The sequence below is a fragment of the Methanothermobacter tenebrarum genome (genome assembly GCF_003264935.1).
In the GTDB taxonomy this organism is placed as follows: domain Archaea; phylum Methanobacteriota; class Methanobacteria; order Methanobacteriales; family DSM-23052; genus Methanothermobacter_A; species Methanothermobacter_A tenebrarum_A.
Genome location: NZ_QLOE01000003.1, coordinates 57,672 through 114,030 on the forward strand (window position 1 = coordinate 57,672; position 56,359 = coordinate 114,030).

At 40.1% G+C, this 56,359-nt stretch carries 67 protein-coding genes and 2 tRNA genes (1 of these 69 running past the window's edge); 26 read left to right on the forward strand and 43 right to left on the reverse strand.

The features are described 5' to 3' along the window. Positions 1-1,450, reverse strand: partial view of a calcium-transporting P-type ATPase, PMR1-type gene (locus DPC56_RS03045; protein WP_245923867.1) — the 5' portion only. The gene continues 1,034 nt to the left of window position 1, outside the view; 1,450 of the gene's 2,484 nt are visible here — the first part of the coding sequence; it begins with the start codon at positions 1,448-1,450; its stop codon lies beyond the left edge, outside the window. Positions 1,451-1,467: 17 nt separating this feature from the next. Next, positions 1,468-1,875 (reverse strand): UPF0146 family protein, encoded by a 408-nt coding sequence (locus DPC56_RS03050; protein ID WP_112093595.1) that lies wholly within the window; start codon positions 1,873-1,875, stop codon positions 1,468-1,470. Between the two features lie 22 nt (positions 1,876-1,897). Here DPC56_RS03050 and rimI point away from each other — a divergent pair, with 22 nt between their 5' ends. The 7 genes from rimI to DPC56_RS03085 all read left to right on the forward strand — a co-directional run bounded on the left by rimI (position 1,898) and on the right by DPC56_RS03085 (position 9,579). Further along, positions 1,898-2,329, forward strand: coding sequence for a ribosomal protein S18-alanine N-acetyltransferase (gene rimI / locus DPC56_RS03055; RefSeq protein WP_112093749.1), 432 nt, complete (start codon positions 1,898-1,900; stop codon positions 2,327-2,329). 12 nt (positions 2,330-2,341) lie between these two features. Continuing rightward, positions 2,342-3,424 (forward strand): glutamine-hydrolyzing carbamoyl-phosphate synthase small subunit, encoded by a 1,083-nt coding sequence (gene carA / locus DPC56_RS03060; RefSeq protein WP_112093596.1) that lies wholly within the window; start codon positions 2,342-2,344, stop codon positions 3,422-3,424. Positions 3,425-3,435: 11 nt separating this feature from the next. After that, the gene (gene carB / locus DPC56_RS03065; protein ID WP_112093597.1) at positions 3,436-6,612 is read left to right on the forward strand and encodes a carbamoyl-phosphate synthase large subunit; all 3,177 of its coding nucleotides are present in this window, start codon (positions 3,436-3,438) and stop codon (positions 6,610-6,612) included. 75 nt (positions 6,613-6,687) lie between these two features. Further along, complete coding sequence (locus DPC56_RS03070; protein ID WP_112093598.1) at positions 6,688-7,842, forward strand: amidohydrolase family protein; 1,155 nt, start codon at positions 6,688-6,690, stop codon at positions 7,840-7,842. 4 nt (positions 7,843-7,846) lie between these two features. Next, the gene (locus DPC56_RS03075) at positions 7,847-8,278 is read left to right on the forward strand and encodes a universal stress protein (protein WP_112093599.1); all 432 of its coding nucleotides are present in this window, start codon (positions 7,847-7,849) and stop codon (positions 8,276-8,278) included. Positions 8,279-8,321: 43 nt separating this feature from the next. Beyond that, the gene (locus tag DPC56_RS03080; protein ID WP_112093600.1) at positions 8,322-9,167 is read left to right on the forward strand and encodes a CBS domain-containing protein; all 846 of its coding nucleotides are present in this window, start codon (positions 8,322-8,324) and stop codon (positions 9,165-9,167) included. Beyond that, a complete protein-coding gene (locus DPC56_RS03085; protein ID WP_112093601.1) occupies positions 9,160-9,579 on the forward strand; it encodes a hypothetical protein in 420 nt (139 codons plus the stop codon). Before DPC56_RS03080 ends, DPC56_RS03085 begins: the two co-directional genes overlap by 8 nt. Here DPC56_RS03085 and larE read toward each other — a convergent pair. The 7 genes from larE to ercA are packed head-to-tail and all read right to left on the reverse strand — an operon-like array spanning position 9,576 to position 15,244. Continuing rightward, a complete protein-coding gene (larE, locus tag DPC56_RS03090; protein WP_112093602.1) occupies positions 9,576-10,592 on the reverse strand; it encodes an ATP-dependent sacrificial sulfur transferase LarE in 1,017 nt (338 codons plus the stop codon). The genes DPC56_RS03085 and larE overlap by 4 nt on opposite strands. Positions 10,593-10,599: 7 nt before the next feature. After that, positions 10,600-11,241 carry a TfuA-related McrA-glycine thioamidation protein gene (locus tag DPC56_RS03095; RefSeq protein WP_112093603.1) on the reverse strand — a complete coding sequence of 214 codons (642 nt, stop codon included), beginning with the start codon at positions 11,239-11,241 and terminating at the stop codon, positions 10,600-10,602. Further along, entirely contained in the window at positions 11,198-12,424 is a 1,227-nt protein-coding gene (locus DPC56_RS03100) for a YcaO-related McrA-glycine thioamidation protein (protein ID WP_112093604.1), read from the reverse strand. The genes DPC56_RS03095 and DPC56_RS03100 overlap by 44 nt, the downstream gene beginning before the upstream one ends. An 8-nt stretch (positions 12,425-12,432) precedes the next feature. After that, positions 12,433-13,014 (reverse strand): site-2 protease family protein, encoded by a 582-nt coding sequence (locus DPC56_RS03105; protein WP_112093605.1) that lies wholly within the window; start codon positions 13,012-13,014, stop codon positions 12,433-12,435. A 37-nt stretch (positions 13,015-13,051) separates the two neighbouring features. Further along, on the reverse strand, positions 13,052-13,318 hold the full coding sequence (locus tag DPC56_RS08325) for a sensor histidine kinase (protein ID WP_220084806.1): 267 nt from the start codon (positions 13,316-13,318) through the stop codon (positions 13,052-13,054). Then, a complete protein-coding gene (locus tag DPC56_RS03110; RefSeq protein ID WP_220084807.1) occupies positions 13,315-14,106 on the reverse strand; it encodes a histidine kinase dimerization/phosphoacceptor domain -containing protein in 792 nt (263 codons plus the stop codon). Before DPC56_RS03110 ends, DPC56_RS08325 begins: the two co-directional genes overlap by 4 nt. Then, positions 14,090-15,244 carry an alcohol dehydrogenase-like regulatory protein ErcA gene (gene ercA, locus DPC56_RS03115; RefSeq protein WP_112093606.1) on the reverse strand — a complete coding sequence of 385 codons (1,155 nt, stop codon included), beginning with the start codon at positions 15,242-15,244 and terminating at the stop codon, positions 14,090-14,092. Before ercA ends, DPC56_RS03110 begins: the two co-directional genes overlap by 17 nt. A gap of 169 nt (positions 15,245-15,413) precedes the next feature. On the opposite strand from ercA, the gene DPC56_RS03120 reads away from it, so the two are divergent. From DPC56_RS03120 to DPC56_RS03140, 5 genes are read left to right on the forward strand one after another with little or no spacing between them, the layout of a single operon-like run. Then, entirely contained in the window at positions 15,414-16,412 is a 999-nt protein-coding gene (locus DPC56_RS03120; RefSeq protein ID WP_112093607.1) for a M24 family metallopeptidase, read from the forward strand. 25 nt (positions 16,413-16,437) lie between these two features. Beyond that, the gene (locus DPC56_RS03125; RefSeq protein ID WP_112093608.1) at positions 16,438-17,379 is read left to right on the forward strand and encodes a type II secretion system F family protein; all 942 of its coding nucleotides are present in this window, start codon (positions 16,438-16,440) and stop codon (positions 17,377-17,379) included. A gap of 26 nt (positions 17,380-17,405) precedes the next feature. After that, positions 17,406-17,597 (forward strand): class III signal peptide-containing protein, encoded by a 192-nt coding sequence (locus tag DPC56_RS03130; RefSeq protein WP_112093609.1) that lies wholly within the window; start codon positions 17,406-17,408, stop codon positions 17,595-17,597. Between the two features lie 11 nt (positions 17,598-17,608). After that, positions 17,609-19,018 carry a lactaldehyde dehydrogenase gene (locus tag DPC56_RS03135; RefSeq protein ID WP_112093610.1) on the forward strand — a complete coding sequence of 470 codons (1,410 nt, stop codon included), beginning with the start codon at positions 17,609-17,611 and terminating at the stop codon, positions 19,016-19,018. Between the two features lie 19 nt (positions 19,019-19,037). After that, positions 19,038-19,976, forward strand: a complete 939-nt coding sequence (locus DPC56_RS03140; protein WP_112093611.1) for a radical SAM protein — start codon at positions 19,038-19,040, stop codon at positions 19,974-19,976. Between the two features lie 40 nt (positions 19,977-20,016). Here DPC56_RS03140 and DPC56_RS03145 read toward each other — a convergent pair whose 3' ends face one another. Continuing rightward, on the reverse strand, positions 20,017-20,736 hold the full coding sequence (locus tag DPC56_RS03145) for a tRNA-binding protein (RefSeq protein ID WP_112093612.1): 720 nt from the start codon (positions 20,734-20,736) through the stop codon (positions 20,017-20,019). 178 nt (positions 20,737-20,914) lie between these two features. Between DPC56_RS03145 and DPC56_RS08330 the strand changes: the two genes are divergently transcribed. The 6 genes from DPC56_RS08330 to DPC56_RS03170 all read left to right on the forward strand — a co-directional run bounded on the left by DPC56_RS08330 (position 20,915) and on the right by DPC56_RS03170 (position 25,305). Beyond that, positions 20,915-21,178 (forward strand): hypothetical protein, encoded by a 264-nt coding sequence (locus DPC56_RS08330; RefSeq protein WP_220084808.1) that lies wholly within the window; start codon positions 20,915-20,917, stop codon positions 21,176-21,178. A 55-nt stretch (positions 21,179-21,233) separates the two neighbouring features. Beyond that, the gene (locus tag DPC56_RS03150; RefSeq protein WP_112093613.1) at positions 21,234-22,526 is read left to right on the forward strand and encodes a deoxyribodipyrimidine photo-lyase; all 1,293 of its coding nucleotides are present in this window, start codon (positions 21,234-21,236) and stop codon (positions 22,524-22,526) included. A 498-nt stretch (positions 22,527-23,024) separates the two neighbouring features. Then, positions 23,025-23,363: a PRC-barrel domain-containing protein gene (locus tag DPC56_RS03155; protein ID WP_112093614.1), complete on the forward strand. Its 339-nt coding sequence runs from the start codon at positions 23,025-23,027 to the stop codon at positions 23,361-23,363. 12 nt (positions 23,364-23,375) lie between these two features. After that, entirely contained in the window at positions 23,376-24,140 is a 765-nt protein-coding gene (locus DPC56_RS03160) for an aspartate dehydrogenase (RefSeq protein ID WP_112093615.1), read from the forward strand. Continuing rightward, on the forward strand, positions 24,137-24,874 hold the full coding sequence (locus DPC56_RS03165) for a tRNA(His) guanylyltransferase Thg1 family protein (protein ID WP_112093616.1): 738 nt from the start codon (positions 24,137-24,139) through the stop codon (positions 24,872-24,874). The genes DPC56_RS03160 and DPC56_RS03165 overlap by 4 nt, the downstream gene beginning before the upstream one ends. Continuing rightward, on the forward strand, positions 24,874-25,305 hold the full coding sequence (locus tag DPC56_RS03170) for a Mov34/MPN/PAD-1 family protein (protein ID WP_112093617.1): 432 nt from the start codon (positions 24,874-24,876) through the stop codon (positions 25,303-25,305). Before DPC56_RS03165 ends, DPC56_RS03170 begins: the two co-directional genes overlap by 1 nt. Here DPC56_RS03170 and serA read toward each other — a convergent pair. After that, positions 25,294-26,871 carry a phosphoglycerate dehydrogenase gene (gene serA / locus DPC56_RS03175; RefSeq protein WP_112093618.1) on the reverse strand — a complete coding sequence of 526 codons (1,578 nt, stop codon included), beginning with the start codon at positions 26,869-26,871 and terminating at the stop codon, positions 25,294-25,296. The two genes, DPC56_RS03170 and serA, sit on opposite strands and share 12 nt — an antisense overlap. A gap of 113 nt (positions 26,872-26,984) precedes the next feature. On the opposite strand from serA, the gene DPC56_RS03180 reads away from it, so the two are divergent. Next, the gene (locus DPC56_RS03180) at positions 26,985-27,734 is read left to right on the forward strand and encodes an aldo-keto reductase family protein (RefSeq protein WP_112093619.1); all 750 of its coding nucleotides are present in this window, start codon (positions 26,985-26,987) and stop codon (positions 27,732-27,734) included. On the opposite strand, the gene DPC56_RS03185 is transcribed toward DPC56_RS03180, so the two are convergent. Continuing rightward, positions 27,731-28,672, reverse strand: coding sequence for a transcriptional regulator (locus tag DPC56_RS03185; protein ID WP_181454378.1), 942 nt, complete (start codon positions 28,670-28,672; stop codon positions 27,731-27,733). The genes DPC56_RS03180 and DPC56_RS03185 overlap by 4 nt on opposite strands. A 33-nt stretch (positions 28,673-28,705) precedes the next feature. Here DPC56_RS03185 and DPC56_RS03190 point away from each other — a divergent pair, with 33 nt between their 5' ends. From DPC56_RS03190 to DPC56_RS03210, 5 genes are all read left to right on the forward strand, one after another. Further along, complete coding sequence (locus tag DPC56_RS03190; RefSeq protein ID WP_112093620.1) at positions 28,706-29,965, forward strand: tRNA(Ile)(2)-agmatinylcytidine synthase; 1,260 nt, start codon at positions 28,706-28,708, stop codon at positions 29,963-29,965. Between the two features lie 122 nt (positions 29,966-30,087). Then, positions 30,088-31,536, forward strand: a complete 1,449-nt coding sequence (gene ppcA, locus DPC56_RS03195) for a phosphoenolpyruvate carboxylase (RefSeq protein ID WP_181454367.1) — start codon at positions 30,088-30,090, stop codon at positions 31,534-31,536. A gap of 387 nt (positions 31,537-31,923) precedes the next feature. Next, positions 31,924-31,995 (forward strand) — tRNA-Gln (locus DPC56_RS03200). A 34-nt stretch (positions 31,996-32,029) separates the two neighbouring features. Then, positions 32,030-32,101 (forward strand) — tRNA-Gln (locus DPC56_RS03205). Between the two features lie 34 nt (positions 32,102-32,135). Beyond that, complete coding sequence (locus DPC56_RS03210; protein WP_112093622.1) at positions 32,136-33,254, forward strand: ATP-grasp domain-containing protein; 1,119 nt, start codon at positions 32,136-32,138, stop codon at positions 33,252-33,254. On the opposite strand, the gene DPC56_RS08165 is transcribed toward DPC56_RS03210, so the two are convergent. Together DPC56_RS08165 and DPC56_RS03215 are read right to left on the reverse strand one after the other, a co-directional pair. Further along, a complete protein-coding gene (locus tag DPC56_RS08165; protein ID WP_181454368.1) occupies positions 33,251-33,412 on the reverse strand; it encodes a hypothetical protein in 162 nt (53 codons plus the stop codon). The genes DPC56_RS03210 and DPC56_RS08165 overlap by 4 nt on opposite strands. Continuing rightward, positions 33,409-33,846 carry a DUF61 family protein gene (locus DPC56_RS03215; protein WP_220084809.1) on the reverse strand — a complete coding sequence of 146 codons (438 nt, stop codon included), beginning with the start codon at positions 33,844-33,846 and terminating at the stop codon, positions 33,409-33,411. Before DPC56_RS03215 ends, DPC56_RS08165 begins: the two co-directional genes overlap by 4 nt. 51 nt (positions 33,847-33,897) lie before the next feature. Here DPC56_RS03215 and DPC56_RS03220 point away from each other — a divergent pair, with 51 nt between their 5' ends. After that, entirely contained in the window at positions 33,898-34,230 is a 333-nt protein-coding gene (locus tag DPC56_RS03220; protein ID WP_112093623.1) for a hypothetical protein, read from the forward strand. Positions 34,231-34,241: 11 nt separating this feature from the next. Next, entirely contained in the window at positions 34,242-34,685 is a 444-nt protein-coding gene (locus DPC56_RS03225) for a hypothetical protein (protein ID WP_146737605.1), read from the forward strand. Positions 34,686-34,724: 39 nt separating this feature from the next. Here DPC56_RS03225 and DPC56_RS03230 read toward each other — a convergent pair whose 3' ends face one another. The 29 genes from DPC56_RS03230 to DPC56_RS03370 all read right to left on the reverse strand — a co-directional run bounded on the left by DPC56_RS03230 (position 34,725) and on the right by DPC56_RS03370 (position 56,302). Then, positions 34,725-35,114: a DUF22 domain-containing protein gene (locus tag DPC56_RS03230; protein ID WP_112093625.1), complete on the reverse strand. Its 390-nt coding sequence runs from the start codon at positions 35,112-35,114 to the stop codon at positions 34,725-34,727. Further along, on the reverse strand, positions 35,114-35,755 hold the full coding sequence (locus DPC56_RS03235; RefSeq protein WP_112093626.1) for a V-type ATP synthase subunit D: 642 nt from the start codon (positions 35,753-35,755) through the stop codon (positions 35,114-35,116). Before DPC56_RS03235 ends, DPC56_RS03230 begins: the two co-directional genes overlap by 1 nt. A 37-nt stretch (positions 35,756-35,792) precedes the next feature. Further along, on the reverse strand, positions 35,793-37,184 hold the full coding sequence (locus DPC56_RS03240; protein WP_112093627.1) for an ATP synthase subunit B: 1,392 nt from the start codon (positions 37,182-37,184) through the stop codon (positions 35,793-35,795). Beyond that, positions 37,181-38,941 carry an ATP synthase subunit A gene (locus DPC56_RS03245; RefSeq protein ID WP_112093628.1) on the reverse strand — a complete coding sequence of 587 codons (1,761 nt, stop codon included), beginning with the start codon at positions 38,939-38,941 and terminating at the stop codon, positions 37,181-37,183. Before DPC56_RS03245 ends, DPC56_RS03240 begins: the two co-directional genes overlap by 4 nt. After that, a complete protein-coding gene (locus DPC56_RS03250; protein ID WP_112093629.1) occupies positions 38,938-39,258 on the reverse strand; it encodes a V-type ATP synthase subunit F in 321 nt (106 codons plus the stop codon). The genes DPC56_RS03245 and DPC56_RS03250 overlap by 4 nt, the downstream gene beginning before the upstream one ends. Next, a complete protein-coding gene (ahaC, locus tag DPC56_RS03255) occupies positions 39,255-40,382 on the reverse strand; it encodes an ATP synthase A1 subunit C (protein ID WP_245923856.1) in 1,128 nt (375 codons plus the stop codon). Before ahaC ends, DPC56_RS03250 begins: the two co-directional genes overlap by 4 nt. 18 nt (positions 40,383-40,400) lie before the next feature. After that, on the reverse strand, positions 40,401-41,021 hold the full coding sequence (locus tag DPC56_RS03260) for a V-type proton ATPase subunit E (RefSeq protein WP_112093630.1): 621 nt from the start codon (positions 41,019-41,021) through the stop codon (positions 40,401-40,403). Between the two features lie 4 nt (positions 41,022-41,025). Beyond that, positions 41,026-41,514 carry a V-type ATP synthase subunit K gene (locus tag DPC56_RS03265; RefSeq protein WP_112093631.1) on the reverse strand — a complete coding sequence of 163 codons (489 nt, stop codon included), beginning with the start codon at positions 41,512-41,514 and terminating at the stop codon, positions 41,026-41,028. A 6-nt stretch (positions 41,515-41,520) separates the two neighbouring features. Further along, entirely contained in the window at positions 41,521-43,512 is a 1,992-nt protein-coding gene (locus DPC56_RS03270; RefSeq protein ID WP_112093632.1) for a V-type ATP synthase subunit I, read from the reverse strand. Positions 43,513-43,523: 11 nt separating this feature from the next. Continuing rightward, complete coding sequence (ahaH, locus tag DPC56_RS03275) at positions 43,524-43,838, reverse strand: ATP synthase archaeal subunit H (protein WP_112093633.1); 315 nt, start codon at positions 43,836-43,838, stop codon at positions 43,524-43,526. 115 nt (positions 43,839-43,953) lie between these two features. Next, positions 43,954-44,763 (reverse strand): citryl-CoA lyase, encoded by an 810-nt coding sequence (locus DPC56_RS03280; RefSeq protein ID WP_112093634.1) that lies wholly within the window; start codon positions 44,761-44,763, stop codon positions 43,954-43,956. Between the two features lie 10 nt (positions 44,764-44,773). Further along, entirely contained in the window at positions 44,774-45,616 is an 843-nt protein-coding gene (locus DPC56_RS03285; protein WP_112093635.1) for a fumarate hydratase, read from the reverse strand. Then, positions 45,613-46,521, reverse strand: a complete 909-nt coding sequence (locus tag DPC56_RS03290; protein ID WP_112093636.1) for a peptidase — start codon at positions 46,519-46,521, stop codon at positions 45,613-45,615. Before DPC56_RS03290 ends, DPC56_RS03285 begins: the two co-directional genes overlap by 4 nt. After that, on the reverse strand, positions 46,518-47,837 hold the full coding sequence (locus tag DPC56_RS03295) for an MmgE/PrpD family protein (RefSeq protein ID WP_112093637.1): 1,320 nt from the start codon (positions 47,835-47,837) through the stop codon (positions 46,518-46,520). Before DPC56_RS03295 ends, DPC56_RS03290 begins: the two co-directional genes overlap by 4 nt. 115 nt (positions 47,838-47,952) lie before the next feature. After that, positions 47,953-48,318, reverse strand: coding sequence for an Mth938-like domain-containing protein (locus tag DPC56_RS03300; RefSeq protein WP_245923857.1), 366 nt, complete (start codon positions 48,316-48,318; stop codon positions 47,953-47,955). Then, a complete protein-coding gene (locus DPC56_RS03305) occupies positions 48,297-48,593 on the reverse strand; it encodes a TIGR04076 family protein (RefSeq protein ID WP_112093639.1) in 297 nt (98 codons plus the stop codon). Before DPC56_RS03305 ends, DPC56_RS03300 begins: the two co-directional genes overlap by 22 nt. A gap of 310 nt (positions 48,594-48,903) precedes the next feature. Next, positions 48,904-49,188 carry a potassium channel family protein gene (locus DPC56_RS03310; protein ID WP_112093640.1) on the reverse strand — a complete coding sequence of 95 codons (285 nt, stop codon included), beginning with the start codon at positions 49,186-49,188 and terminating at the stop codon, positions 48,904-48,906. Then, complete coding sequence (locus DPC56_RS08170; protein ID WP_112093641.1) at positions 49,133-49,558, reverse strand: hypothetical protein; 426 nt, start codon at positions 49,556-49,558, stop codon at positions 49,133-49,135. Before DPC56_RS08170 ends, DPC56_RS03310 begins: the two co-directional genes overlap by 56 nt. Positions 49,559-49,683: 125 nt before the next feature. Beyond that, positions 49,684-50,217, reverse strand: coding sequence for a THUMP domain-containing protein (locus DPC56_RS03320; RefSeq protein ID WP_112093642.1), 534 nt, complete (start codon positions 50,215-50,217; stop codon positions 49,684-49,686). Next, a complete protein-coding gene (locus DPC56_RS03325) occupies positions 50,195-50,674 on the reverse strand; it encodes a DUF1284 domain-containing protein (RefSeq protein ID WP_181454369.1) in 480 nt (159 codons plus the stop codon). The genes DPC56_RS03320 and DPC56_RS03325 overlap by 23 nt, the downstream gene beginning before the upstream one ends. After that, entirely contained in the window at positions 50,652-51,293 is a 642-nt protein-coding gene (locus DPC56_RS03330; RefSeq protein ID WP_181454379.1) for a biotin transporter BioY, read from the reverse strand. The genes DPC56_RS03325 and DPC56_RS03330 overlap by 23 nt, the downstream gene beginning before the upstream one ends. Before the next feature lie 353 nt (positions 51,294-51,646). Beyond that, positions 51,647-51,994: an ArsR/SmtB family transcription factor gene (locus DPC56_RS03335; RefSeq protein ID WP_112093645.1), complete on the reverse strand. Its 348-nt coding sequence runs from the start codon at positions 51,992-51,994 to the stop codon at positions 51,647-51,649. Between the two features lie 9 nt (positions 51,995-52,003). Further along, entirely contained in the window at positions 52,004-52,450 is a 447-nt protein-coding gene (locus tag DPC56_RS03340; RefSeq protein ID WP_112093646.1) for a universal stress protein, read from the reverse strand. Positions 52,451-52,464: 14 nt separating this feature from the next. Next, the gene (locus DPC56_RS03345) at positions 52,465-53,199 is read right to left on the reverse strand and encodes an ABC transporter permease (protein WP_112093647.1); all 735 of its coding nucleotides are present in this window, start codon (positions 53,197-53,199) and stop codon (positions 52,465-52,467) included. Between the two features lies 1 nt (position 53,200). Next, entirely contained in the window at positions 53,201-54,112 is a 912-nt protein-coding gene (locus DPC56_RS03350) for an ATP-binding cassette domain-containing protein (protein ID WP_181454370.1), read from the reverse strand. 4 nt (positions 54,113-54,116) lie between these two features. Then, positions 54,117-54,875 carry a pyrroline-5-carboxylate reductase family protein gene (locus DPC56_RS03355; RefSeq protein ID WP_112093649.1) on the reverse strand — a complete coding sequence of 253 codons (759 nt, stop codon included), beginning with the start codon at positions 54,873-54,875 and terminating at the stop codon, positions 54,117-54,119. A gap of 2 nt (positions 54,876-54,877) precedes the next feature. Then, positions 54,878-55,072, reverse strand: a complete 195-nt coding sequence (locus tag DPC56_RS03360) for a hypothetical protein (protein WP_112093753.1) — start codon at positions 55,070-55,072, stop codon at positions 54,878-54,880. 14 nt (positions 55,073-55,086) lie between these two features. After that, entirely contained in the window at positions 55,087-55,317 is a 231-nt protein-coding gene (locus DPC56_RS03365) for an MTH895/ArsE family thioredoxin-like protein (RefSeq protein WP_112093650.1), read from the reverse strand. A 13-nt stretch (positions 55,318-55,330) separates the two neighbouring features. Next, positions 55,331-56,302, reverse strand: a complete 972-nt coding sequence (locus tag DPC56_RS03370; protein ID WP_245923858.1) for a permease — start codon at positions 56,300-56,302, stop codon at positions 55,331-55,333. Positions 56,303-56,359 lie beyond the last annotated feature (57 nt).

Below are 56,359 nucleotides of genomic sequence, written 5' to 3' on the forward strand. Positions count from 1 at the left end.
GTGGGTCCATCATACCAACAAGACCGACAAAAATAAGATCCCTTTCAAGATCCTTCTCATCATCTAGATCAGTAAGTGGCTTATATGCTAGTCCAAGCACCCTAAGAGCCTGAGATGTCATCTCATCTAATTTCTTCTTCCAATATTCCAAGTCAGCATCCTTAAATTTTCTTATTTTCCCTTCTTCCTCGATATAACCGGTTCTTTCCAAGATTATCTCAGGCGCTCCTTTAATAAACAAGTAATATCCTGAAGTGGAGGAATGTATGGTGCTCATTCTTTTACGGTCGCTGTCAAGTGGTATTTCCTTTATCCGAGGATATTCTTCTTCAAGTTCCTCTCTTATGTAACCATTATCGCGTGCAAAGAGAAGTAACGCAGCATCTGTAGGATCCCCTATAACCTTGTCATTGGAAAAACTTGCATTATTACAGAGTGCACAAACTTCCAAGGCCCTGTCCTTTGAAGTTAATAATGGTTTTCTTACTCTCATCTTGTTAAGGGTTAGAGTGCCTGTCTTGTCGGTGCAGATGAAAGTGCAGGATCCTAGGGTTTCTACTGCAAGGAGTTTTCTTATAATGGCATTGCTTCTCGCCATCTTTTGCATGCCAAGTGCAAGGGTTAATGTTAAAATTGCTGGGAGACCCTCTGGTACAGAGGCCACCGCAAGGGAAACAGCGGTCATGAAGGTTTCAACAATGTTGATACCCTTTAAGAATTGGAGGATGAAAACCATGAAACATACAATAACTGCTATGAATCCGAGGCTCTTCCCCAGACGTGATATTTTCTCCTGGAGTGGTGTTTTACCCTCCTCTTCTTGGATCATGCCCGCAATTTTACCTATGGATGTTTCCATTCCAACAGCTATTACAACACCTTTACCCCGGCCCGAGACCACATTTGAATCCATGTAGGCGATGTTATCCCCTTTTTCGCTCAATTCATGGGTTTTATGGACTGGTATTGATTCACCGGTGATTATCGACTCATCTATCCTAAGTTCGGAAGTTTCTATGAGTCTAAGATCTGCTGGTACATTGTCGCCTTCTTCTATCACTACTAAATCGCCTATGGTTAATTCGCGCGCTGGTATTTTTTTCGTTTCCCCATCCCGTATTACAACGGCTTCAGTAGCGATGAGACTTTTAAGTTTTTCCATAGCCTTCTCGGCACGATATTCTTGCATGAAGCCTATGATGGCATTCACGACAACAACAAATAATATTACCATGGAGTCTAGTAAATCGCCTATAAAATAGGAGACTAAAGCCGCTACAATTAATAGTATTATCAGAACATCCATGAACTGGTTTAAGAATAATCTGAGAGGTCCCTCCTTTTTTTCTTCGACTAATTCGTTTTCACCATACTTTGATAAGCGCTTTCTGGCCTCTTCCGAACTTAGACCATCCTTGGATGTGGCAAGCTCTTCTAGGATTTCTTTGATTTCCATCTGCTCCCATTTCACTCTAGATATCTCCTTTGGTTGGGTTGATATTCGTAAAAGAAACTTCTTTTATAATTTACGAGTTTCATGTTCTCAAATATTCTGGGATGTTCTGTGGATAATGGTCTTATTAAAAGTTTGGCTTTTACATTCTCTGCTACTTTTATAAGGTGTTTCTGTAATTCTAGTGGGGGTCTTATCGAGTATATTAACCGCGCCCCTTTATATATTTCTAACCTTGGATTTGTGATATCATCTTCTATTACCTGGGGGTGGGAAGGTTTAATATCTGTTAAGATCAGATCAATCATTGAATGTTCCTGGAGGTACTCTGCAACTTTGAAAAATCTTCCAACGCCTACTTCCACAACCTTATCATTTGGGTTGCATTCTTGTATTATATATGATGCAAGATCTTCCCACATACCTATCACGGAGACAATGATGATGATAGTGAGGGAATTTAAGCCAAAGGATCTTAAGAGGGTTATGGAAATCGAGAGTATGTCCTTTGAGGAGCCTTATCCCCCACAACTTCTACGCTACCTTTATGATATAGGGGCTGGTTTTCTCGTTGCCCAAGAAGATAATATGGTTGTAGGATATATTATATTTTGGATAAGGTTTGAAAATGAGGGGCATATCATATCACTGGCAGTTGATAGGAAATATCGTCGCAGGAAATTCGGAACAAGACTTGTAAAAGCGGCTATAGAAATTTTCGAAAAATTTGGGGTTAATACTGTTAAATTGGAGGTTAGGGCGAAAAATAAAGGGGCTATAAAATTTTATAAGAGCCTAGGATTTAAAGAAGAAAATAGGATACCACAATATTATGAGAACGGCGACGACGCAGTGGTGATGAAAAAAGAAATATAAACTGGTGATTTAATGGTTAGGGAAGCTAAACTTGCCCTAGAAGATGGAACTTTACTCAAGGGTGAAGGTTTCGGTTTCGAAACAGTTAAGAGCGGAGAAGTCGTATTCGCAACCGGCATGACAGGCTATGTTGAAGCACTCACAGACCCATCATATAAAGGCCAAATTTTAATGTTGACATATCCACTTCAAGGAAATTATGGAATATCCAGTAAATGGTATCAATCAGATAGTATAAAAGCAGAAGGACTTATTGTGAGGGAGCAATGTAGGAGACCATCACATCATTTGGCGGAAAAGACGCTCTCAGATTTCCTAGAAGAATATGAGATCCCAGGTATAAGTGGTGTTGATACAAGGGCCCTGACAATAAAAATAAGGAAGAGGGGGACCATGAAGGGGGCCCTAGCGACTGAGGAGATTGATGATGATGAACTTATAAAATTGGCCATGGAACAACCGGACATACGTGAATTAGACCTTGTGGATAAAGTTTCTGTGAAGGAACCTAAAATTTTACATGAAGAATACAACGACAGGATCGCTATAATAGACTGCGGAGTAAAAAACAATATCATAAAAGCTTTCTTGGAAAGGGAAGTTAGCGTGGCGCTCCTACCATATAATACAAGCCCTGATGTGATACTAGAATACGAACCTGATGCCATACTAGTATCAAACGGTCCTGGAGATCCAACAAGGGTCAAGGAGGCTATAGAAACAGTTAAAAGATTATCAGAGAAGCTCCCGATATTCGGGATCTGCCTTGGTCAACAGATAATAGCACTAGCATTCAATGCGAAAATATACAAGATGAAATTTGGACACAGAGGAGCTAACCAACCAGTCAAAAACCTAGAAACAGGAGAAGTTGCTATAACATCACAAAACCATGGCTTCGCAATAAACCCAAAGTCAATAGACGAAAAAGACCTTAAAATAACCCACATAAACCTTAATGATGGGACAGTCGAGGGTATACAACATAGAGAATTGCCCATCATGAGCGTCCAATACCACCCAGAAGCTGGACCAGGACCACACGACACATACAACACATTCGACAAATTCGTGAAGATAATGAGGGAATATTAAGGGGATCACAGATGCCGCGGGATAAAAGCATAAAAAAAGTACTTATAATAGGCTCGGGGCCAATCCAGATAGGACAAGCAGCCGAATTTGATTACTCAGGTTCCCAAGCATGTAAAGCATTAAGAGAGGAGGGTGTTGAAACCATACTAGTCAATTCAAACCCTGCAACAATCCAAACAGACATGGACATGGCCGATAAAGTCTACATCGAACCATTAACGCCGGAAATAGTGGCAAAAATCATAGAAAAGGAAAAACCGGACGCCTTACTCCCAACTATGGGAGGGCAGACAGGCCTAAACGTTGCAACAGGACTAGCGCAAATGGGGGCACTAGGAGATGTTAAAGTCATAGGCTCATCCATCGAAACAATAAGGAACGTCGAAGACAGAGACCTCTTCGACAGTCTCATGAAAAAAATTAACGAACCAGTACCCAAAGCAAAGGCAGTTGAATCAGTTGAAGAGGCTCTAGAGGCTGTTAAAGAGATAGGATACCCCGTTATCGTGAGACCAGCCTTCACACTTGGAGGTACCGGTGGAGGCGTGGCTCACAACCCGGAAGAACTCAAAGAAGTGGTTACAAGAGGCCTTGAAATGAGTTTCATAAACCAAGTGCTCATAGACCAATCAGTCCTAGGCTGGAAAGAATTCGAATATGAGGTCATGCGAGACAAAAATGACACATGTATCATAGTCTGTAACATGGAAAACATAGACCCTATGGGCATACACACAGGTGAAAGTATAGTGGTTGCACCCGCCCAGACGCTAAGTGATGAAGAAAACCAAAAACTCAGAGACGTATCCCTCAAAATAATAAGAGCCCTTAAAATTGAAGGAGGCTGCAACATACAATTTGCAGTGCATCCTGAAACAGGAGAATATAAAGTCATCGAAGTGAACCCAAGGGTGAGCAGGAGCAGTGCCCTAGCATCCAAGGCAACAGGGTATCCCATAGCCAAGATAGCTGCGAAGATAGCCATAGGCCTCACACTCGACGAGATACAAAATGATATCACAAAGGAGACGCCAGCGTCATTCGAACCAAGCATAGACTATGTCGTGACCAAAATACCCCGCTGGCCATTCGACAAGTTCAGGGACATAGACAGGAAAATCGGAGTCCAGATGAAATCCACTGGGGAGGTCATGGCCATTGGCAGGACCTTGGAGGAATCCTTGCATAAAGCTATAAGGTCACTAGACATTGGAAGATATGGTTTCGAAGAAGTTCACTTCACACCAGAGGATCTCGCCAATCCCACAGATGAGAGACTATTCCAAGTATACACGGCATTGAAAAATGGGATGAGCATCAATGAAGTATATGAGCTTACGAAGATTGATAAATTCTTCTTATACAAGATACTTGAAATAATAAAATTTGAAAAATCCCTCAAAGGAGATAGAATAGGCCCTGAAACATTAAAGAAAGCTAAGATGTTGGGTTTTTCAGACAAGAAAATAGCCCGACTTACAGGTCTAAAGGAAAAAGAGATACGTGACTTGCGCAAGAATCATGATATAAAACCAGTATATAAGATGGTTGACACTTGCGCTGCCGAATTCGAGGCTAAAACACCATACTATTATGGATCTTATGACATGGAAGATGAAGTGGAAGTTTCAAGGAAACCAAAGGTTCTAATAATAGGATCAGGGCCTATAAGAATAGGTCAAGGCATAGAATTTGACTATTGTTGCGTGCATGCGACCATGGCATTTAGAGAGGAAGGATTCGAGACAATAATGGTAAACAACAACCCAGAAACAGTAAGTACAGACTATGACATATCAGATAAGCTCTATTTCGAACCCTTAACCCTAGAGGACGTATTAGCCATAATTGACAAAGAAAAACCAGACGGTGTCGTGGTCCAATTCGGGGGTCAAACATCCATTAATCTAGCAGTTCCACTCGCAGAGGAAGGAGTGAAGATACTTGGAACACCATATGAGAGTATTGATAAAGTCGAAGACCGTGAAAGATTCACAAGAGTCTTGGAAAAATTGAAAATACCACAAGCCCCATATGGTATAGCAAAATCATTCGAGGACGCTAGACGCGTCGCGGAAAAAATAGGATACCCTGTACTTGTAAGACCGTCTTATGTCCTTGGTGGAAGAGCAATGGAAATAGTCTACGACGAAAAAGAACTTGAAGAGTACATGGAAGAGGCTGTCAGAGTTTCACCAAAACATCCAATCCTTGTGGACAAATTCCTAGAGGATGCTATAGAAGTTGACGTTGACGCACTATGCGACGGTGAAGAAGTCTATATAGGGGGTATCATGGAACATATCGAAGAAGCAGGCGTCCATTCAGGGGACTCCGCATGTGTCATACCACCCCAGACCATCCCAGAAGATATAATAGAAATCATAAAAGATTACACAAAGAAACTCGCACTAGAACTAGAAGTTGTGGGATTAATAAACATACAATATGCCGTTAAAGCCAATGAGGACCCTGCAGTTTACATACTCGAAGCCAACCCCAGGGCAAGCAGGACAGTACCCTTTGTGAGCAAAGCGACAGGAGTGCCACTGGCAAAGGTCGCTGCGAAACTGATGCTAGGCAAAAAACTATCATCATTGGGCCTGACTTCAGAAAAAGAAATAGACCACGTAGCGGTTAAAGAATCTGTATTCCCATTTATAAAACTTCCAGGAGCCGATGCAGTCCTCGGACCAGAGATGAAATCCACCGGTGAAAGCATGGGCATAGATGAAAACTTCGGACTAGCCTATTACAAGTCACAGCTTTCAGCCAACATGGAACTACCAGTAGAGGGTAAAATCTTCATAAGTGTTAAAGACTCTGACAAGCCAAGAATAGCAGACATAGTTCAAAAAGCAGAAGAATTAGGATTCCAGGTTATAGCAACACGTGGCACCGCAGAGGCTGTGAAAGACATCTCAAATGTGAAAGTTATAAATAAGGTGAGTCAAGCCTCGCCTAACATAAAAGACGCCATACTATCTGGTGAAGTGGGGCTTATAATAAACACACCCTCTGGTAAACAATCAGCCGATGACGGGTACATTATAAGGAGGATGGCCATAGAATTAGGCATACCATATGTCACAACACTCGCAGGTGCAAGAGCGGCTCTAAACGCCATAGAAGCCGTTAAAATGGGTAAAATAACGGTTAAATCCCTCAATGAATACCACGAATCCTAGTTGGAAAACTTATATAATAAAATGTGGGGGATTCAAGGTCAATTTTAAAAAGCTTATAGGCTTTTGTGATTTAAAATGCTTGTTATTGAAAATGGTATCGTATTAGGCGGTATGAATTTAAACCCTATGAAGGTGAATATTGCAATAGAAGATGGCATGATAGTAGAGATAAGCAAGGAAAAAATCTCCTCAGATCATAGAATAGACGCCAAGGGTTGTATCGTAGTCCCAGGGCTTATAAATGCGCATGTACATACTGCTGACAGCATCCTAAAGGACCTAGGTGATGGTAAAAGCCTAGATGAGATAGTGAAACCCCCAATGGGATTGAAACATAAGATGTTAGAGAATACGAAAGACAAGGAGATCATAGAGGCTAGTAGAGCTTCTATCCTAGAAATGATATCAGCCGGCACCACAACCTTTATAGACTATAGAGAAGGCGGAATAAAAGGCATAAAATTACTTAAAAAAGCACTAAAAGATTTGCCTATAAATTCCATCATACTAGGAAGGGATCCTATCTTCCTAGAAGAAGATCCAAGCACGACAAAATTGAGAAATAGGATAAAAAAGCTCCTAAGATTCGCCGATGGGATAGGGCCTAGCGGATTCGGTGAAATAACCGATGAAACAGCTCATAAGATCGTGGAAGAATGTGAAAAGTTGGATAAGATAGCCTCAATCCATGTAGCCGAAAGCATTGAAGCTCAAAAACTTTCAATAGAGAAGACAGGTAAAAGTGAAGTGGAAAGGGCCATAGATGCAGGCTTCCATTTACTCATACATTTTACCAACCCACTCCCAAGAGACCTCCGATTAGCTTCAGAAAATAATGTTACAATTGTCGCATGTCCAAGATCAAATGGCATGCTATCAACAGGAATACCACCAATAGCAAAAATACATGACAAAAATATTAACTTACTCTTGGGAACCGATAACATAATGTTTAATGCGCCAGACATGTTCAGGGAAATGGAATACACTTTAAAGGTTACAAGGGCCCTTAAAAGGGGCTACTTCCATCCCAGGGATGTTTTGAAGATGGTGACAACAAACATTCACAGATTCCTCGGAAAAAAAATAGGATGCATAGCTGAGGGTTTCCAAGCAGATCTTATAATAGTTGAACACCTATCTAAGAACCCTTATCTTTCACTTATTAATAGAAGCCAATCGAAAAATATAAGATATGTTATAATAAAAGGTAGAATAGTTAAGAGGTGAATTTATGTACAAAAAAATTCTCCTACCCACTGACGGCTCTGAATATGCTAACAGAGCAGCTGAACATGCCATATGGATAGCGAAGGAGAGTGGCGCGGAGATAGTGGCATTAACAGTTATGGAAACATCCACCTTCATAGGATTGCCAGCCGACGACCTCATAATACGCATCAAGGAAATCCTCGAGGAAGAAGCCTCAAATTCATTAAATAAGATAAAAAAGCTTGTCGAAGAATCAGGTCATGATATCAAACTCACATTAAAGACAGATGAAGGTTCCCCCGCGGATTCGATCCTAAATACGATAGAAAAGGAGGGCATAGATCTTGTGGTAATGGGAACATCAGGTAAACATGGCCTCGATAGGTTCCTTCTCGGGAGCGTGACTGAAAAAGTTGTAAGATCTGCAAAGTGCCCAGTATTAGTAGTTCATTGACCTTTTTCGAAAGATAACTAATTTTTCAGATAAGGTGTTAATAATGTTAGCAAAGGATATAATGTCAAAAGAAATATACTATGTGAAAGTTCCAGGAAACCGCGCCCAAGCATTGGATATAATGAGGAAAAGGAACGTTTCAGGATTGCCAGTTGTTAAAGAGGGTTCTGGCGAGCTTGTTGGTATTATAACGCGTTCAGATATCATAGAAAATCCAGACGAGGAACAAATAGCCCTCATAATGACAAGGGATCCTATTGTAGCTTCCCCAGATGATCCTGTAAGTTTAGTGGCTTCTAAAATGGTGAAAAATAATATAAGGAGGATCCCCATAGTCAAAAACGATAAATTGGTGGGTATAATCACAGCCTATGACATTGTATCCCGTGCACTCGCAGAAATGGACATAGACTCCCCAGTAGAAGATTATATGATCCTAAACATACCCACAACATGGGATAGAACACCCCTTAACATAGCATTTGAGATCATGAGATACTTCAAATTAAAGGTTCTGCTAACAATTAACAATGAAGCCAAACTATCAGGGATACTCACCGAGACAGATTTTCTAAACGAAAGCGAGGTAGTCTCTGAGAGAACAGTCCATAATACTTCAGTGGGTACTGAAGGAGACAGATGGACATGGGATAGTAGAAATGTCCTCTATGTTATAAAAAATCAACTCAAATTTTCAGATAAAGAAGTGAGGGATGTTGCCACAACAGAACTAGTTACAGTGACAAAAACGACAAGTGTCAGTGACTGTGCAAAGAAAATGAGAAAATCCAAGATCGAACAAATCCCAGTAATAGACTTTGAAGGCGAACTTGTAGGATTGTTAAGAGCCCAGGATCTTATAAAGGCCCTAGTTGATTCAGATGAGTAAAGAATCCACTATACGTATAAAAGCCTCAAAGGGCGTTTTAACCTTCGCAGCGAAAAATGGGGGGAAAGTCTCTATCATTGACCTTCAGTTAAAAGTTTTATGGGGATATTGTTGGTGGTATGGACTACCATATATTGAAACATTCCTCGCGGTGATGGAATCGCTACTCAAAAGAATAATAAGTGATGTTATAGAACATGAAGATCTTAACATAGAGTATCGTGTTATAGCCAACGATACCCCCGAGGAGGCAAATCAAATAGAGATAATATTCAATAATATAAAAGCAGATGATGTTGAGTTCCACGTCCTGGGTGACATCATATTCCAAGGGGAGGACAATAGGAGCTTCATCCGTAAAATAACCAGTTTCAGAAGGAGTGTAGATGAAAACATACAAACTGTACTCTAGTTCTCCAGCCGCTTTATAGATGATAATACCTCTAATAGTATCCTCTCAGCCTTTTTTCTATCCTTAACCTCCTCAATTATTATCTTACCATCCCCCGAGATCCTAACTGTACTATCATCTATTTTCAACCTTAGAGCATCTCCTCGACGATCTTTGAACTTGGAGTACGTTTTTTCCAAATCAATGGGATAAGGGAGTTTTAATTCAAATATTATTTCACCATCTTCTCGTGATCCTATGAGCTCCCCTTTATTTTTGCGGTAACCCTCTATATCCACATGGACACTTTTGAAACCTGCTGATTTAAACTTTTCCACGATATATTCTAAAAGTTGCATGTCTAGTATCTTACTTGTATCATCTACCTGGATTACCGCGATCCCATCGAAGTCCCTAACCCTAACTAGTTCGAGGCCTGTAAGATCCTTTATGAGGTTCTCGGCATATGATATCATATCGAGTTTCTTGGTGGTTATTGGCCCTTTTATTCTAGTTGCCAAGCAGGTAGTATTTGGTGTATAGTTTATGTTTTCTTTTTTTAGGTATTCTATAACATCTTCTTTTGTTATTTTTGCTTCTAATAGTGGACTTCTTATTTTTCTTTTATAATTTGCTATGATCCCTGGCCGATCTTCGAGCATGTCTGTTATGTTAGTCCCATCTACTATGATATCGAATCCTTTTTTTTCTGCAATAGATTCTAGAATGGCGTACATGCGATCCTTGCAATGGAAACACCTTTGAGTGGTGTTTTTCTTGAATTTTTCATGTTCGAGGAAATTTTCTTTTATGATCTTATGGGGGATTCCCAGTTTTGAAGCTATATGTTTCGCATTTCGCACGACATCTGCTGGCAGTGTCCCAGTATCCACAGTTACTGCTATAGCCTCCCTTGAAGTCTTTGATGCTATCTTAGCTATTAGTGTACTGTCTGATCCGCCAGAGAATGCTATTATAACCTTTTTATCCTTTAGGATGTTTTCAACTTGTTTAATCTTTGCTTGAAGTTCCATTACTAGACTACCTCAGTAGTTTGTCCCTTACATATTCTAGGACTCTGATGGCATCCTCCCTTTTTATGTCAATACCCTCATCTTCTATAAATTCCTTTAATCTTTGAAGGACCGCCGGGTTTAAGTTACACTCTTTATAGATTCTATCATAGGTTCTTTTGGGATAAAATATTGACTTAGCAATCTTAATAAGGTATTTTAGTTCATCCCCTGATATTATACCATTCATATATGCTTTTTTAAAATTGTATTCAATACTTACAAGGGAATCTGATAGTGGTTGAAGGGTCTTGGGGTCGAAAGCAACTGCAACATCATCATCAGATTCTATGCTTCCATCCTTGTATTTGTTATAGACATAGCCTATACCTATCATCCCAAGACTGTCAAGTTCTGATGCTCGGAGAGCCCCCATACTCGCCCCTCCAACCACCTTCACACCCATTTTAAGCGCTTCTATTATCTCCTTGTGAGCGACTGCAGGCTCATGATGAAAGACCCCATCTATGATCACGATAATATCAACAGGATCTCTAATAGCTTTTAGGACATCACCTCTCCTTACTGGAGGATGATATTCAGCCTCCAATACCCTCCTGGCCTCTCTAGGATGTAGGGATGGACCCGTGAATACGATTACCTGCTTCATATTTGATCCTATCCCCTATACGGGTGTTGTCAACAGCGAATACCTCCAATCCAGGTACTATTACCCTCACCACTGGCACCTTAACTTCACGTGTAAGATCCACAAAAAACACATCAGAAAACCCACACTTTTTCAACTCTCTAAGCGTGACTTTAATATCCTCTCTGAAGGTCCTTTTTGACCTATTTTTCAATTTATCCAATCCTATTACGGTTTCAGCTTCTCCGAACCAGTGCTTATTTATCCTCTTCATCCGCTCATACCCTGCTTTTCTCATGAAAATTGCCCTAACAGTATCTTCCCGGGTTCCGTGTATTTGCGTGGCTCTACTCTGGGCCACTTCTGTGAGAGCCCTTATAACTGCTACTTCAGGGTCTAGGTGTGTTCCCACACCTATGCTTAGTAGTGCGGGGTCTTTTAGGAGGGTGTCATCGGCTACGGCGGCGATTGTTGGTATTCTGATATCGTTTGTAAGGTCTATGAGGGTTATGTCGATCTTCGCATCCTCGAATCTTTGGAGCAGATCCTCTATGATCTTATTCTCTGTGCCTTGACAATCTATCTCCTTTTTTGGGCCCCTTTTTGCCTCGAAGATGCTCCAAGCATCCCTTTCTATAAGTTCCATGAGTCCGTGGAATACTGCTTCCTCGATAGCATTCCCTGAGGCGAGTCCATTAGTATTTGACCTGAAAAGACTTACACAATCCTCGGGTGGATTATAGGGGTGATAAACTGCATTTGCGGGGATGTGAATTTCTTTTTCATTTTTTAGGTTTGTGGCTTTCACCCATTCAATTTTCCCATCCACTTTACTATCTTGGGGGAGTATGAGACTTATAGGGTCTACATACTCTGTTATATCATCTAATGGTGCTTTAATGGACTTTTCGGCGTCTTCACTTTTTTTCTCTGCTGAGTATCTTTCGAACGCTTCCATCATAGCTGATGCCTTAGCCTGCGACCTTGTAGCACCTTTACCAGCGTATATGCTCACAGCACCCTCTTCTGCAGTTGGTCTTATAGCAGAATATACTGGTATACCTATCCTGTCAAGGTGGGTTATCTCTGTTATCCTTGTGACACCTATATTTTGCAGTTTCTTTTTAATCCATTTTATAGTCTCGGAGGGTTTCTTGGCCCTGTGCGTGCAACCGATATATTTTACGGGTACATTGGAAAACATAATTATCACTATAGGGTGAATATGCTTTTAAATGTGATTGCAAGGGCTATTAAGATGGCGAGGAGCCAAATTATCGGATTCCAGCGTATGACCTTCGCCCCATCTAATACGCTGAAGGGTAGTAGGTTGAAGAATGCTATGAAACTATTAACGGCATATCCTAGGGTTGCTATGCCAGATAGTATGCCTGTTGAAAATGATGCTATGAACATAAAAGATAATGCTAGTAGTATGTTTGTGGCAGGTCCTGCTAGTGCTATTTTACCATTTTCTTCGCGGCTGATGTATGCTCCATGTATGTATACTGCTCCAGGTGCTGCGAATACAAAACCAAAATATGCTGTTATAAGGGCAAGTAATATGCCGCCTACCCATAGCTTGTATTCCGCCCAGAAGCCATACTTTATTGCCATGAATTTGTGGGCTATTTCATGGAATACGAAACCTACACCCACGCCTATGATACTCGCGGGTAAGAGCGAAATTGCTATGTTAACTTGCTTATTCGAAAAAACATATGAGAAAACAGCTGCTATTACGAGCATTGATATTATGATATCCCTTATTTCCCTAGTCGTGAAGTTCACCATATTAATTTATAATCTTTCTATGTTCATATAATGGTTTCTATCCTTTGAATATTATTTTAAAGCAACTACCATCATGACTTTTAACGGATATTTTCCCATTTAATTGTCTTACAAGGATATTAACGAGTTTCAAGCCTAGTGACTTGCTTTCTTGGAGTTTATTCGCTGGAAATCCTATACCATCATCCGCTACCCTCAGTTCAAGGTTGTCTTTTACTCTTTTAAAACTAATGTATATTGTGCCTTGAATTCTGCCATTGAATGCATGCTTCAAGGCATTTGTTACAAGTTCGTTGATGATCAAGCCAAGGGGATTGTGGTTTCGATGCTAAGGTATAGATCCTCAACATCTAATATTATATCTATGGATTTTCCCGCAGAATATGAATGGAAAAGATTCCTTATAAGTTTTTCCACATACTTTTTGAAATTTATCCTTGCAAGGTCATCTGATTGGTATAATTGTTCATGTATAAGTGCCATGGATCTTATCCTATCCTGTGTTTCCTTGAATGTACCATTCTTATCATGGATCATTGATTGTAGGCTGAGGAGACTTGAAATTATCTGTAGATTATTTTTCACCCGGTGATGGATTTCTTTTAATAATAATTCTTTCTCTTCGAGGGATCTTCTAAGCTCGTCCTCTAATTCTTTACGTTTTCTTATATCCCTAGCCACGATAACAACATAATCATTTCCATTGAACTTAACAATATCTATGTTCATTTCAGTTAGGATGAGATTTCCATCTTTTTTGATAAGGGGTGCTTCTATAGACACTTTCTCTTTCCTTGAAAGGATCTCCTTGAACTTTTCATAATATCCTTCGGGGATTATATTGAAAATGGAGCTTATCTCATCCTTTGGATATTCTAGGTTGATAAAACTTGACTTATTAACATCTATTATTTTTCCATCAGCGTCAACTAGGAATATGAAGTCTCTTGTATGGTCAAGTAAAGTTTTAAATCTTTGAAGTTTATGGAGTGTATCCTTCAATTGAGGATAATAACTTTTTCTCACAGATTTTCCGCCGAAGCCCATAATAGCTTTTCTAAGATCCTCCCAATCCTCATTTGGTGATGGCATTTTCAAATATCCCCTTTATATCATCTATTCTTGGCTTGCGCGGATTTGTAACGATACAAGAGTCATTAAAGGCTAATTCCGCAAGTTCATCTATCTCATCTTCTAGGATACCATAATCTCCCAAGCTCATGTCAATCCCAAGCTTCTTCTTAAAATCTTTTAACTTGGATATGAGAGCATCCTTAACCTTACTTGTCTCCGATTTTAAGCCTAGGGCCTCTGCTATCCTCCTGTACTTTTGTGGGTTTGTGGGGAAATTGAATTCTATAACATCTTCTATTAAGATAGCATTAGCCACCCCGTGTGGAATGTCCAACCTACCGCCTAGGCTGTGTGCCATTGCATGCAGGAGACCGAGACTTGCATTAGAAAAAGCCAATCCTGCTTCCAGGCTTGCGAGCATCATATTTGAACGTAATTTGAGATTTTCGGGGTCTTTGATGATTTTGTGCAAATTTTCACTTATCAGTTTTATGGCGTCAAGTGCATTTATATCTGTTAAATGTGAGCTTGCGGTGGATACATAGGCTTCTATGGCATGTGCAAGGGCGTCCATGCCAGTGGCGGCTGTGAGTAGTCTGTCCATGGTTATGGTTGTGTATGGGTCTATGAGTGAAACATCTGGGATGAGGGTTCTGCTTATTATGGCAACTTTGGTTTTCCTCTTGGTGTCTCTTATTATTGCAAATTGTGAAATGTCTGCTGATGTCCCGGCAGTGGTTGGTATGCAAATAATTGGGGGGGCTGGTACTGTTATTTGGTCAACGCCTTCAAATTTGAGAATATCCTTTCTGTTGGAGCTTACTATACCTATGCCTTTTGCACAGTCTATTGGACTTCCACCCCCAAGGGCTATTATAAAATTGCACTCTTCAGCATCAAAAACCTCAGCACCCTCCATAACCTCATAATCGCGTGGATTTGGCGTAACATCATCGTAGATTACATATTCTAGTCCATTCTCAGTTAGTAGAGATTCTATTTCATCTACATGGCCGGCCTTTTTTATACCATGATCAGTTACAAGCAGTATCTTCTCTGCTCCAAGATTTATTGCATATTGTGGGGTTAGTAATCTTGCACCCTCTCCGAATACCAATTCACTTGTAACAAACTTTCTAAGATTAAATTTGTCCATAAAATCACCAAAAAATGGAATACGGCTTTAATAAAGTTTTCACTAATTAATATTTTTTTATGTGAAAATTTTCTCCAAAACCAAAAAAAGGTAATGCGTGGAAGTAATATAATGTTATTATGCGAAAAATTATTATGAGAGGAAGACTTCACATTTTGGGTGATTTTTAATGGATAAATTGAAGGCTGCGATTGAGAAAATAATGGAAAAAGATTGTGACATGGCTGTGATATCCAAAAATGAAAATATATTCTATTTGACTGGTTTTAGACCGTCTGCTCGTGCATTTTTGATCTTGACTGATGAACCATTTTTGATGGTTACTAGTATGGATATTGACGAGGCTGAGAATTCATCAATTGATGTTTTTGAATTTAAAAAATCAGAGGATGTGAAAGAAAAGATTGGAAGTTTATCCCCCAAGGCTGTTATCTTTGAACCTTCACTCCCAATTGGCACATTTAATAAATTAAGAGATTCTTTTAAATTTGTCATTGAAGACATTATAGGCAATCTCAGGATGATAAAAGAAAAATTTGAAATAGAATATATCAAAGAGGCTTTGAGGATAGCCGAAGAATCTTTTAGGGAAATAGAAGTGGAGGGTGTTGAAGCTATGATAGCAGCCAACCTTGAATATCATATGAAAATCAAGGGATCTATGAAACCCGCATTTGATACTATCGTAGCATCTGGTATAAGGTCAAGCAATCCACACGCCAAAGTTTCATTCAATAAAATAAAGACACCTGTAGTCATCGATTGGGGCGCTACTTGGAAATATTATTATTCTGACACTACAAGGACCATTGTTAAAAGAGAAGTTGAGGAGGAGATGCTCGACATTTTGTTGGATGCCCAGAGGGAGGGGGTGAAAACAGCCAAACCCGGAGTAAAAGCTTCATATATAGACAAGGTCGTAAGGGGTGTTATATCCGAATATGGGTACGAAGATAACTTTATACATTCTACAGGCCATGGTATAGGCTTGGAAGTCCATGAACCACCATCTTTATCTGTAAATGAAGATATTAAACTTGAAAAGAACATGATTGTAACAATAGAGCCTGGAATTTACATTAAGGGAAAATTTGGTATGAGAATCGAGGACATGGTTCTCATCAAAAAAAATCCTAAAATATTAAATACACTCCCATCTAGAATATAACTTAACACTTTGGAAGTGGTTTAATATGGCACTTCTCCCAGAATATTTATCTCCCATTATCGAAGCAGTTGAAAAAGTAATCCCTAAAAGATTCCTTGTAAAAATACAGGAGAACCTTGTCAGAACAGGGATTTATGTAAAAGCCGCTGAAATTGTAACATTGATCCTATTTGCAAGCATATTCTTCGGATTGATCGGGATTATAGTAGCCATGATCTTGGGCATAGACCTTTTAATCCCATTTTTAGCAGGTGTTTCCCTTCCCCCTATAATATTTGCCTCTTATATTTTTATAATGATGGAGCGAAGAATCGATGCAATAGAACAGGGAACCCCAGATTTTCTAAGGCAGATAGCATCACTTTTACGTGCAGGAGTCGGTCTTGAAACAGCCCTAGAAGACATTTCGAAACAGGGTAAGGGCCCATTATATGATGAATTGAAAAGGGCAGTTATCGAGATAAAGATAGGGAGAACATTCGAGGATGCTCTATTATCAATGGGCCGTAGACTAAAATCTGACACCCTCGACAGGACCTTTAGGATGATAATAGAGGGTAAAAGGGCTGGTGGAAGCCTCGCAGATGTTATAGAAGCTGTTGCAGAGGATACGCGTGCAGTTTTAGCCCTTAAAAGGGAGCGGAAGGCTAATGTGATGATGTCCGTCATGTTCCTCGTGGTAGCCGCTATAATCGCAGCACCATTCGCACTTGGAATGATCATGGTCTACTCAGCCTTCATAGAATCCCTCGGTAAAACTAATCCAATCCTCGGAATTGCAAAGATCGCCGCAGGAGGTTATATAGTAATCCATTCTATAATAGCAGGGTTACTCATAGGCATAATCATGTTTGGAAGTGCTAGAAAGGGTATCAAATATGCAATTCCATTGGCTGTTTTAGCATTTGGCATATTCTATATTATTGACAAATTTGGCTTCGTACTCGTGGGCTCCATGGCACCCTAATATGATTTTATGGAGGGGTAGAATCAATGGGTATAAAATATGATGAAACCGCACAAGGGTCTGCTGAGCTGATACTAATATTCGGTGGAGTTATCATCATAGTGCTTTTCGCGGCACTATGGTATAAAAATTATTTAATATCTGCAGGTAACGAGATAAGCAAGACCGATGTGCAAACTGTTACAAATTCCATCCAAAGCCTCAAAAGTAAATTCTAAGGGGTCTTTTAATGAAGATGCTGATCAATGGAAGACTCAAGGGCGAGGAGAAGATCGAAATCCGCAATCCTTATAACAACGAGATCATAGACAAAGTACCAGCAGCTTCAAAAGAAGATACAAGAGAAGCCATTTTAGCGGCTAAAAAGGCCAAAGATAAGATGATTTCATTAACAGCGCGCAGAATTTCAGAGGCACTTTATGATACAAGTCAGGAACTCAAAAAAAGATCTAAGGAATTTTCACACCTACTAGCCCTCGACTCTGGGAAGCCTATAAAAGCAGCGCAAGACGAGGTTAAAAGATCAATTGAAACACTGAAATTATCCGCTGAAGAATCCAAGAGAATATATGGAGAAACCATCCCAATGGACGCTGGTATAGGAGGTAAGGACTTCATAGGCTTCACAGTAAAACTACCCCTAGGAGTTATAGCCGCCATAACACCATTCAACTATCCACTTAACCTAGCCATCCACAAAGTTGGCCCGGCACTAGCATCAAAAAATAGCGTAATATTAAAACCATCACTTAAAGCACCATTATCAGCATTAAAAATAGGCGAAATACTAGATGAATATTTCCCCCCAGGCGCGATAAATGTTCTAACAGGTAAAGCCTCCATCATAGGAGATGAACTTTTAAAAAGCGAGGATATCGACAAAATATCATTCACAGGAGGCTTTAAAACAGGTAAAATGATAGCGGAAAAGAGTGGGATGAAAAAAATCACCCTAGAATTAGGCGGTAACGACCCTCTCATAGTACTCAAAGACGCTAATATAGAAAAAGCTGTTGAAGGTACTATAAGGGGCTCATACCTTTATTCAGGCCAGATATGTATAGCAGTGAAGAGGATAATTGTCGATGAGAAAATAGCGGATGAATTCGTGCAAAAATTAGTCAAAGAAACTTCAAAGTTGAAAATAGGCGATCCACTCGACCCAAAAACTGATATAGGCCCTCTTATAGATGAAAAAGCCGCCATAAACATTGAAAGGTTGGTTTCAGAGGCGATAGATGAGGGTGCGGAGCTTTTATATGGTGGGGGAAGAGATGGAAACCTTTTCGAACCCACTGTATTAGATAATGTCAGACCTTCAATGAGACTTGTCAGGGAGGAAACATTCGGCCCGGTATCACCTATAATAAGGGTTAAAGATGCTGATGAAGCCCTAAAGGTTGCTAACAGCACTTGTTACGCTCTTCAAGCAGGGATTTTCACAGAGAACATACACGAGGCCTTAAGGTTCGCATCAGAATTAGAGGCAGGAGCAGTACTTATAAATAAACAATCAACTTACAGGGTCGATCACATGCCATTCGGAGGCTTTGACTGCAGTGGGATTGGTAAAGAAGGCGTTAAATATGCTATAGAGGACATGACACGGACTAAACTTATTATATTCAACAAAAAATAATATATTAGGATCCCATTGTATGAAGGATTTTAAGAATTGTAAACTTTGCGAGTGGCGATGCGGTGTAAACCGTCTTGAAGGTGAAACTGGCATTTGCCATGTGGGATTGCCGGAGGTAGCATATACAAGTTTAGCTTATATTCTGAAAAGTTATTCCATAACATTCCTTGGATGCTCATTCAAATGCTTATACTGTAACGCTTATCGGATTTCACAATACCCAGATACAGGATGGATTTATAGGGGGTATATCGAGCCTGAGAAGATGGCTAGGGAGGCCTTGGACCATCTTGAGAGTCCGCTTGCAAAGAATATAGGGGCATATAGGCTCAGTTTCACTGGTGGAGAACCCACAATACACACACCATATCTTGAAGAGCTTGTAGAGAAAATAAGAAGATTTAGACCTTCAATTGAAGTGGGTGTCGCCACGAATGGTTTCTCAACAATGAAAACTTTTAAGAGGATTTTGAGGATTGTGGATTTCATAAATTTTGAAATCAAAGCATTTAATGATGAAATTCACAGAAACCTTACAGGGGCGCCATCAGAGCCGGTATTAAGGAATGCAGCTTATCTCGCGGAAAAAGCCCCTGAGAAGGTTAGAACTTTCAGGACAGTTGTAATACCAAGGATAACCGATAGAGAAGTTCCTAGGATAGCGGAGTTCCTATCAGAAATAAACGAGGAAATACCCTATAGACTTGTCGGGTTCAGGCCCAATTTCGTATTATATTATCATAGTGGACCATCTAAGGGTTTGATGGAAGATCTTGTAAAAGAGTGTGAAAAGAAGGGTTTAAAGAATGTTGATTATTCTGGATATTATCCATTAAAGGCGAAAGATTTAGATTATTATCCTAAAAAACTTGGATGTCCATTACCCCGCAATTGCGGAGAATGCAAATTTAAAGATGAATGTAAGGGTATATTAATGGAGCCATGGCTTTTTAAATGATTTAACACATTATAGTTTGTGGAATTTCCCTTGAAGGGAATTATTTTCCTTCTATGAACTTTTCTACGATTTTCCTCGCCTCATTAAGGGATTCTAGGGGTATGTTTTTTGGAAGACCGCCAATTTCACCTTTAACATTCCTTAGGACACCTTCAGTGCCGAGGAACATGCCTTCACTTGTGATTCCCATGAAATTTTGTGGCGGTAATAATACCACTGCAACATGATCCCCCATCTTAACCTTCAAATCATTTGTTACAACCTTAATGGATCTATCACCAATGTTGACATTGCATATTTGGAGCCTATTGGCTCGCGGATGCTTAGTGGAACTCATAACCTCCCCTACTACTACGTCAACGCCTATAATCGGGTCGAGAATTTTACCCAACATTATACGCTCTTTAAGTTTAAGTATTGTATTAAGGAAAAATTTTATCCTAGCAATATTTTCTTCTGTTTTCTCTTTATCTTCGGCCTCTTTAAGGAATAATTCAGCCCATCCTTCACCTCCAAGAGCTTCTATTATATTTTCTCCTTTTTCTTTAATCAACCGCATTTCTGGTGCAGATGTAAGTTCCTTCGGTTCAAGATAGGAATAGATAAGGCTTTGGAGGACTTTTTTAATTTCATCAGCCATTTGAACGGCTAATTTTTTATTCCATTGTCCGCGGAGGCTGCCCGATTCAACAGCTTTCAAGAATAGGCTGATGGATTTATCAGCAACTTTGAATCTATAATCTCGACTTGTATCCCACATTTAATCCACACTCCTACCTATTAACCTCTCGGACGAAAAAATAAAGTTTTTTATGAACACTAATTATATTAAGGTACTTAAAGTATTTGAAAATTTAGAGCAACTACTGTTCTGAGCAAGCGCATCAGACAACAGTTGTAGATATGAACGTTGATCTTAAGCCTCCTTGTAAAGTAATTTGAAGACGCTTTTCGGATTTTTTTGGATCTTCGGCGGACTTATACTGAAGCCCTCACTCCACCCTTGGAATGTTGGAAGTGGGATCTTTTTGGCAGCGCCGTTAAAAGCAAACTTTATTTTCGCTGTTTTCGAAAATGGAAGGATTCTAGGGAATTTGCGGGTAATGGAGGATCCCTCTAAAGAAATTTATCTGATGAGATTCTTCAAGAATCTGGATGGCATAGATAAATTATTTGAGTTTCATAACATAGTTAAATATTGATTTTTTTATGATCCTTACCGTCCCAGAAGAACATGAAATAGTTTAGGGAATGCCTATGATACATAAAGAAAGAATTAAAAACTTGAACGAATTTAAATCCATGGATACCACCCATGGAGATTACATTCTATATTGGATGCAAGCATCTGTAAGAGCCCACTGGAATCATGCTCTTGAATACGCTATCGAAACAGCCAACAAGATGCAAAAACCTCTATTAACAGTTTTTGGACTTACTTCAGACTTCCCAGAGGCTAATTCACGCCATTACAGGTTTCTAATTGAAGGACTCCTCCATGTTAAAAATGAACTAGAAAAGAGGGGAGTGGCATTCTCAATACAACTTGATAAGCCCCCTTCCACAGTTTTAAAATACTCAGATGACGCTTCACTTGTTATAACAGATAAAGGCTACCTTGAAATCCAAAAAAGGTGGTACGACGAACTCAAAAAATATATTAACTGCCCACTAATCCAAGTGGAAAGCAATGTTATTGTACCTGTTGAAATAGCCTCTAATAAAGAAGAATACTCCGCCGGAACATTCAGGCCTAAAATAACCCGTAAACTAAAGTATTTCATGAAACCAGTGTATCCAAGGACCCTTAAAGTAAATTCACTTGATATTGACATTGAATCAGCAGACCCTGATCCTGACAAACTCATGAAAAAACTGGGCGTGAAGGATGAAATGACACCATCCATATTCCAAGGCGGCACAAAAGAAGCAATTAAACTCTTTGAAAAGTTCTTATCAGAAAAACTTGAATGTTTCGAAAAATTCAGAAACGACCCTGTAAGAAACTGTCTATCAAATATGAGCCCATACTTGCACTTTGGACAAATATCACCTTTATACTTAGCCTACAAGGCTTCAAAAGCGGGAAGATGTACAAGATTTCTGGAAGAACTCATTGTAAGAAGGGAACTCAGCATGAACTTTGTCCATTACAATAAAAACTATTACAAGATCAAGTCCCTACCAAAATGGGCCTACAATACATTGATGGAACACGCTTCTGATCCAAGAGAATACGAATACGGGTTAAAAGAATTTGAAAAGGGTGAAACTCACGACAAATACTGGAACGCTGCCCAGAAAGAAATGGTACTCACTGGGAAAATGCACGGCTATGCGCTTCACCTTAATAATAAATACGAAATAGATGGCCGCGACCCAAATGGGTTCGCCGGAGTTGCTTGGTGTTTTGGGAAGCACGATCGCGCTTGGGGTGAAAGAAGGATATTTGGGAAAGTCAGGTACATGAATGACCGTGGACTTGAAAGAAAGTTCAAAATACAAGAATATGTCAACAGAATCGAAACAATTGAAACCCAGCAACTTTAAAACTTTTCCTATTCTTTTTTTACCAAAATTGGTCTATGTAGACTAGGGCTAGTCCACAATAATTTGGTATTAAAAGCGATCAAAAAAATTTAATGGAGACTAAGGAGGCACCTAGTATCCATGGCAGCCCCCATCTTTGACTACATTTTGATAAATAGGCAATGATGGAAAATTTACTTCAATTTTTATTGATCCTATCCCTTTCTTTGATTGGTAACATTTTGTGGTGGTGAAGTTCCTCGACTTCAGGATACGAATAACTAATGCTTCAGAGGGGACTCGAATTCATCAATTCATGTTGTATCATGAGCAGCCCAATTTAAAAAGCTTTTATATGAAATAATAGGTCCATCAGCCAACTTTAATCGATAATCTCTGCTTTTTATCCCACATTGGAGCACTCCAAAAAAATCTCATCCTATAAAACTATTTAAATTATAAAATGAAATAGACTTTCATATAAGAAATACCCAAAAAGGGGGTAGGAGTGTAGAAATTATGGTGGAATTATCCAACCTTTATGGTCTTGACATATACACTTCTCGAGGTAAATATGTTGGTAGGGTCCAGGATGTTGTCCTTAACATAAAGAAGGGTCGAGTGTCAAAACTTAAAGCAAAGGCAATGAGCCCCGAGAAAAGAGATCTGGGATTAAAAGATGTTCTGAAGACCAGCATACGTATAGTCCCAGAATCCGATGAAATCAGACCACTAAGAGAAGAAGGCATGATAGACATCCCATATGAGAGGGTTAAAGCCGTAGGTGACATACTTATAATATCCCCAGAGGTTAAGACATCTGAGGTCAAAAAATCCTATGAAACCCCAATAAGATAAGGGTAGGGTTCAATGATAGTAGGGATAGTGGGTTGCGGAGCCATAGCTAACATCATCACAAGTTACATTTTGGAGGAAGATTCTAACATCCAACTGAAATTCTTCTATGATAGAGATCTTGAAAAAGCCGAGAACCTATCATCTATAGTAGATGGGATCGCGGTTTTAAAAGTAGAGGATATGTTAGACAAGGTCGATCTTGTAATAGAAGCCGCATCCCCCGAGGCCGTGGCCGAGATCGTCCCCGATATCCTCAAAGCAGGAAAAGACGTTCTTATAATGAGTGTAGGGGCTCTAATGGATAAAGAGCTCCGTTCAAAGATCGAAAATTTAGCCTCAAAGAATAACGCGAATGTTTACATCCCCTCAGGTGCTATAGTAGGCTTGGATGGTATAAAAGCAGCCTCTATAGGTAAGATCACCTCTGTTAAATTAGTCACAAGGAAGCCTCCACGTTCACTGGGCATATCCACCGATGAAAAAAAAGTACTATATAAGGGTAATGCTTCGGAAGCTGTTAAAAAATTCCCCCTTAACATAAACGTAGCAGCCACACTCAGCATAGCATGTAACATGGACGTGGAAGTCGAGATTATAGTGGATCCTCAAGTAGACCGGAATTTGCATGAAATCACTGTTAAAGGAGACTTTGGAGAATTAAAAACCATCGCAAAGAATATCAGATGCTCACTCAACCCCAAAACGAGCGTACTAGCAGCCTATTCCGCTATCAAACTCCTCAAGAGTTTAAGCGAGAACTTCAAGGTCGGCACATGAAAGAATGCGAAATCTACTCCAATATTAAGCCCCCATGTGGCTGCAAGGTAGTTGCAAGGCTTGATGGAAGAGGATTCCATAGACTAACCAGAGAATTAGACTTCAAGAGGCCATATGATCCCTTTTTTGCAGATTGCATGGTTGAAACTTCAATTAACCTCATGAAAGAGTTTAGTCCGATTTTCATTTACACATTCTCTGATGAGATCAACATACTATTTGAGGAGTTACCATTCAATGGCCGCATCGAGAAACTCGATTCTGTACTCGCAAGTTTCACAGGAACATCATTTATACTCTGCCTCCTTAAAAAATTCAAAAGGGATAACATTAGAAAGCCTATATCATTTGATAGTCGCATCATCCCCCTAGGTGACCATCTACTAGTAGAATATTTCAAGGCAAGACAAGACGAGGCATGGCGAAACTGTCTTAACAGTTATGCCTATTGGACTTTAAGAGAAACCATGGACAAGAAGACAGCCACGGAAAAACTTAAAGGTTTAAAATCAGGTGACATCCACGAACTCCTCTTTGAGAGGGGTGTGAACCTTGCGAAGGTCCCCACTTGGCATAGGAGAGGTATTGGAGTATACAAGCGAATTGTTACTATAAAGGGCTATGATCCCAGATACAAAAAAGAGGTGAAATCAGAGAGAAAGAGGATCGTAGTCGACAAAAAACTTCCAATTTTTAACGAAGACTTTTTCAAGACAATAGAAGGGATAAAATAATGGGGATTACAGATTATCTTCTGGAGAAAATATTTGGGATTAAGAAAATCAAAAGAGTGCAAGTTGATTCAAAGGTCATAGATGATATAATAGAAACTGCACGAAATGCCCATCCCAGAGAATTCGCAGCCTTGCTTGAGGGTAAAATAGAGGATGAGACCCTCCATGTCACTGGATTAATTTTTCTACCAGGTGAAACCTCAAATGAAGGTGCTGTAATGCAGACCTTCATGTTACCACCATTTACATCTACCATAGGATCAGTCCATTCTCATCCCACACCAAACAGTAAGCCTTCAAGGGAAGATCTTCACTTCTTCTCAAAAAATGGCCTATTCCATATGATAATAGCCTATCCATATCAAAAGGAAAGCATAGCATCCTATGACAGGTTTGGTAATAGGATAGAAATCGAAATTTTAATGGGATAATTCGATCGCGACAATATCATACACATTCTCTAGTTCCTTTATCTCATCTAGGACTGTGGAAGGCACTTCTTGGTCCACTTTAAGGACCATTACAGCTTCGCCACCAATTTCTTTCCTGCCAACTTGCATGATAGCTATGTTAATGTTATGCTCTCCAAGCTTTGTCCCTATGGCGCCAATAGTCCCTGGGAGATCCTTATACTTTGCTATTAACATTATACCCTCAGGTTTTATATCCACCTTATAATCATTTATCTTAACTATCTTAGGCTCCTTAATATAGGTCCCCTCAACACTAAACTCTCCCTTATCAGATTTAACATTTAACACTATAAGTGACTTATAATCCCCAGATTCTGACCTTTTACCCTCTGTAACTATCATACCCCTTTTCTCTGCGATCATAGGCGCATTAACTAGGTTTACAGGCTCTGTAAGTATGGGGTTTAATATGCTCTGTAGTATAGTTCTTGTGAGGATGTCCTGTTGTGGTATTTCAGCTAATTCACCACAGTAGGTAACCTCCAAGTTTTCTATTTTCCCAGGTGTTGCCTGCACAACAAGACTGCCTAGTTTCTCGGCTAATACAATGTATGGTTTCAAGAACTTGAAGGTTTCAGGGTCTAACACTGGCATGTTAAGCACATTCTGGGGTGTTCCACCCTCAAAAACCTTCTTGATTTCATTTGCAACGATTATAGCCGCGTCTCGCTGGGCTTCGACTGTTGAGGCTCCTATGTGGGGAGTTAAAACCACATTATTCAATTTTAGGAGTGGGCTGCCTTTCGGAGGCTCCTCCTCAAATACATCGAGAGCAGCCCCACCTATCCTACCTTCATTTAATGCATTGTACAATGCTTCCTCGTCCACTATACCTCCACGGGCGCAATTTATTATGAAAGCTGTATCCTTCATCATATCCAATTCACGATCTGATATAAGATATCGTGTCTCTGAGGTTAATGGGACATGTATGGTTATAATATCAGACTTCTTGAGTAGTTCTTCAAGGTCAACTATCTCCACGCCCATTTCATCAGCCGTTTCTCTACTAATATATGGGTCGTGGACGAGCACATTCATCCCAAATGATTTTGCACGTTTAACCACTTGGGATCCGATCCTACCCATCCCTATAACCCCAAGGGTCTTGTTGTTGAGTTCCATGCCCATGAATTTGCTCTTCTCCCATCTACCTTCCTTCACAGACTTATCAGCTAGGTGTATCTTCCTTGCAAGTGCTAACATTAGACCCATGGTATGTTCCGCGACTGTGATAGAAGTGGATTCAGGGGCATTTATAACCATGATACCCTTTTCAGTGGCGGCTTTAACATCGATGTTATCCACGCCCACACCTGCTCTTGCGATGATCTTCAATCTTGGAGCAGCCTCTATAACTTCCCTCGTGACCTTCGTCCTACTCCTTACAATAATAGCATCAAAATCTTTTATACTCTCTAGGAGTTCTTCATGTGTTATATTAGTATTAACTACGACCTCGGCCACCTTTTCAAGTTCGGCTATCCCTTTTTCATTGATTGAATCTGCGACAAGTACTCTCATATTTTCCACCTGCTAAAACTCTGATGATTGTAAAGATTAGAAAGTAGAATATAATTTTATTCTCGGAAACCTAATATATTTTACACCATATATATAAGGGGTGGGTTGGGAGTATGTTTGATGGATCCATTAAAATCAAGGATAAGAGTATACCATGTACTTCATTAGGAACGGCACCATTTGCAGGTTTAGCATATTTTGGTCATAGGTCTCGCCTATATCAAATAGACCTTTATAATAACCCGGATAATATACAGAGGATCATTAAGAGATCCTATGATTTGGGTGTTAGAGCAATACAACTCATACCTGAACCCCCGGTTATCAAGGCATTAACTGGGGCTGTTGAATCGGGTTTAGATTTCACTATCATCGGCACTATAAGGGCTGGAAGATTCCAAGAGGATCTTAAGCTCCTTTTAGACTTGGATGCGGATGCCATGCTATTAGATGAAGAATACACTGATAAATTAGAAACATGGGAATTGGCGGATCTTTTAAATTCTATAAATGACCTGGGCATAGTATGCGGTCTTATAACTGCTTTTCCACGGAATACTACAATGAAACTTCTCGCTTCTGATATACTAGATCTTTTTGACATTTACATGATACCGTTAAACAAGCTTGGATATATGATGGATTTTCCCAGTTTTTTAGAAGATGAGAGGAGAGAACTGAAAGAGATGATATTAGACACTGGTAAGTTTATCATGGCACATAAAGTATTAGCTGCTGGGATATTAAAACCTGATGAGGCTTTTAAATTCTTGGAGAGTGTGGATTATATTGACATGGTTAGTATAGGTGTTGCATCCATAGAAGAAGCCGAGGAGACTTTCACTTTGCTCTTTGAGTATTAATTGTATTCTTTTCTCTCGGCTATTATCTTCAAGAACTCCTTTGAACTTTCTATTTCATCTATCTCCCAATCTTTGATTACTGGGATGCCCTCAAGGGATTCTTTGATCTTAGGATTTTTCAATATGAAAACAGCGTCGGATCCCGTTATCAGTGATATGTCCTTTAAAGGTATGGCCATCCTCTTAAGGGTTCGAGTATCCCTATTTTTTTCAAGATCTGTGATAACTGTATCCTCGAATTTCATGTCTTTGGCGAGCACGTCAAATGGCGCCTTCTGGGTTTGGATCACGCCAAAGCCTAGTTCAACAAGTTTTTCAGCCTTCTTGCCGGGTCTATTTTCTATGATGTCTTTGTCAACCTCTGGTGTCTTGAAAAGGTCAATTGAGAGTATTATCTTTATATTTAGTATCTCCTCAAGTATCGTTGCAGTTTCTGGGGAGGCTCTTACAAGGCCGTTCTCATACTTATAGATGGTCTCCCTTGATACGTGGGCTAGATCTGCAAGGTCCTTGAGTGACATATTATATTCTTCTCTAACCTCCCTTAGGGTGTCACCGTCTATCTGCACATAATATCCGCCCCTATCAGCGAAAACTTCTGGGTGATGGCCTTCTATTATCATATTCTTCAATGTTTTGAGGGCTATGACTGGTATGCCATGTCTTTCGTATACTACATCCTCTTCAAGGTAGTCTGTCTTGGATTTTACGCCTATGATGAGGGGTGCTGCTAGGAAGGTGTAGGCAACCTTTTTTATTTCATGAGCTTGTAAACTATTAATAGAATCTATATTAACAAGTACTTTTAATAGGAGAAGTAACAGTTTCTTCCTTGCTAGGAGGTCAAAGCAACTTCTCTCATAAATATGGGATACTCTAAACCCATGTGTTGCAAGTATATTGTACAGTTCTTGGAGTATTTCTTCCCTTTTCATGATGTTCAATTAAATCACCGAATGGGGGTGGGAAGCATGTTACACGTTGGTATCGATGATACAGATTCTCCCAGTGGAATGTGCACTACCTATGTTTCATGTTTAATAATCGAGAAACTTAAGGTTTGCGGTTATGCTGTGAAGGGTTATCCTAGATTGATAAGACTCAACCCCTTCGCCCCCAATAAAACAAGGGGTAATGGGGCGGTTTCATTTAGAGTGGAGGTCCAAGGGGAGGATGAAATCGAAAAAGTAAAAAATGTGGTGTTGTCTTTTGTATCAAAGTTTTCGGAGCTTGAAAATGATAATACAAATCCTGGGGTAGTGTTCTATAAGGGTGAAATTAATGATAGTTTGAAAAGATTCGCACTCGATGCTATAAGGCGAATATTAACAATAGATGATGCTAAGAGATTAGCCGATAAAATTGGGGCTGAAGTTTATGAATACAAAAATGGTAGAGGTATTATAGGGGCATTAGCGGCTATAGGATGCCCTTTACCAGATAAGACCTATGAGCTTATAGCTTATCGTTCACCTGAAAATTATGGTAAAAAGAGAAAAATTGACAAAGAATCTGTTAAGAGGATGGATAAAGAGACCTATCCCGAAACATTTGACAATATTGACGATGATTATATGGCTATAGCACCCCACACTCCTTGTCCAATCCTCTATGGTATAAGGGGCGAATCCCCCGAGGCCCTTATAAGAGCTAATCAGATGATAAAAGTTGGAGAAAAAATCGAAAGATATTGCATCTTCGAAACCAATCAACATACCGATCAACACATCCAAAAGGCTGAGAGCATATCCCAGATGAAACAATTCAGCTGTTATCTTGTTTCAGGCGAAGTTAAAGATAGGCCCAGGGTAATTGAAGGAGGACACGTATTCTTCACATTAAAAGATAATACCGGTGAAATAGAATGTGCAGCTTATGAACCTACCAAAGATTTCCGAAAAATAGTAATGAAATTAAGACCAGGGGATAAAGTGAAAGTATTTGGGGGTATAGGAATCCATGGAACCCTAAATATCGAAAAGATGAAAATAGAACACGTAAAACCCTTGATAGAATATGAGAACCCTATTTGTTCTTGTGGTAAAAGGATGAAATCAGCGGGAAAAAATAAAGGGTTTAAATGTCCAAATTGCGGCAGAAAATTGAATGGCCAGAAAATCCCAAGGAAAATCCCAAGATCATTAAATGAAGGATACTATGAGGTTCCAACCTGTGCAAGACGCCACCTCTCAAAACAACTCATAAGGATGGGAATAAAAGGATGTTCATAGGCCCCACAATTGTAAAATCCACTTAAAATTGATTATCCACCAAAAGACCACTTAAAAGGTATCCCATCATCAAGACAACACTTATATCATAATTTCTATTAGTATAATATAGGTGTATAATTATGATTCCAAGGTGTATGAGTACACAGCATCCAGATAATGTAAATCCACCATTTTTCGCTTCAAGTCCGCTTCTTAGTGGAGAGGATGAAATAAAAGAAGCATATTATGTGTTTTCTCATCTTGGATGTGATGAGCAAATGTGGGATTGTGAAGGTAAAGAAGTTGATAATTATGTCGTTAAAAAACTCCTTGCAAATTATAAATCATTCTTCCAAGAAAACATACTAGGAAAGGATTATAGATTAACCCTGAGGGTTCCTAATCCTACAGTAGAACGTGAAGAGGCGAAGATACTCCTCGAAACCCTTGAAAGCATACCCCGTTCATATGATACAGCCACATTATTCTATGATATGGAAGTGGCCCCAGTCTTTGAGGTTATACTACCCATGACTTCATCGAGCGCCTCCCTTAATCGCATCTACAATTACTATAAAAAATTTGTCGTTGAAAAACAGAATTTCTCACTCGGGGATGTGACAATAAAAGAATGGATAGGAGAATTCAAACCCCAAAGCATAAATGTAATACCCCTCTTTGAAGACTATAATGGGATGCTTTCGGCATCCACCATAACCAGAGAATATCTAGATGGGAAGGACATACACCATCAAAGAGTTTTCCTGGCACGTTCAGATCCGGCCATGAACTATGGGATGATATCCGCTGTAATACTTAATAAGATAGCCCTTCAAGATTTTGAAGAACTCGAGAAAGAAACAGGGATAAGAATATATCCTATAATAGGGATGGGTTCGGCACCCTTCCGTGGAAACTTAAAACCATCCAATGTAAATAACGTCATGAAAGAATATCCAAGCACTTACACTTTCACATTACAATCATCCTTCAAATATGACCACCCGCCACGGGAAGTTATCAAGGCCGTTGACAGACTAAAATCGAAAAAACCAAACAAGGCACAGGAGATAGACGTAGAAGTCGCGCTTGAAGTCATGGAGAAATATTGTAGGGAATATCGTCGCCAAGTTCTGAAACTCACAGATATCATAAACCGGATAGCTAAATATGTGCCCAAGAGGAGGAAAAGGAAACTCCACATAGGACTTTTCGGCTATTCAAGGAGCATTGGAAAAGTTTCCCTACCAAGAGCCATAACCTTCACAGCAGCCCTTTATTCTATCGGAGTGCCACCTGAAATCCTAGGCTTCAACGCGCTCTCTGATAAAGAGATTGAACACCTCCACGAAATTTACATAAACCTTGAAAGGGACATGTTAGATGCCCTCAGATACTTGAACCCTCATTCACCATATTTGGAAGATGAACTATACTGGAAGATCAAAGAACACTTCCCTGATATAGAATATGACAGAAAGCACAAAAAATTAGTTGATGATATAAACAAGAGCTTATCACTTGGTCAAATAAGGGTAATCCAGACAAGGATTCTCGAAGCGGCAAGTCTAAGAAGATTTCTCGGATAAAAAAACAGCAAGGACTGGTAGGGAGTTTGCCATGGCTAATCCCTTTAATGATCCTTTGCCCTTAAATCCATTTTTTAAGGACAAAAGAAGCACAACCGGGAAAGCTTTTATCTTTTTTAGAGAGGACTCTCTTTTGAAGGGGGAAGATAAATGTCGAAAAATTTAAATATCCCCAGTTTTTAAATATTTTTTGGGGATGTTCCCACATAGTGTGTTCAAAATTCGAATTTAGGGATAATCCAGGCCTTAATGAAGGGCAGGAGATGGCGGAGCAGTGAACCCCGCAAACCATGAAGCCGGGGAGCTTGGAGCACTAGCTAAACGCTGGAAGCCCCCCCAATACAATGGGGGGATAATTCGCAGTTGAAGTGGGGTTAATGTTCTTATAGTCCCGTGGGGTAGTGGCAATCCTGATGGGCTCTGGACCCATCGACAGCGGTTCGACTCCGCTCGGGACTATCATCCCAAATATTGCTTTTAGACAAATTCTCATAGTCCCGTGGGGTAGTGGTAATCCTACCGGGCTTTGGACCCGGTGACAGCGGTTCGACTCCGCTCGGGACTATCATCACCAATATTGCTTTTTTGAAGGTTTAAAAATGGAGAGACTCCTCATAGTAGGTGTGAATACGAGGCCTGTTGCAGAAGCAGCATATAAGCTTGGATTCGAGGTTTATTCTGTAAGCTATTATTGTCCAAGAGATTTTTATTCTTATCATGAAAGAAGGTGCATACTAGAACAGAAGCCTTTAAAATCTTCGGGGAGATTCCATGAGGAGTTCAAACCATCATATCTTAAAATTTTAGCCGAAGATTTTCTAGATGAGGTTGACAAGATCATAGTTTTAAGTGGAGGTTCCCCCGAGGATTTCCCTTCCCAGAAAATCCTTGGTAACAAGAAGACGCGGAAAATAGAAGACAAGTACAGTTTATATAAGAGGTTGCGTGGGAAATTCAAAGTCCCAGAAACTTACAAGTTGGATGACATAAAAGAAGCATGTGAGATACAGGAACAGGAGCCAGGAAAAAGATTCCTAATAAAACCTTTAATAGGGTCTGGGGGTTTTGGAGTTTCCCCCATCTCAGATTATAGGGGAAAGCTTGAAGGCCCTTTTATCCTCCAAGAATTTATTGAAGGCTTGCATTTAAGCGCTTCTGTGCTCTCCACTGGCAAGGATGTTATGACAATATTGACAAGCAGGCAATTGATAGACACAAATATTAGAGGATGGGAGGATAACCTCATATATTCTGGGAATATAGTGCCTGCACCTTACCCTGAGATTAAGAAGGTAGGAGAGGATGTGATTAGGGGCTTGTCTCTTTTAGGATCAAATGGTGTTGACATGGTTTTATCCTCTAATGGTTTATATGTGATTGAAGTTAATCCTCGCATACAAGGCACTTTTGAATGTGCTCAGCTTTCCCTTGGAATTAACATGTTATCTGCTCATATCAAGGCTTGTGAAGGCGAACTTGTAAAAGAACCTTCAAGGAAAAAGTATACGGTAAAGAGGATAGTCTATGCCCCCTACAGGTGCCAAGTTGGCGATCTTAATCTTCCAAGGGTATATGATATACCCTGTAGTGGTTCTATAATAGAAGCAGGCGAGCCTGTGGTAACTTTGCTCGATTCTCATGAAAATCTCAATACTGTCCTGGGGAATATTAAGGGGAGTTTTGAGGATGTTATGGGAAGATTAAAGATTGTAGACTAGACAGGCACTCTTATTATGCCTAAGAGTACTAGTATGAATATGATGAGTCCTATTGCTATTAGTATCCTTGTGAGTATCATGCCCCATGTTATTATGACGAATATTTTAGCTCTTCTATCAGGGTCTTTGAGGTACTCTTCAATGGGGTCCTTGCTCATTTAATGCCTCCCAGGTTGTTTACGAGGAAAATATATTGGGTTGTGGTTGGAAGTTCTCTTCTTAGAATCTTAATCTCGGGATTATAAATGTGTATCTCATCTGGAATGTCACATTCGTCTATTTCTCTTCCTATAATCTTTGAGACTATTTTAACTTCTAGTTTCCCCTTTATCCTTGCGCCGGAGATTGTCGCATCTATTTCTATGTATATGGGTAACCTGAGACGTTCCTGTTCATCCTCAGAAAGTAAAGAGGCTATAAACTTGAGTTCGTCTGTCTTGAACCTGTGCCTGCTCCCATCCCCCCCAATCACATGGGGTTTTTCCTCTCCTAAAAGTTCCTTTAGGGTTTTCCTCTTCCTTGGCACATGTCTGTTAAGGATGACAATCTGCTTCTTTATAATTCTTTCAGTTCTATCCATCTCATTTTTCATCACAATTATATTAATATCTCATAATACAAAATACCTATGGGGGGTGTTAAAGTGGATGTTGACATTGAACAATGTAGAGAAAATGATAAAATAAAAGAGCTTATAAGTACAAGTGGACTCCCAATAAAGTATATCAAGATCCTCCAGCGCTTGGCAGATTCTATATACCTTAATGCAATAAACTACAATGTCAAGATAGAGGATGGAGGGGTTTCAATCATCCTTGTCTCATCCAAGGGTGAGAATAGCTTTGGAAAATTCACTACAAGTGCACTTACAAATGTCCTCTACCGTATCCGAGAATTAGAGAAGGAACACGAAGACATAAACACAAAATGTATAATACATGATGACATCCTTGAAATCAAATTTAAATTCGCATAGGCCAGATAAAAATGAGATTAGATCATTATCATCAAATAATAAAAGAGGTTGAAGACTTGGAAATTGACACTTCCACGCCTTCAAAGTTCAAGAAAACATTAATGAAATTAAAAAGGAAAAAGAGGATCCTCAGACGGTTAAAAAAGAAGTTGATGGAGGATATACGGGATATCGAGGTGGACTATCTTATAAAGAGGATAGCCATCCGCCAGGAGATAGAAGATTACGAAGCGAATCCATCAACATTCAAAAAATTAGTAGGAAAGGACTCCCACACTCTAAGATTAAAAGCATTGAAAAAAATTGAAAAGGATCGAGAAACCAGGATAAAACCCTATAATGAAATTAGAGAACAAATAAATAAACTACTTGATGACATTGATGAAACCCTAATGGAACTTACCAGCCCAGGCAGCAAAGTAAAAAAGGAATTCAACCCACCAGAATTTAGGTAATGAGGGGAGATCAACCCCCCCAAATCAGATGGGATAATTTTAATGGGTTAATTCTATGGGTAGGAGTATTAGGACACCTAGAAGGTCATTCTTTTTTATCTCCCCACTTAAAGCCGCTACAAATGTCGCATGGTCCGCGCTTCTCTCCATGCTAATAGGTAGAGGCACCTCTTCCCCGGCTGCAATTACATGGCCTAATCCATGGGTTGCATAAGCACACAAATAGACTATATGGTTACTGGGTATCCTGATCCTTTTTATCTTGATTGGTTTTACTTCCCCTGCTTTTACCTTCACATTTTCAGCTGCAAGTATAGCCCTCAAGTGACCGTAAATGTCAGCATCTATTAATCTAAAATCAACCAATTCTTTCGCGTATTGTTCAGTGGCTCTTCTAACCTCACCGAGTCTTGTTAATATCCTGACCATTACTCCATCTCCATAGATTCTTTAATCATCTTCAATCTCACGAAGTTCTCTCTTTCCATCTCTTCTAATCGCATTTCAATGTAATTGACTGTATTCTGCAATCTTGGTATGATTATGTTTTCAAGGGCGTTAACTCTCCTTTTTGTAGATTCTATCTCCCCCGCAAGTAACCTTACACTCTTCTCTATCTCCCCCAATTCTACTATGAGGGATACTGATTCCTCGAATTTCTTAGCAGCCTCGTCAAGTTTAACAGAAGTGTCTACTAGACCATATCCTCGCTCGACCATGGATCTTTCAGTTGATTCTATCTCCACTACTGGGACAACAACACCCATTATATTCCTGGAATCTATTTCAACCTTGATAAACTCTTTAACCGCCATAGCAGCCTTGTTAACGGCCATGTCACCCATCATTATCTGCGCTTCTGTTAAATCCTCAAAAGCCTCTTTCAATTTCTCTTCAACCCTTTCACGGGCTCCTCTAACCCTCTCTAGTATGTTGAAGAACTCCATGATAAGGGCGTTCCTCTTCTCCTTTAATAGGTTATAGCCCTTGACAGCGAGCTTCTCTCTCTGTTTAAGCTTCAGAAGTTCCATCCTAGTTGGGTTGATCCCTTCAATTATCTCCTGCGCCAAAATTCATCCCCCCATAAAAGGGTAAAATGTTGGGGGTTTATTCCCCTTTTGGTAAGTATTTGTCAATGTGCTCTTCGGCAACTCTCTTGAGCTCTGCACGTGGTAATATGCTTAGAAGCTCCCAGCCAAGGTTGAGAGTCTCCTCTATTGACCTGTCTTCGTCACGTCCCTGGTTTATAAACCTTTTTTCGAATTCATCAGCAAATTGCAAGTATTTACGGTCTCTTTCAGTTAATGCTTCTTCACCCACCACAGCAACTAGGTCGCGGAGGTCTCGACCCTCTGCATATGCAGAATATAATTGGTCTGAAACCCCACTATGGTCCTCTCTGGTTCTTCCTTCTCCTATACCGCCGCTCATGAGTCTTGATAATGATGGTAGAACATCTACTGGGGGGTATATACCTTTACGGTGGAGTTCGCGGCTGAGCACTATTTGGCCTTCTGTAATGTAACCTGTGAGGTCTGGTATTGGATGTGTAATATCATCCTGTGGCATGACCAGAATTGGCATCTGGGTTATTGACCCTTTCTTGCCGATTATACGCCCCGCTCTTTCATAGATGCTTGCGAGGTCAGTGTACATGTATCCAGGGTATCCTCTCCTACCAGGGACTTCTTCCCTGGCAGCTGATATCTCCCTTAAAGCTTCACAATAGTTTGTCATATCTGTTAGTATGACGAGCACGTGCATGTCATGCTCAAATGCAAAGTATTCGGCTGTTGTAAGGGCCATCCTTGGCGTGATTATACGTTCGATGGCTGGGTCGTCTGCAAGGTTCATGAATACTGTTACGCGTTCGAGGGCGCCGGTTTGTTCAAAATCTCTCATGAAGTAATTGGCCTCTTCGTGTGTTATACCCATGGCTGTGAATATGACTGCGAATTCGCTCTCTTCTGTGAGAACTTTTGCTTGTCTTGCGATTTGGGCTGCCAGTTCATTGTGTGGCAATCCTGAACCTGAAAAGATGGGTAGTTTCTGTCCCCTGACTAGGGTGTTCATCCCATCGATTGTTGATATACCTGTCTGTATGAACTCTGCTGGGAATGCTCGTGCTGAGGGGTTTATTGGATAACCATTAATGTCAAGTTCTTTTTCTGGGATGATCTCTGGGCCGCCGTCAATGGGTTTTCCCGTACCGTCGAATATGCGGCCTAGCATATCCATGGAGACGCCTATTTTTGCTGTTTCTCCTGTGAAGCGTATTTTTGTTGTTTCAGTGTTAAGGTCGCTTGTACCCTCGAATACTTGTACAACGGCGATGTCTTCTCGCACTTCAAGTACTTGGCCTCTTCTTTTCTCACCAGTGGGTGTTTCGATTTCGACGATTTCACCATATGCTGCTCCTTCGACTCCTTCCACTATCATCAGGGGCCCTGACACTTCACTTACTGTGGTGTATTCTCGGGTTTTGATATCTACTTTCATCTTAACACCTCATTACATTGTTGGACTATCTTTTCTTCGATTTCTTTGATTCTTTCATCAAATTCATCTTCGGGTATGTATTTCATACGTCCAATTTCTTCTTTGACTGGCAAGTTTACTAATTCTGCTGCGGGCGCTCCTCTCTCTAGTGCCTCTGTGGCATGTTCATGGAATTTCATTATGGTCTTGAGCATCTTTAATTGTTTTTTTGGCGAGCAGTAGGTGTCGACTTCATGGTAGGCGTTCTGTTGGAGAAAGTCTTCACGTATCATCCTCGTGGTTTCTAGGGTTATTCTTTCCCTGTCTGGTAGTGCGTCGGGTCCTACGAGTTGCACTACTTCTTGAAGTTCGGCTTCTTTTTGGAGTAGGGCCATTGCATTGTCTCTTGTGGTTCTCCATTCTGGGTCGACGTTTTTAGCCCACCATGTTTCTATGCTGTCGATGTAGAGTGAATAGCTTTGGAGCCAGTCTATGGCTGGGAAGTGTCTTTTGTCTGCAAGTGAAGCGTCAAGTGCCCAGAAAACTTTACATATTCTTAGGGTGTTCTGTGTAACAGGTTCTGAGAAGTCTCCTCCTGGTGGGGATACTGCGCCTACTATTGATACTGATGCTATTTTGTCCTCTGTTCCGGCTGTTATAACTCTACCAGCTCTTTCATAGAATTGTGCGAGTCTTGATGCGAGGTATGCTGGGTAGCCTTCTTCCCCTGGCATTTCTTCGAGTCGGCCTGAGATTTCTCTCATTGCCTCTGCCCATCTTGATGTTGAGTCTGCCATGAGGGCGACGTCGTATCCCATGTCTCTGAAATATTCGGCTATGGTTATACCGGTGTATACGCAGGCTTCCCTTGCTGCTACTGGCATGTTTGAGGTGTTTGCTATGAGCACTGTCCTGTCCATGAGTGGTTTTCCTGTTTTTGGGTCTTCAAGTTCTGGGAAGTCTTTTAGTACTTCTGTCATTTCGTTACCTCTTTCTCCGCATCCGACATAGACTATGATGTCGGCGTCGGCCCATTTGGCTAACTGTTGTTGGGTTACGGTTTTCCCGGATCCGAATGGTCCTGGTATTGTTGCTGTTCCGCCTTTTGCCACTGGGAAGAAGGTGTCTTGTGCTCTTTGACCGGTTATGAGTGGTATGTCAGGGTCTAGTTTTTTCTTGTATGGTCTTGGTTTCCTAACTGGCCATTTTTGCATCATCTGGATTTTCTCGGTGCCGGTTTCTGTTTCTACTTCTGCTATGGTGTCTAGTACTGTGTATTCTCCTTGTGGTTCTATGCTTTTCAGCGTCCCTGAAATGTTTGGTGGTATTATTATCCTGTGTGTGACTGCTGAGGTTTCTTGAACTTCTCCGATGACGTCTCCGCCTTGTACTTTTTGTCCGGGTTCTGCTAGTGGTTTGAATTCCCATTTTTTGTCCTTTGGGATTGGGGGTACGTCAACGCCTCTTTGTATGTAGTCTCCTGTGAGTATTTTGATGTTTTCTAGTGGTCTTTGTATACCGTCAAAGATGGAACCGATGATCCCTGGGCCTAGTTCTACTGAGAGGGGGCCTCCTGTGCTTTCCACTGTTTCTCCTGGTTTGATACCGGTTGTTTCTTCGTAAACTTGAACGGTGGCTGTGTCACCTTCAAGTTCGATGATTTCTCCTATCAGTTTTTCTTCGCCTACTCTTACCATTTCATACATTTGTGTTCCTCTCATTCCTTCCGCGATGATAACGGGACCTGCGACTTTAATAATTTTTCCTTTCTTTATCATTTTACCAACTCTATTCCAATTACTCTTTTGATAAGCTCTCTTAGGGGTTCTACCCTTTCTTCAGAGGGACCGTATTTGTCGGGTATTTCTATTATGATTGGTAGTGCGCGTGATCCGGTGGTTTCATCAATAAATTCTCTTAATTCGTCACCAATTTTTTCGGTGATGATTATAATAGAAACTTCCTTTTTTATAAGGTCTCTGATGATATTTTCAGCTTCTTTTGGGGTTTCCACAGCGTGTCCTTCTTTTATACCTGCTAATCTGAAACCTGTTACGGTGTCCGCATCTGCGACTACTGCTATTTGCGTGCTCATATTAACATCTCCTTAAGTATGGGTTCTGGGAAGGCTGGTTCTCTTTTACTGCGCGCTATTACTTTGAGGTTTTTGATTTCGGCCTCTTTTCGGCTGAGGAATGTTATTATTGGACCTACACCGAGGGGTCTTTTTAGTGCGAAGGTTCTTGCGGTTTCATTGATGTATTTTTCCAATGCTCTCTCGAATGTGGCCAGTGATCCTGTTTCTTCATATTTTGGGAACGCTTCTGTGAGTACTGGGCCATAGTCTGTGCCTTCTAATTCGCTTATCATGCCTTTTATGTTTTCTGCTTCCATGAGGTATTCTAGTTTCCATTCGGGTAGTTGGTAACTTTCTGGTATTATGTAGGGGCTTATGTCTTCGTATTTGAGGTTGTCGGCTTTTGCGCGGAGTATTATTTTGAGGTTTGTGGCGTCTATTTGCGCGCCAAAATATGTGCGTAGTATCTCAATATCTTCTTTGGGGATTGATATCTCTTCTAGAACTTCTAGGATGGTTTCCATGTAATATTTATCGAGGGCGGCTTCAAAGGGTAATAGCATCCCTGTTTTTTCATAATCTGGGAAGGCCGCTTCGAGTATTGGACCATATTCTGTGTCTTCGAGGGCTGCTATTATATCCTCGACTGTTTTAAGGTCTGTTAACTTTTCTAGTTTGTCTTTTAATTCGCCGAAGGGTATTAGGAGGTCCATTGTCTCCTCTGGACTTAAACCAGTATCTTTGGCTGTTAAGAGACTTTTTATGTTCTTGATGTCCCATTTTTTAGATTGTACCTCGAATACTCTTTTCAGCCTTTTTGGTGCTATTTCTGTGATTAGTTGGTAGATTTCCGCGAGTTGGCTTTCAAGGGCTTTTTCGATAGGGTACTCGTCTATGTATTTCGCATAATCTGGGAAGCCCCTCAAGTAATTTTTGAATTCTTTAAGGTTTTCGGTTTCTATGATTTCTGCGAGTTGTCTGTCTGTGAATAGACGCCCCATTCTTGCTCTCACTCTTGCGGTGGGATATGCGAATGGTACAACGTCCCTGAGAAACTTTATTGTGGGTACTACTATGATGATGGCTCCTGCAGCTGCTACTATACTTATCAGCGCCTTTAACATGGTGGGGCTGTCAATCATGTATTATCTCTCCCTTTTTTAATCAAAGAGGATTTTTGCCACCTCTGAACGCAGAAACTTTTCGAACCTTGAAAGTCTTGCTTCGATTGTGTTGTTGACCTCTATTCTCCCATCTTTGGTCTTTACTATGGCTCCTCCGATGGTCTGTATGGCTTCGCCAAGCTCGAGTATAGTATCTTTGCCAGTGGCGGATTTAACATCCTCTGCAATAGAATCCAAGTCCCTTATCTTCTCTTTATCATCCTCCTTGACGTGGACTACCAGTTCTCCTCCCCCGATTTCGGTGGCGGCTTCTTTTATAATATTCTTTAATGATTGGATGTATCTTTCATCTTTACTAGATGTTATTTTTTGTAATTCTTCTTCAGCCCTTTTGAACGCTTCGGTGATTACTTCTTCCCTCGCCTCCAGTTCCGCCCTTCGGGCCTTCATTTTAGCCTCTGATATTAGCTGGTGGTATTGCATTCGGGCTTGTTTTCTAGCATTTTCTAGTATTTTCTCCTTTTCGATGGCTGCTCTTCTTTCACCATCTTTTATTATGGATTCTGCTTTTTTTTCAGCTTCACTGACTATTTTGTTAGCATTTTCCTGGGCCTCGGAGATTATGCTGGAGACAATCTTGTCCACTCCAGGGTCCATCTATTTAGCCTCCTCCCATAACGCCACCAACGAGCAAGAGTATTGCTATAAGGAATCCGTAGATAGCCTGTGTTTCTGGCAGGGCTGTGAATATAATGCCCCTTGCGAACATTTCAGGGTTTTCTGTGACTGCACCTACGCTACCTGCTGCTACGTTTCCCTGGGCTATAGCTGATCCGAAACCTGCAACTCCTATGGCTAAACCTGCGCTTAGGGCTATGATACCGCCTGTTGTACCAAGTGCTTTACCACCACCTAGGATTCCTGAGAATACTATAACTAATATTCCTATAAGGAATCCGTAGATAGCCTGTGTTTCTGGCAGGGCTGTGAATATAATGCCCCTTGCGAACATTTCAGGTTTTTCTGCAACTGCACCTACACTTGCAGCTGCTACGTTTCCCTGGGCTATAGCTGATCCGAAACCTGCGAATGCTATAGCTATTCCAGCTCCTACAGCTGCTAAAGCTGTTCCTAGTGTAATCTCAACCATTCTTTTTCACCTCTCTATTTTGGTAAGTTTTCTTTCAGCACTAAATGGCGTGAATTTTCTTTTTCCTCCCATGAAGAATTGGGAGAAGAACTCCACATAATGTAAACGGAGTGAGTGTATGAATGCACCTAGACTCTGGAATGTGTCATTAGCAATATGGCCAAATACGAATATTATGGGTGCTAGGGCCACTCCAATTACTGGTATGAGATTAGCGCATATTTCCGTGACAATGTTAACTGTCATGGCCATGCCCCCTGTGGATAAACAGAGGGCTAAAAGTCTTGAATATGATAGTATGGTCCCTAGGAATCCTGAAGCATCGATAAGTCCGAAGAGTCCGTTGTAATAGACCAATAGTATGATCCCTAGGACGGCTATACCACCCCCAGCTATTAGTAATGGGAATATGTTGAATAGCCAGCCTAGGGCAAGTAGGAGTATGCCAGCTTCGAGTATGAGCCATACTATCTGTGATCCCATGGCCTCGCGCATGTTACCCATTTTTATATTGTTTCTCGCGCCAACTATAAGTCCAAAGTTTATATGTAGCACGCCAGTGACTAGAGCCATTAAGAGGACGTTTTGGGGTTCTTTAAACGCGTCTATTAATGGTATTACTGTTGGGAGGTTTATGTGGAAGAAGCGTGGGAAGAAGTCGCCTAAGAATCCGTTTGTGACCATTCCTAGGATGAACGCCCATAAGCCGCATGCCATGAATATTATGCCAAAACTTCTCATGAACTTGTTAACCTTCCCAGGGCCACGGTATAATATGAACCCGACTAGGGCATCTATTATCCCATAGAATGCGTCTGTAAGGCAGAAGCCAAAGAAGAATGGGAGTACTATTGCCATGAAGATTGTGGGGTCATATTCGTTATATTTTGGGGGTGAGTACATTTTTATGAATGTTTCGAAGGGTTTTGCGAATCTTGGGTTTTCAAGGAGTATTGGCACGTCATCGTCAGGGTTTGGTTTTTCACGTTCAATAACGCAATGGTCTTCGCTGGCCTTTTTAATTATCTTTTCTGCTTTCTCACAATCTTTGAGGGGGACCCATGTTTCTAGCATTACTGTGTTTTCTGTTTCGCCGAAGGCTGCATATATTTCGTTTCTTTCCTTTTCGATTGTAAGTTGTTCCTTGAGTATGAGGAGTTCTTCTTCCCATTCATTTTTTATCTTTTCCACTTCTTCTATTGTGGTTTTTCTTTCTTCGTGGATTTCTTTGAGCCTTTCCTTGGATTTTCGGATCACTTCTGAGGGTTTGCCTTTGAGACCTGCTATTTCAAATCTTTCAAAGTCCATTCGCCTTAGTAGGGTTGCTATGGCGTCTTCGTGTTCTTTTAAGGTTATTATGAATATTTTTCTTTCGGTTGGGGGTTCTGTTTCAATGTCGAAGATTGCGAATTTGTCTGTTATCTCTTTTATCTTCTCAGGCGCCTTTTTGAACTTTTCGATGGGCATTTTCCCTACGATAGCTGTTATGTACTTGGACTCTTCTATATCGGTAAAATCAATATCAAAATCGACTAGTTTCCCCCAGAGGCTGATAGTAGATTCTAAATCTCCCTTCTCCGCGTCTAATTGGTTTAATTTACTTTCTAGGGATTTTATCCTCGTTTCAACCTTTGATAATTCCTCTTCTGCTTTTTTTATTAATGATTCTGAATCTAGTTCTTCTACTTTCCTCTTTTTTGGGATTGGGGGGTTGAGGAATTCTTTTATAACCTCTTTCATCTTCTTTTTCTTGGTTATTAATGTGTTCATGAAATCTATTATACCAGTTGTTCTCATTAGGAGAGATGCTATCCTAGTAGTCTGGGGTGTGGGTTTTGAAGGTTTTAATAGTTGGGCCCATTGGGGGTCCTCTTGTATACGCTCTGATATGTTATCTATTTGTGTTATTCCTTCTTCGTGCAAGGATCGGATCACGGGGTCAGTATATTTTTCGAATGTTATAATTTTAAGTTTGCGCATCCTTGCTGGTAGAAACATTTTACTCAACTCTAGATTATTGTTTTTAGGATAAGTTCTGCTGCTTCATCAATTTTATCCATGGCCTTGGATTTTAGGATTTCTGTTTTTCTTTTAGCTTCGCTTGAAATTTCTCTCGCTTCCTCCCTAGCCCTCGCCCTTGACTCATATATCATGGTCTCTGCTTCATCTTCAGCCTCTTTTTTGGCACTTTCTATGATTTCCAGAGCTTTCGCCCTAGCATCTTCAATCATCTGGGATGATTTATCCTTTGACTCCTGTATTAGCCTGTTAGCATCATTTTCAGCCTTTTTTATCACCATGATAGCTTCTGCGATTGTTGCCATTTAAACCACCCTTTGTATAGTGAAAGGTCTATTTTATGAGTATATTTATCTTTTACTATTTCATTCCTCTTCCATAACAATTTCATAAATTTTATGAGTAATCACTAAAGGAATTTCATCCCCTCATTATCCTATCTGGTTTTCTCCCATGATATTCTATGTCCCCCAAGTTCAAAGTTTTCCTAAAGGGCTTCTCCTCTGCCTTTTCCTCATTTATATGGGCTATCAACCCCGGTAATCTTCCTATCATGAACATGCCTGTCCCAATCTCCCAATGGAATCCTAAATCTGACAATATTGCCGCGTTAGCACCATCAATATTCATACTAATATTCTTTAACCGATTTAAAACCTTTTCTATTTCCAATGCTAACTGCGCATGTCTCCCTATACATTTATAATCCTTCGCTAATTCCAATATCCTAGCCGCCCTAGGATCTCTCCTATGATACCTATGACCAAAACCAGGTATCTTCTCATCCTTTTCTAGATAATCATAGACGAGCTCCTTTGCAAGTTGAGAAACCTTACCATCATTCTTTAGAGTTTCTTGGAGGAGTTTCATACATTCTTGGATGGCCCCGGCATGTTCCTTCCCAAAGGCTAAAAGTCCAGCTGCTGCAGATGCATGTAAAGGAGAACCTGTGGATGCTGCTAGACGAGCGATCTGCGTGCTAGGAGGTGTAACACCATGATCACAGAAGGATACGAGTATAGCGTCAAGCATCTTGGATTCATCCTTAGAAGGTAAATTACCCCTCAACAATAAGAAGACAACATCAGCAAATGAAACATTCCCAATCAAATCTTCTTGGAAATATCCGCGCGTAACTATAAAATCTTCTTCAATCCAACTAATACTAGTCTTCCAGCGAGAGACGTTAACATCGAATATTTTTTCAAGCGATTTTTTCTCTATTGCCATTGGTAGCACCTCATAATATTATAGTCGCCCTTCTTGGCTCTGCACAACAAGAGAGCCTCATGGAAACTATCCTAACACCACTAGCTCTTTGGGGTCCGATCTTGACAAAGGAACCCAAAGCTGTTACGGATCCTCCAAGTCCTAAGCTACCTACACCAGTCCTATTAAGTGCCTCTGTTAGATATTCTTCGATTTCGGATTGCCTGTCAAGGTCCCCATTTGCCATGGCCTTAAGCATGAGGGAAGTGGCCTCAAAATGAGTTCTTCCAATGCCAATAATTGGGATGCAAGGGGTGCACCCTAACATTGGAGTCTCTGTTTTCATCCATGTTAGAACTTCTTCAAATAGTTTTCTGTTATCATGGCGATGGAAAACTCTATATGTACGGGCGCGTATTTCAGGGCCCCCACCTAGCATTAGAATATGAATCTTTACGCTATCTTCGTTTGTCGTGTCTATTAGAAAAGATGGGGGTATTACCATTGAAGGATCTTCATATAGGCCCCTGCTCTGCTCTATACGTTGAATATCATCTCCTTTCACTGCCATGGGCCTTCCGGGTAATTCCTTTAATCCTTCTTTTATCCCTTTTTTGATCTGGACTAGAAGATCATTGGGTGGGGTGGTTTTTTCTCCGATTTCGATGATAACATGGGGGATCCCAGTATCGTCACAGAGCGGTCTCTTTTCTTTTCTTGCTATTTTTTCATTTTCTAGGATTAGTTTGAGCATCCAAGCTGCATTTTCATTCTCTTCTCTTTTAAGGGCTCTTTTATATGCTCTTCTAACGTCATTTGTATAACTTGTACTGGCTTTTATAAGGGCGTTCTTCACTCTTGTGACAAGGTTCATTTGACCACCGGTATTGCGAGGTCTTCGCTGCCCTTTGGGGAGGCTCGTGCTTCTGGATAGTATCTTTCTATCATTGATTGTACGAGTTGTACTTGTCTTATCCTTTCCTTTGCTTCTGTTTTTGTGGTTTCCCATCCGTGTTTTTTCGCGATTGAGCCTCCTGTTTTGAGGTAGACTGGGGCGGCGTAGCGTATCATATCTGGCACTTCATAGTGTCTTATAAAACCCCCGGAAGATTCTGGATTCTCTGTATGTAAATCTATTGGTATTTTTATGGTGTTTCTGATGGATGCTAGCATAGGTATTTGGAGGTCTCTCACAGGATTGAATGAGTCTGCTCCAATCTTTTCTAGTAGTAGGGCGGATGCTGGGTTGCCATGTCCACAATGTGCAGAGACTTTAAAGTGGAGATCCTTTGGGAGGTGGCCTGATTTTCTCATCTTGTTGAGCACCCATAGCATTCCTTCGTCATATACTACTATGCCTTTGACTCCGAGGTTAGCGGCTCTCTTAACATCTTCTAGTGCGTATAATAGGTTTTCGTAGCCCCGGAGACGATATCCTATCCTTGAACCTTCTCTTGTTTTCGCGGTTGCACTTGTATCATAGGTTGCCCTGGGTCCTACGCTTAGGAATAATTCTATTCTTGCATCTGCTGCTATTTCGACCATTTCTTGGATTTCTTGGTCTGTGAGTAGCATTATACCCTTTGTTTGGGTTACTCGATGGATTGTCACATCATATTCATCAAGGGCGTTTATGAGTGCTCTGAGGGTTGAAGGTTTTTGTATACCTGGAACTTCGAAACGGTACTGTGAACCATCCATAAACCTTTTCTTTGATTCAATGAGAGGATATCCGCTCTTTATACCAATATTTTCAAGGAATTTTCTATTTTTGTTCATTGCTTGTTCCCTCCCAAGTCTAATTCGTCCATTAGCTCATCCATAGGGGTTGATTCCATCTCATTTAAAATCTTCAATTTTTTGACATCGTATTCACTGTTTAGCATTTTAAATTTTTTAAGGATATCATCTCTTTTAAGGGGATTCTCTGGCTCTCCACTTGGTAACATTGTTAAAGCTTCTGACTTTTCACCTTTTAATTTTAGGATGACTTTTGATGGTCTTTTTTCAGGATAGAGAGAGTCCAGTTTTCTGTCAGTTTCGATCCTGATTTTTTTGGCGAGTTCACGTGCAAATTTGAAATCTTTTAGGTGCTCTAATCTTAAATCACCATTCAATAGAAATAATGCAAGGGAAACTGGTAGACTCTGTCTCAAAAATTCCATATTCTCTGGTTTGTAATTGTCATGTTCTGCTGCCACTTTATATGTTCTGACTATCACTTCATCCACCATAGCTTCATCAACAGATTTCAACTTTAGAGAATTAAGTATCTTCGATGCTGAATCAAGAGTAGAGTGAATATGTCTACAGACAGGATATTTTTTCATATAAACTTGTCTGATATGAAAATGGCCCAGCCCATCCTTTATATCATAACCTGAACTCATAACATTTAGGAATCCTTCATCACCTTCTAGTATGGTATCGGCTCCAGTGAAACCTTCCCTGGCAAGGAGGGCTGATAATATTCCGGATTGGGCTGCTCTTCCAGCATGCAAATGTTTTCCCATGCTACCTTTATGATCTGATTCAAGAAGACCCGCAGCTTGAGTGCCGGCCAATCCCAGGCAATTTAATGTTTCTTCTTTGTTCAAATCAAGAATTTTTGCACTGGCTGCTGCAGCTCCAATGGTTCCACATGTGCCTGTAGAATGAAAACCCATGTTACGATGATGTGGGTTTATCATAATCCCTAGGCTTAGACATATTTCATAGCCAATTATAATAGATGTGAGAAATTCTTTTCCTTTGACCTTTTCTTTTTCTGCTAATGCAAGCGCTGCTGGTATGACAGATGCTCCAGGGTGCAAGTGGGCTATTCTATGGCCATCATCCAAGTCAAGGCTATGGGCAAATATACCATTGACTAGGCTTGCATTTAATGGGTCTCCATGACCATGGCCTATAATAGTCGCTTTACCAAGAGTAGGTTGGAGTGCTTTTAGCGCGGAAATTCCACTTTTTTCATTTGATCCTCTTAAAGAGACTCCGAGAAAATCCATGAAACATAATCTGGCTTTTTCTGTAACATCAGATGGTATATCCTCATATTTTAATGATATTATAAAATCAGCGAATTTTTTTGTTATCATCACAAGGTGATATCCCAATGGATAAAATATAATAGTTTCTGTGATATGGGGAAAGCTAACAAAAACCAACAATTAATGGTGTTGTGTGGGGATCAATTCAAGGGGGCTCGTGCTTTTAACATGTTACGTGGATTATGGCGGCCACTTTTTTACCGGTTTCTATTAGGCTGTTGTATTCTTTTATGGCTTTACATGTTGGTAATTTTATGATTTTGGTTTTTATGCTGATTTCTCCAAGTTTCAGGACTCCATGGACTCCTGATCCAACTATTATAATGTCTGGGTTTTCATCGAGTAACTGTTGGATTTCCTCTTGTGCTAGGGTGTGTGAGGTGCCATATTTTTTCCTTGAAATTTCCTTTCTTCGTGGTGTTATGGTCCCGTCTACATGCACTATAATGTCATGTTTGTATTCTTTTCCATTGTATTTCACACTTCCAAATTTGCAATCTTGGAACTTCATCTCTCTATTCTCCTGCATTTGAATATTACAGTTCCACCGTTTGTATATGGTTCTCCGGGATCTACACATTGCATGTAAGCATTTTCAGGGTCATTTTCTTTAGTTAGTCCAAGTTCCACGGGACACCAGTTCCTCTCAAGGATGGTTGTATAATGGAGTATGGTGGAAAGTGCGTGAGTACAAAGTGCATCTGTCTCCTCTAGGAGTATTTCAGGGTCATCCACCACAATCTTGTCACCTTCTTTATAAACTGGACATTCCCCTTTTATCCTATGAACCGTGATCTCCAACATATAAATTCCCCCAAACATACTTTTTAACATGGAAAATATAAATGAGTTTAGATTAGGACTCTCAGGGAACCTTTAGAGGTACCACCACAATTTAAAGGAATACAATTTTTTCAATTCATCCTTAAGTGTAAGTGGATGAACTTTTACTCGATCCTAGGAAGGAGATTATAATCTATGACAAGTCCCAACTAGAATAAAGGGTGGTTATCAGCTTCTTGTGTTAATGAAAATTGGCTGCTATTTTTTCTTTAGGATTTCCATGAGTTTATGGTTGTATTCTTCGATCCTTTCAAGCCGTCTTTGTAGTTCATCAATTCTTTTTCTGGTACTTTCTTTCCTCTAGGAGCTTTTCGCGTTCCTCTCTCATTTTTTCGATGAGCGTTGAGGTTGCGGATGCTGTTATAAGACTTGTAATTACAATTGCACTTAACATTGCCAGAAAACTGGTTAGGCGACCTAGTATGGTCACTGGGGTGATTTCACCATAGCCGACTGTTGTAAGCGTCTGGAGCACATACCATAAGGAATCTTCATAGGTATTAACAGCTGGATTGACAGGAGCCTCTTCTATAAAGAATATGATTGTGAATATGATTAAAAGGGGATATGAAAAGGGTCAATCCATAACTTAACTTGCTCTTTTTAACAAATCCAATGACAGATGCGCTAAGTTCCTTTATAGCGAAAAATAACCCGAAAACTTTCAATAAATTCAATAATTTAAGAATTAATGAGGCTGGTTCAAGGCCCAGAAGATCTATGCCAATAAAATAGAATGGGATGGAGACAACGAGGGTTTTCCAGTTGATTTTATGTTTCAAACGGAATGGGTATACGATGGCTAGAACAATGCTTGTAACAAGGTCGAAGATGATGATGGTGGAGAAGGTTATATGTTTTAAGGGTAGGGGTATGCTTATTAGTATGAAGAATCCGTCGAGGATTATTGGGGCGAGTATGAACACTTGTAAGAATAGGCTAATCTTTTTCCGTGTTTTTTTCCATTTTCACGTCCCGTAGGATATTTGCGGTTAACTCTAAAGTGGTATTTGACTTTTGCAGATTTTCTTTGAGGAATTTCCCCTGGTTATTATGTTTTTTTGAGAATTTCGTCGGGTTTTAGTATGCTGATGCCTGTGTTATCCCCTACTACTTCTATTTGTATTATCCATTTTGGATTGTTATCATCCCTTTCAAGGCTTAATTTATCCATTAGAAGCTCTGAAAGGTCTTCTGTTATCTCATCTGGCGTTTTTATATACTTTCTGCCTCTGAGGTCGCATATGACTTTGAATGAGTCTCCAGGTTGGGTTTTCTCTTTTGCAAGTGCAATTGCTTTTTCCAAGATGCTGTCTTTTCTTGTTTTAACCACCACTTCTATGGGCACTACCTTTGATATTACTGTTGTGGGTGAATTTTCAAGAATCTTCACAGCTTCCCTAGGATCCATTGCAAGATCTACCAAGATTACATTAGGGAACTGGCAATCTTTAATGTTGAGTGGAGATTCATAATCTTGTAGTGCGAGTTCAAGTTCTTCCATCCCTACAAGTTCCTCGCCGCCAACTCCACCTTTCTGACCGCACACGGTTACAAGAAGGTTAAAATATTCTGGTATTTTCATTTTCTATCACTCCATGCAAAATTCTTAAAAAAATATCTTCTATGAGTTTTTCTTTTTGGCTAAGGTAAAATTTGCATTTGTTGATCCATTGACAAGCGCCACAGATCTCATCCAAGATTTTGAAATTTATCTTTTCATAAATTAAAGAACGCAATTCATTGTAACATCTAGTTTCTCTCATATTGAGATTCAGGTGTCTAATTAGCCTCTGATCCTTGGCCTTTAGGTTTTCATCCCCATCACATTTGCTTTTATTGGGACACATTTTACAAATTTCATCAGTTTCACTTATTATTGTAACTGGGATCCTAGGATACTCTTTTAGAATTCTGATGATATTTCGGAGGTTTTCTGTGAAAATCTTATCATATCCATACCCTTGGAATCCCTCCATACATAGAAGATGGTGTGCTCTTATCTGAAGTTCGGGGCAATCACCATCCTGTTTTGATGTCAACTTCTTCACCATAGGGTTCCTTGGGTGTTATAGCCTTTGTGAGTGCGGAAGCTCCCATAATTTTGAATATATCCCCGACGATGAATGGTAGAAGACCCATGACAAGGAGCTCCCATATTGTTGGAATGACTCCCTTTACTGTGTACACCCAGAAACCTAGAACGAGGAGTCCGGGTACATATATTAGGATGAAGTTTGCAAAGAGCATTAGACCAAACATCGGGATGAAATTCCGAGACTTTACGTATTTGTCAACGAAGTGGCCTAGGAAAAGCGCTGCTATTATAAAACCTATCAAGTATCCTCCACTAGCCCCCAGTAGGATGCTGTAACCGCCTTTCATTCCTGCGAACCATGGTATTCCGCTGATGCCCAATAATACATAGAGTAGTTGGCTGAAACCACCCCAATATCTTCCCAGGAGTATTCCCGAAATTAGAACAGAGAATGTTTGGGCTGTTATGGGTACTGGTGTCCATGGGAGTGGGATTACAATCTGGGCCATTAAACCTGTTAGACATGCCATGAAAAATGCCATGATAGATTTATTAACGAAGGATTGGCTGTTCCTCCATCTGAATAACATGTAACGTTTCCTGTAATAATTTTCCAAGTTCACGTTAAGTCCTCCAATGGGAACTGTCAAGTGATCTATTTCATGATTAGCTTTTATAAAATTTTTCCCCCCATATTTCATGAAATTTAACCTCTCCCATCCAACAAGTGTAATAGTATTATATAACTCGAGTATGAAATCTTTCTCAATGTTTCTGCCCTTATCGGAAATTTTATATAGGATGTGTGTAGGGAGATGGGACAGCCCAGGGGAGCCTATTGGAGATTATGACCCTCCCATGAAATCCTTTGAATGGGGGATGACAAGGGTGCGAACCCCCCTTTTTGGAAAAGCAGGAAAACTCATCCCTGGGATGGGATATTACTATTAAGTTTCAAAAAAAGGTTTTTTGGCGTTTATTTTATTTTTTTGAGTAGTTTTTCTATAAGCTCTAGTATTTTTTCATCTGCTAACCTGTAATGTATCCATATACCCTCTTTTCTCCATTTAAGAATCCCAACATTTTTTAGGATGGCTAAGTGATGGGATATTGTCGGTTGGGGCCTTTTAAGGGCTTCTATTATTTCACATACGCAACGTTCCCCATGTTGGAGAAGGTATACTATTTTAAGCCTTGTAGGATCGGCCAACGCTTTTATAATGGAGGCATTCTTTTCAAGCGTTTCATCATCCGGGATTTTTGACAAAATCGCCTTAAGTTCTTTGATCTGTTCATTAGTCGGCCTTTTAGTATCGGATTTCATTTTAACTCTCTATTTCTTTTTTTTTGAACGAACCACGAGCACTGGGACTCGTGCGTTTCTCACCACTTTTTCGGACACGCTTCCAAGCACGAATCTCTCAAGGGCGTGTTTTCCTGAAACTCCAACAACGATAAGATCAACATTTTCGTCTTCAGCGACTCTGAGGATTGAATCTGCAGCTTTTCCTTCAACATTCTTCAAGACAAATTTTATAGGGGACCCTCTCTCCTTTATCATCTCCTCAACATCCTGGAGGGCCTTTTCTGATTCTTCTTTGAAGAGTTGGATCACTTTACGCGTTAGGTCTTCAACTGGAAGTTTTTCAACCGGGTATGTTTCAGTCACTGTTAGGACTATTAACTCTGCATTATTCTGTTCAGCGATTTTAATAGCATGTTCTGCAGCGACCTTGGAACATTTAGATCCATCGGTGGCTAATAATATTTTCTTGTACATAATTTTTTACCTCCCTATATTCTGTATGGTATGTTTGCTTCGTGTAGTTTTACAGAGGCTGTGAGGAAGATTATGATAGAGATGATTATGGCGAGTATGTCAATGTTTATGGGATATGCATGGGTTCCTTGCATTGAATATCTTATAATATCCATGGTGTAGGTTAGTGGCGAGAATAGGGCTATGTAGCTTCCCCAGCCCATCCTTTCTATTGGTATGAATATGCCACTTATAAATACTAGGGGGAATTTGATTAAAGATGATAACATCATGATATTAGATGGAAGATTTGTTCTTGGGGTTGATAATAGCGTTCCAAGCGCTGAAAAACATATAGAAGCCAATATTATCCCCAAGATTAAAGTTAGCGGATCCATGATTGTTACATTCGTGGCTAATGCTAATATTATGGGTATGATGGTTATCATGAAACTGAAGCAAATAGATGCTAATAAGTCGCCGAATATTAACGCGTAGATTGAAATTGGGGATGCTATGAGTCTTTCTAATGTGTTCATTTGGGCTTCCCAGGGCATTATTACTGGGGATACTGATGTTGCGGTGAAAAATACTGTCATGGCTGTAAGTCCACTTATAAGGAAACTCCAAGGTAACTGTTTACCCCCAGTTATAAAGGCCAAGAAAAAGAATACTGGTATGAGAACGCCGAATATTATAACTGGCCCTTTCAGATAATATATGAGGATGTTCTTTTTTGTTATGGTCAGCGCACGGTTTAATTGGCCCAATCTATTTCCCTTCTATTATTTTTATGAAGACCTCTTCTAGTGAGGGTGTGAGAGTATTTAATGATTTTATCTGGAGATTATTTTCCATTGCAAATTTACCTATCTTCCATATAGTATCAGTCATGTCTTCAGATTCTATTATGAAACTTTTATCTTTTCTACGGATTATGCTGACAAACTTTTTTAGTTTTTCAAGGTCGGGTTTTTCTTCGAATATTACCTCAATCTCTTTCATTTCTTCTGTTATCTCCTTAAGGAATCTTGGTTTGTCTATTGCCGCGATTTTTCCCTTGTTTATTATGGCTATCCTGTCGCAGAGTTTTTCGGCCTCCCACATGTTATGGGTTGTCAGGAAGATTGTTTTACCTTCCTCTTTTATCTTTTTAAGTTTCTCTATTATTTTTATGCTGCTTTGAACATCAAGGCCGCTTGTGGGCTCGTCAAGAAATAAAATTAGAGGGTTGTGTAGAAGTGCCATGCAGAGTATTAGCCGCTGTTTCATCCCCTTAGAATAGCCTTTAACCTTGTAGTTTCTTCTATTGTAAATGTCGAAATCTTCTAGGAGTTCTTTTGAGCGTCTGGTAGCCTTTTCCTTGGGCATGTCATAGAGTCCGGCGGTGAGCATCATATTTTCCCAGCCTGTGATATCTATGTATGCGTTGGAGGTTTCTGGGACAACTCCTATCTTTTCTTTAACTTTTATAGGATCTTTTATCATATCATGGCCTAGGATGTTTATCTGGCCATTATCTGGTTTTATTATGCCTGTTAACATCCTTACGGTGGTGGTTTTACCGGCTCCGTTGGGTCCGAGGAACCCGAATATTTCACCTTCTTTGACGTTGAAGCTTATATTGTCTACTGCTTGGATGTCCCCGAACTTTTTGCTGAGACCTTTAACTTCTATTACCATAATCTTATCCTTTTAATTGTTTGAAGATGGCATTTAGCTTGTTCTTGTAAATGGATTTTATTTCAGCCTCACTTTCACCTAGAGGTTTTACTGGTATAAGGTCTAGGATTTCATCTCTTTTGAGTTGGGAATGATAAAGGACGTCAACTGCTCCTTTCACCATCTTTTCTATGGCCTTTTTAGCCTCATCAGTATCCATTCCAAAGGATTTGGCTAACTTTTCAAGTTCTATGAGTTGGAACCAGAAATAGGTGGGGCCCATTGCTGTTATAACAGCGTATGCTTCGAGTTTATCCTCGTCGACTTCTGGGAATTCTCCGAGGGGCTCTAAGATTTCTAGTAGTTTCTCTTTTTCTTTTCTTTTTATACTCTTGGAGAATGTGATTGGATTGTATCCTTTGTTGATTATGGAGGGCGCGTTTGGTATTATACGCGCTACTTTCTGGGATCCTGTCTGGTCGCGTATTTGTTTAATGGTCACTTTAGGAGCGAGTGACACTATTATGGAATCGTCTTTTAAGGATCCTTTTATCTCTTGGAGGACGGATCTTATAATGGGAGGATGAACAGCTAAGAATATTATGTCCGCATCTGCTGCTTTCCTATTATCTGTTCCAGTACTTATCGGGAACCTTTCCAGTCTCTTCAAGGCCTTTTCATCTTTGTCATAGACTGATATACTCTCTGGTAGACTGTCAGCCCTTTTAAGCCCATCTAGGATTATTCTTACAATCCTTCCTCCTCCAATGAATGCGATCTTCATATTTATCGGCCCAATTTCTTTTGACAATCATAGCAGTATTCTGTGTCCCTGTTTGTCCTGAACACTTTCCCGCATCCTTTACATACCACTTTTTTTAGGGTTGAAGCTTTCTTTTCCAAGATTCCTGTCATGCATGCGCAGCCGCCAGTTGTCATGGCTTTGATTTTGGCTTCGAAACCTTTCTCTTCTTTTGCCATTAATATCACCACCATTAGGATAGGAGGTTTTTTATCTCCTCTTTTGACGCTATTCTACCCATGACTTTAATTTCACCATCTATTGCGAGCGCTGGGAGGGCTGTTATACCAGATTCTAATATCGCGTCAATGTCGTCTATTTTTTCGATTTCTGCTTCGATTCCAAGCTCTTTTACAGCTTCTTTGGTGTTTTTTTCAAGTATTTCACAGTTTGCGCATCCAACTCCATAAATTCTTAATTTCATCTCTTATTCACCTCTATAATATGAAATTGAATATGTAACCAGTTATTGTTATGGAAATTGCAAGTATTGCTATGAATAGAGCGAGTAGTCTTGGTTTCATAACCTTCCTTAATATTATCATCTCTGGGAGTGAAAGTGCAGTTATTGACATCATAAGTGCTAGTGCTGTTCCAATGGCCATGCCTTTTTCGATGAGGGCTGATATTAATGGTATGGTTCCTGCTGCATTTGAATATAATGGTACTCCTATTAGAACGGCTACAGGGACCGCTAGGAAGTTTTCTTGACCGGCATATTTTATGAGGAAGTCTTGTGGCACGTATCCGTGGATCCATGCGCCTATAGCGATTGCTATGATAATATAGAGTGTTACTCTTCGTAGTATGTCTTTTGTTTCGTTTTTTGCTATGATGTATCTTTCCTTCAAAGTGGGGTCTGGTGTTTCAATGTTTGGATTTCCAAGTTTCTTCAGCTTTTCGAGCGTTTCATAGACATAATCTTCGAGTTGGTTTTCTAATCTTAATTCTCCTATTATTATGCCGCCGATTATGGCTATTATCAAACCTGATATTATGTATATGGCTGTTATTTCCCAGCCGAATAAACCTAGGAGGAGTATTATTGCTATTTCGTTTATTAGGGGTGATGATATGAGGAATGAGAATGTTGCGCCGAGTGGTACTCCTGCTTCGACGAACCCGATGAATAGTGGTACTGCTGAGCATGAACAGAATGGTGTTATTATTCCTACAAGGGCTGCTGCTATATTCCCTGTATATTTATGCCTCTTTTCCAAGGTTTCTTTAACCTTATGTGGTGGTATATATGTTCTGATAAATGATATGGCGAATATTAGGACTGTGAGGAGTATGAGTATTTTTGTCGTGTCATAGATAAAGAAGTTCACAGCACTTCCAAGGTGTGATGAAGGTTCAAGTCCGAGGAGATTGTATGTTATGTAATCGGCGAGTTCTTGCAGCACCACAAAAAATACCTCCATTAATATATTCAAATTTATTGATATATATGTGTGGTATAAAAC

Bases quoted from the DNA above. Each gene is read 5' to 3' on its own strand.
- DPC56_RS03050 (WP_112093595.1), bottom strand. From the start codon at position 1,875: ATGTGGGAAGATCTTGCATCATATATAATACAAGAATGCAACCCAAAT.
- rimI (WP_112093749.1), top strand. From the start codon at position 1,898: ATGATAGTGAGGGAATTTAAGCCAAAGGATCTTAAGAGGGTTATGGAA.
- carA (WP_112093596.1), top strand. From the start codon at position 2,342: ATGGTTAGGGAAGCTAAACTTGCCCTAGAAGATGGAACTTTACTCAAG.
- carB (WP_112093597.1), top strand. From the start codon at position 3,436: ATGCCGCGGGATAAAAGCATAAAAAAAGTACTTATAATAGGCTCGGGG.
- DPC56_RS03070 (WP_112093598.1), top strand. From the start codon at position 6,688: ATGCTTGTTATTGAAAATGGTATCGTATTAGGCGGTATGAATTTAAAC.
- DPC56_RS03075 (WP_112093599.1), top strand. From the start codon at position 7,847: ATGTACAAAAAAATTCTCCTACCCACTGACGGCTCTGAATATGCTAAC.
- DPC56_RS03080 (WP_112093600.1), top strand. From the start codon at position 8,322: ATGTTAGCAAAGGATATAATGTCAAAAGAAATATACTATGTGAAAGTT.
- DPC56_RS03085 (WP_112093601.1), top strand. From the start codon at position 9,160: ATGAGTAAAGAATCCACTATACGTATAAAAGCCTCAAAGGGCGTTTTA.
- larE (WP_112093602.1), bottom strand. From the start codon at position 10,592: ATGGAACTTCAAGCAAAGATTAAACAAGTTGAAAACATCCTAAAGGAT.
- DPC56_RS03095 (WP_112093603.1), bottom strand. From the start codon at position 11,241: ATGAAGCAGGTAATCGTATTCACGGGTCCATCCCTACATCCTAGAGAG.
- DPC56_RS03100 (WP_112093604.1), bottom strand. From the start codon at position 12,424: ATGTTTTCCAATGTACCCGTAAAATATATCGGTTGCACGCACAGGGCC.
- DPC56_RS03105 (WP_112093605.1), bottom strand. From the start codon at position 13,014: ATGGTGAACTTCACGACTAGGGAAATAAGGGATATCATAATATCAATG.
- DPC56_RS03110 (WP_220084807.1), bottom strand. From the start codon at position 14,106: ATGCCATCACCAAATGAGGATTGGGAGGATCTTAGAAAAGCTATTATG.
- ercA (WP_112093606.1), bottom strand. From the start codon at position 15,244: ATGGACAAATTTAATCTTAGAAAGTTTGTTACAAGTGAATTGGTATTC.
- DPC56_RS03120 (WP_112093607.1), top strand. From the start codon at position 15,414: ATGGATAAATTGAAGGCTGCGATTGAGAAAATAATGGAAAAAGATTGT.
- DPC56_RS03125 (WP_112093608.1), top strand. From the start codon at position 16,438: ATGGCACTTCTCCCAGAATATTTATCTCCCATTATCGAAGCAGTTGAA.
- DPC56_RS03130 (WP_112093609.1), top strand. From the start codon at position 17,406: ATGGGTATAAAATATGATGAAACCGCACAAGGGTCTGCTGAGCTGATA.
- DPC56_RS03135 (WP_112093610.1), top strand. From the start codon at position 17,609: ATGAAGATGCTGATCAATGGAAGACTCAAGGGCGAGGAGAAGATCGAA.
- DPC56_RS03140 (WP_112093611.1), top strand. From the start codon at position 19,038: ATGAAGGATTTTAAGAATTGTAAACTTTGCGAGTGGCGATGCGGTGTA.
- DPC56_RS03145 (WP_112093612.1), bottom strand. From the start codon at position 20,736: ATGTGGGATACAAGTCGAGATTATAGATTCAAAGTTGCTGATAAATCC.
- DPC56_RS03150 (WP_112093613.1), top strand. From the start codon at position 21,234: ATGATACATAAAGAAAGAATTAAAAACTTGAACGAATTTAAATCCATG.
- DPC56_RS03155 (WP_112093614.1), top strand. From the start codon at position 23,025: ATGGTGGAATTATCCAACCTTTATGGTCTTGACATATACACTTCTCGA.
- DPC56_RS03160 (WP_112093615.1), top strand. From the start codon at position 23,376: ATGATAGTAGGGATAGTGGGTTGCGGAGCCATAGCTAACATCATCACA.
- DPC56_RS03165 (WP_112093616.1), top strand. From the start codon at position 24,137: ATGAAAGAATGCGAAATCTACTCCAATATTAAGCCCCCATGTGGCTGC.
- DPC56_RS03170 (WP_112093617.1), top strand. From the start codon at position 24,874: ATGGGGATTACAGATTATCTTCTGGAGAAAATATTTGGGATTAAGAAA.
- serA (WP_112093618.1), bottom strand. From the start codon at position 26,871: ATGAGAGTACTTGTCGCAGATTCAATCAATGAAAAAGGGATAGCCGAA.
- DPC56_RS03180 (WP_112093619.1), top strand. From the start codon at position 26,985: ATGTTTGATGGATCCATTAAAATCAAGGATAAGAGTATACCATGTACT.
- DPC56_RS03190 (WP_112093620.1), top strand. From the start codon at position 28,706: ATGTTACACGTTGGTATCGATGATACAGATTCTCCCAGTGGAATGTGC.
- ppcA (WP_181454367.1), top strand. From the start codon at position 30,088: ATGATTCCAAGGTGTATGAGTACACAGCATCCAGATAATGTAAATCCA.
- DPC56_RS03210 (WP_112093622.1), top strand. From the start codon at position 32,136: ATGGAGAGACTCCTCATAGTAGGTGTGAATACGAGGCCTGTTGCAGAA.
- DPC56_RS08165 (WP_181454368.1), bottom strand. From the start codon at position 33,412: ATGAGCAAGGACCCCATTGAAGAGTACCTCAAAGACCCTGATAGAAGA.
- DPC56_RS03215 (WP_220084809.1), bottom strand. From the start codon at position 33,846: ATGAAAAATGAGATGGATAGAACTGAAAGAATTATAAAGAAGCAGATT.
- DPC56_RS03225 (WP_146737605.1), top strand. From the start codon at position 34,242: ATGAGATTAGATCATTATCATCAAATAATAAAAGAGGTTGAAGACTTG.
- DPC56_RS03230 (WP_112093625.1), bottom strand. From the start codon at position 35,114: ATGGTCAGGATATTAACAAGACTCGGTGAGGTTAGAAGAGCCACTGAA.
- DPC56_RS03240 (WP_112093627.1), bottom strand. From the start codon at position 37,184: ATGAAAGTAGATATCAAAACCCGAGAATACACCACAGTAAGTGAAGTG.
- DPC56_RS03245 (WP_112093628.1), bottom strand. From the start codon at position 38,941: ATGATAAAGAAAGGAAAAATTATTAAAGTCGCAGGTCCCGTTATCATC.
- DPC56_RS03250 (WP_112093629.1), bottom strand. From the start codon at position 39,258: ATGAGCACGCAAATAGCAGTAGTCGCAGATGCGGACACCGTAACAGGT.
- ahaC (WP_245923856.1), bottom strand. From the start codon at position 40,382: ATGATTGACAGCCCCACCATGTTAAAGGCGCTGATAAGTATAGTAGCA.
- DPC56_RS03260 (WP_112093630.1), bottom strand. From the start codon at position 41,021: ATGGACCCTGGAGTGGACAAGATTGTCTCCAGCATAATCTCCGAGGCC.
- DPC56_RS03265 (WP_112093631.1), bottom strand. From the start codon at position 41,514: ATGGTTGAGATTACACTAGGAACAGCTTTAGCAGCTGTAGGAGCTGGA.
- DPC56_RS03270 (WP_112093632.1), bottom strand. From the start codon at position 43,512: ATGTTTCTACCAGCAAGGATGCGCAAACTTAAAATTATAACATTCGAA.
- ahaH (WP_112093633.1), bottom strand. From the start codon at position 43,838: ATGGCAACAATCGCAGAAGCTATCATGGTGATAAAAAAGGCTGAAAAT.
- DPC56_RS03280 (WP_112093634.1), bottom strand. From the start codon at position 44,763: ATGGCAATAGAGAAAAAATCGCTTGAAAAAATATTCGATGTTAACGTC.
- DPC56_RS03285 (WP_112093635.1), bottom strand. From the start codon at position 45,616: ATGAACCTTGTCACAAGAGTGAAGAACGCCCTTATAAAAGCCAGTACA.
- DPC56_RS03290 (WP_112093636.1), bottom strand. From the start codon at position 46,521: ATGAACAAAAATAGAAAATTCCTTGAAAATATTGGTATAAAGAGCGGA.
- DPC56_RS03295 (WP_112093637.1), bottom strand. From the start codon at position 47,837: ATGATAACAAAAAAATTCGCTGATTTTATAATATCATTAAAATATGAG.
- DPC56_RS03300 (WP_245923857.1), bottom strand. From the start codon at position 48,318: ATGCAGGAGAATAGAGAGATGAAGTTCCAAGATTGCAAATTTGGAAGT.
- DPC56_RS03305 (WP_112093639.1), bottom strand. From the start codon at position 48,593: ATGTTGGAGATCACGGTTCATAGGATAAAAGGGGAATGTCCAGTTTAT.
- DPC56_RS03320 (WP_112093642.1), bottom strand. From the start codon at position 50,217: ATGAAAATACCAGAATATTTTAACCTTCTTGTAACCGTGTGCGGTCAG.
- DPC56_RS03335 (WP_112093645.1), bottom strand. From the start codon at position 51,994: ATGAAATCCGATACTAAAAGGCCGACTAATGAACAGATCAAAGAACTT.
- DPC56_RS03340 (WP_112093646.1), bottom strand. From the start codon at position 52,450: ATGTACAAGAAAATATTATTAGCCACCGATGGATCTAAATGTTCCAAG.
- DPC56_RS03350 (WP_181454370.1), bottom strand. From the start codon at position 54,112: ATGGTAATAGAAGTTAAAGGTCTCAGCAAAAAGTTCGGGGACATCCAA.
- DPC56_RS03355 (WP_112093649.1), bottom strand. From the start codon at position 54,875: ATGAAGATCGCATTCATTGGAGGAGGAAGGATTGTAAGAATAATCCTA.
- DPC56_RS03360 (WP_112093753.1), bottom strand. From the start codon at position 55,072: ATGGCAAAAGAAGAGAAAGGTTTCGAAGCCAAAATCAAAGCCATGACA.
- DPC56_RS03365 (WP_112093650.1), bottom strand. From the start codon at position 55,317: ATGAAATTAAGAATTTATGGAGTTGGATGCGCAAACTGTGAAATACTT.